We start from the raw sequence: 55,497 nt of genomic DNA on the forward strand, positions 1-55,497 counted from the left end.
GCCACGGAAGCCGCGCGGGCCGACGTAGTGGATCGGCGAGGAGGTGCGCGTCTGCGCGTCGAAGTACAGGTAGTCGCGCGGCTCGGTGAAGAACGGCCACTTGAACTCGATGCCCTCGCGCTTGACCGGATCCCCGTCGACCATCTCGCCGGTGGCGTGCACCGGGTCCTGGGTGTGCGCGTCGAAGATGTAGCGCTCGGGGATCTGGGAGACCATCTTGCCGTCGGGCCCCGCGATGTAGGTCAGGGTGTCCCAGACGACCACGTCCTTGCCCGCGCTCGCCTCGATCTCCTTGGACGCCTCGACGTCGCCCTTGAGGGTCTGGATGATCGTGACCTTGTCGACCTTCTTGGGCTCCATGCCGTTGTTGTAGTCGAGCAGCGTCGCGTTCTTCGCCTCCAGGACCATCTCCTGGTACTGGCTCGGCGGGATCTTGGCGAGGCGGGGGTACGCGTACCAGCGCAGCAGGGGTGCGAGGGCGGTGCAGAACACGGCTAGGGCAAGCAGGACGAGGCTCGCTCTGCGTCGCATGGCCGGGCCTCCTCTTACTTTCCGGGGGCGGAGGGGATCGTGGTGAGCAGGGGCTTGGGCGAGGTCGTGCCGTCCGGGACCCCGATCGCCGTGATGGTGAGGACGAGGGCCAGCGCGGCGGCCAGCCCGATGGCGGCGGCGACGAGTGCGCGCATGCCGGGGCCTCCGAGATCTGATGTGCCGTCAGGTCTGGCGCACCGTAGCAACGCGCGGGCGAGATGAGAACCGTCTGGCTACGGGCTTTCCGTGCCCGCCGCCGGCCCGCTCGGGGACCCGCTCGGGGAGGCCTTGGGCGAAGCCTTGGGCGAGGTCGTGGGCGAAGCCTTGGGCGACGGGCTCGCGGCGGGCGCGGAGGGCGTCGCGGACGCGCTCGGGCTCGGCTTCGGGCTCGGCTTCGGGCTGGCGGAGGTGCTGGGCGACGGCGTCGGCGTGGGGGTCGGCGACGGCGTCGGCGTGGGGGTGGGGGTCGGCTTCGGGCTCGGAGTCGGAGTCGGGCTGGGCTTCGGGGTCGGCGTCGGCGTCGGCTTCGTGGACGGCTGCGTCACCGGGCCCGTACCCGTACCCGTACCCGTGCCCGAACCCGTGCCGGCGCCCCCGCTCCCGTCCGGTACCTCGTGCGCGCCCTTCAGGTAGTACGCGTACCAGGACCGCACCGTCGTCAGGTACTCCGTCGAGTAGTTGTAGGAGAGGACCGCCCGGTCCAGGTCCGCGCCCACCCGCAGGTCCCGCGTGCCGGCGCAGAGGTAGCGGCCGGCGGCGAGGGCCGCGTCGTGCACGTTGTTCGGGTCCCGCCGTCCGTCGCCGTTCGCGTCCTGGCCCCAGGACGCCCAGGTGGAGGGGATGAACTGCATCGGCCCCACCGCGCGGTCGTGGGCGGCGTCGCCGTCGTACGCCCCGCCGTCCGTGTCCGGGATGTTCGCGAAGCCGTTGCCGTCGAGCACGGGCCCCAGGATGGGCCGCAGCGTCGTCCCCGCGGAGTCCACCTGCCCGCCGCGCGCCTGCCCGGACTCGACCTTGCCTATCGCCGCGAGCAGTTGCCAGCGCAGCCCGCACCCCGGATCGCTCGCCGCGATCTTCTGCTCCGCGCCCCGGTACGCCGCCAGCACGCTCGCCGGTATCCCCTGCGCGCCTTCCGCCGGGCCCGTGGCGACCGCTTCCCCCGCGGCCGGGGCCGCCGGGGTGGGGGCGGGCCCGGGGGTGTCCGCCGCCGGCACCACGGCGGGCGGCTCGGGGCTGGCCAAGGGCGGGAGTTCGGTGAAGTAGGCGGAGTCGCCGCCGGCCTCGTTGCCCGGAGCCGGGGCGGCGGCGGGCCGTTCGGAGCGCGCGCCGCCCCCGGCATCCGCGAGCACGAGCGCGCCCGGCGCCTGCGAACCGGTCACGGCCCCCGCCACCAGGGCCGACACCACGACCGCCAGACCGCCCCTGAGCCACCCGTGGCCGAAACGAACCGTGGACCGGGCTGAACGCACCTTCGACCGAACCGGCATGGGCCGACCCCTCCCCCTCGACGTCCGCGAGACGGTACGTCAACTCGCTTCACACTGCATCAACCCGGCTACGGAATTCACCACTTCCGCACGTCTTGCGCAGGTCACGCATACTGTCCCGACCGTTCGGGGCGCATTGCACCGAAGTAAGCGAGCACCCACCGACGACCAACGAGAGGCGTCATGCCGTTCACACTCAGCCACGCGGCCGCCGTCCTTCCGGCGCTCCGCCGGACCGGCCGCGCGCGGGGGCCACTGGTCGCCTCCGCCCTGGTACTGGGCTCGTTCGCGCCCGACACCTTCTACTTCGCGGACGCCGTCGTCCAAGGGGTGATGGTCCACGGCGACTTCGCGCATTCGGCGGCGGGCGTCCTCACCCTCGACGCCGCCCTGACCGCGGCCCTCGTCGGCTGCTGGCTGCTGCTGCGCGAGCCCCTGGTCGCGCTGCTCCCCCGGCGGACCCGCGGCCGGGTGCACGCGCTGGTCCGCGGTGAGGACTGGCGCGGGGGCCGACTGCCGGTGCTGGCCCTGCGGTTCTACCTCTCCGCGGTGCTCGGCTCGCTCACGCACGTCATGTGGGACAGCTTCACGCACATGGACCGCTGGGGCATGCGGATGCTGCCCGACCTCGGTCGCCCGCTGGCCTTCGGGCTGCCCCTCTACACCTGGCTGCAGTACGGCAGTTCGGCGCTGGCCGCCGTCACGCTCACCTGGTTCGTGGTGAGCGCGCTGCGCCGGCTGCCGCGGTCCGCCGTGCCCGAGTGCGTACCGGTCCTGGGGCGGGTGGACCGCTGGGCGGCCGTCGCGCTCGCCGTGGTCTGCGTGGGCGTCGTGGTGTGGCTGCGGGTCGCCCGCTTCTTCACGTACTTCGACCGGATCCGCAGCCCGCTCGACATCATCCCGACCGTCTGCTTCGGCGCCGGCGGCGGGCTCGCCGTGGCGCTCCTGCTGTACGGGGTCCTGGTGCGCCTGCGCCACCGCGGCGGCCGGAACCGCGAGCGCGACCGGGACCGCGACGGCGGCCCGGACCTCGACGGGCCGGACCTCGATGGGCCGGACCTCGACGGCCGGGGAGCCCGGGACACCGGGGAAACGCGGACGCCCGTCCCCAGCCGGTAGCGGGGACGGGCGTCCGTACGGCCCTGGCGGTCGCCGGCGTCAGTGCGCGGCGGACTCCCAGTCCCCGCCCACGCCCACGGACACGTCCAGCGGGGCCCGCAGGTCGACGGCGGCGGCCATCTCGCGGCGCACCAGCTCCTCGACGGCCGTGCGCTCGCCGGGGGCGATCTCCAGCACGATTTCGTCGTGCACCTGGAGCAGCATCCGCGAGGTGAGGCCGGCCTCGGTGAGCGCCCGGTCCACGCGCAGCATCGCGACCTTGACGATGTCGGCGGCGGTGCCCTGGATCGGGGCGTTCAGCGCCATCCGCTCGGCGGCCTCGCGGCGCTGGCGGTTGTCGCTGTTGAGGTCGGGGAGGTAGCGGCGGCGGCCCAGGACCGTCTCCGTGTACCCGGTGGCACGGGCCTCCTCGACCACGCGCTGGAGGTAGTCCCGCACCCCGCCGAACCGCTCGAAGAAGGTTTCCATCAGGCCGCGCGCCTCGGCGGGCTCGATGTTCAGCTGCTGGGCGAGGCCGAAGGCGGAGAGCCCGTAGGCCAGGCCGTAGGACATCGCCTTGATCTTGCGGCGCATCTCGGCGTCGACGGCGGACCGCTCCACGCCGAAGACCTGCGAGGCCACGGTGGTGTGCAGGTCCTCGCCGGTCGCGAAGGCCTCGATCAGGCCCTCGTCCTCGGAGAGGTGCGCCATGACGCGCAGCTCGATCTGGCTGTAGTCGGCCGTCATCAGCGATTCGAAGCCCTCGCCGACGACGAAGCCGCGCCGGATGGCCCGGCCCTCGTCGGTGCGCACCGGCACGTTCTGCAGGTTCGGGTCGGTGGAGGACAGGCGGCCGGTCGCCGCGACGGTCTGGCTGAAGCTGGTGTGCACCCGGCCGTCGGCGGCGATGCACTTGACCAGGCCCTCGACGGTGACCCGCAGCTTGGCCTGCTCGCGGTGGCGCAGCATGATCACGGGCAGTTCGTGCTCGGTCTGGGTGGCCAGCCAGGCCAGCGCGTCCGCGTCGGTGGTGTAGCCGGTCTTGGTCTTCTTCGTCTTGGGCAGGTCCAGCTCGCCGAAGAACACTTCCTGGAGCTGCTTGGGCGAGCCGAGGTTGAACTCGTGGCCCACCGCGGCGTGCGCTTCCTTGACGGCCTGTTGCACCGCGCCGGCGAACTGCTGCTCCATCGCTTCGAGGTGCTCGTGGTCGGCGGCGATGCCGTACCGCTCCATCCGGGCGAGCAGCTCGGAGGTGGGCAGCTCCATGTCGTGGAGCAGCTCGGTGGCGCCGACCTCGGCGAGTCGGCCCGTGAAGGCCCCGCCCAGGTCGAGGACCGCGCGGGCCTGTGCCATCAGCGCTTCGGCCTCGGCGGTGTCGTCGGCGCCGAAGGCGAGCTGGCCGTCGGCCGCGGCGGGGGCCAGCTCCCGGTGCAGGTACTCCTGGGACAGCACGTCCAGGTCGAAGGACCGGCGGCCCGGCTTGACCAGGTAGGCGGCGAGGGCGGTGTCCATGGCGACGCCCGCCAGGCTCCAGCCGTGCTCGGGGAAGACCCGCATGAGGGCCTTGGCGTTGTGCACCACCTTGGGGCGGGCCGCGTCCGAGGCCCAGCTGACGAAGGCGCGCTCGTCGGCCTCGTCCAGCGCGGACGGCTCGAACCAGGCCGCGGCGCCGTCGGCGGCGGCCAGCGCCACCTCGGTGATCCGGCCCGCGCCCAGCGCCCAGCTGTCGACGGTCGCGACGCCCAGCGCGGCTCCCGCGCGGCCCTCCAGCCAGGGGGCCAGCTCGCCCGCGCCCAGCACCGAGGCGTCGAGCTCGACTCCGGCCGCCGGGGCGGGTGCCTCTTCTTCGGCCGCGCCCGGGTCGACCGCGAGCAGCCGCTCGCGCAGCGAGGCGTTGCGGATCTCCAGCACGTCCAGCACGCCGGTCATGGCGGTGCGGTCGTACGGGGCGCGCGCCAGGTCGGCGGGGGTCTTGGGGAGCTCGACGTCGCGCACCATCTCGGTGAGGACCCGGTTCAGCTTGACCGCGTCCAGGTGGTCGCGGAAGTTCTGCCCGGCCTTGCCCTTGACCTCGTCGGCGCGCTCGACCAGCTCGGCGAAGGAACCGAACTGGTTGATCCACTTGGCGGCGGTCTTCTCGCCGACGCCCGGGATGCCGGGCAGGTTGTCGGACGGGTCGCCGCGCAGCGCCGCGAAGTCGGGGTACTGCTGCGGGGTGAGGCCGTACTTCTCCTCCACCTTCTCGGGCGTGAAGCGGGTCAGCTCCGAGACGCCCTTGGTGGGGTAGAGGACGGTGGTGCGCTCGGAGACCAGCTGGAAGGAGTCCCGGTCTCCGGTGACGATCAGCACGTCGAAGCCGAGGGCCTCGGCCTGGGTCGCGAGGGTGGCGATCACGTCGTCGGCCTCGAAGCCGTCGACCGCGAAGCGCGGCACGCTCATCGTGTCGAGCAGCTCGCCGATCAGCTCGACCTGCCCCTTGAACTCGTCGGGGGTCTTGGAGCGGTTCGCCTTGTACTCGGGGAACTCCGTCGAGCGCCAGGTCTTGCGCGAGACGTCGAAGGCCACGGCGAAGTGCGTGGGCGCCTCGTCGCGCAGCGTGTTCGCCAGCATCGACGCGAAGCCGTAGACGGCGTTCGTCGGCTGGCCGCCGGCGGTCGTGAAGTTCTCCGCGGGCAGCGCGAAGAACGCCCGGTAGGCCAGGGAGTGCCCGTCCATGAGCATCAGGCGGGGGCGGTCCGCTACGGGCGGCTGGTCGGTCTTCTTCGCTGCTGAATCTGCCACGCCCCGATCCTAGGCGGCTCCGCTGACAATTCCGGCGCCGCCCGTCACCCGGGCAGCGGACCCGGGGCCGGGCGCGCCCCCGCGCGAGGCGCGTCCGCCGCCCCGCTCGGCGCACGCGTCCCCCCTGCCGCCCCCGGCGCACCTGCGCCCGGCTTCGCGCACCCCGGACCGCCCTCCCGGTGTCCGCGCGACCGTGAAAGGATCGAAATCTGCGGCAACACGTGCTGCACTCGTACACGCGCTCGAAGTGGAGCCGACATGGCGACCAAGCCGCCCTCAGGTGATCCCGTCCAGGACGCGCCGCAGGTCGCGCCCCCGAAGCACGCCGCGGCCGGCCTGCCCGCCATCGGGCACACCCTGCGGATCGCCCAGCAGCAGATGGGCGTCGCGCGCACCGCGCGGACCCTGCTCAAGGTCAACCAGAAGGGCGGCTTCGACTGCCCCGGCTGCGCCTGGCCCGAGGGCGACAAGCGGCACACCGCCGAGTTCTGCGAGAACGGCGCCAAGGCCGTGGCCGAGGAGGCCACCCTGCGCCGGGTCACCCCGGAGTTCTTCGCCGCCCACCCGCTGGCCGACCTGGCGCAGCGCAGCGGCTACTGGCTCGGCCAGCAGGGGCGGATCACGCAGCCGATGCTGCTCCCCGAGGGCGGCGACCGGTACGAGCCGGTCGGCTGGGAGCGGGCCTTCGAGATCATCGCGCAGGAGCTGACCGCGCTCGACTCCCCCGACGAGGCGCTCTTCTACACCTCGGGCCGCACCAGCAACGAAGCGGCGTTCCTCTTCCAGCTCTTCGCGCGCGAGTTCGGCACGAACAACCTGCCGGACTGTTCCAACATGTGCCACGAGTCCTCGGGCTCCGCGCTGACGGAGACGATCGGCATCGGCAAGGGCAGCGTCTCGCTCGAAGACCTGCACCGGGCCGACCTGATCATCGTCGCCGGACAGAACCCGGGCACGAACCACCCGCGCATGCTGTCCGCGCTGGAGAAGGCCAAGTCCGCCGGGGCGAAGATCATCTCGGTGAACCCGCTGCCCGAGGCCGGGATGGAGCGGTTCAAGAACCCGCAGAACCCGGTCGGCATGCTCAAGGGCACCGCCCTCAACGACCTCTTCCTGCAGATCCGCATCGGCGGCGACCAGGCCCTCTTCCGGCTGCTCAACAAGCTGGTCCTGGAGACGGAGGGCGCCACCGACGAGGCGTTCATCCGGGAGCACACCCACGGGTACGAGGACTTCGCCGCGGCCGCGAAGGACACCGACTGGGCGGACACCCTCACCGCGACCGGCCTGACCCGCCCCGAGATCGAGCGCGCCCTGGCCATGATCCTGGCCTCGGAGCGGACCATCGTCTGCTGGGCCATGGGCCTCACCCAGCACAAGCACTCCGTCGCCACCATCCGCGAGGTCGTCAACCTCCTCCTGCTGCGCGGCAACATCGGCCGCCCCGGCGCCGGGGTCTGCCCCGTGCGCGGCCACTCGAACGTGCAGGGCGACCGCACCATGGGGATCTTCGAGCGCCCCGCGCCCGCCTTCCTCGACGCCCTCGACGCGGAATTCGGCATCACCTCGCCGCGCTCGCACGGCTACGACGTGGTCCGCTCCATCCAGGCGCTGCGCGACGGCAAGGCCAAGGTCCTCTTCGCCATGGGCGGGAACTTCGTCGGTGCCACGCCCGACACCGCGGTCACCGAGGCCGCGATCCGCCGCGCCGCCCTCACCGTCCACGTGTCGACCAAGCTCAACCGCTCGCACGCGGTCACCGGGCGGCGGGCCCTGATCCTGCCCACCCTGGGACGTACGGACAAGGACGTCCAGGCGGGCGGCAAGCAGTTCGTGACCGTCGAGGACTCGATGGGCATGGTCCACGCCTCGCGCGGCAACCTCGCGCCCGCCGGCCCCCAGCTGCTCTCCGAGCCCGCCATCGTCGCCCGGCTCGCCCGCGCGGTCCTCGGCGCCGCCTCCCGCACCCCGTGGGAGGAGTTCGAGAAGGACTACGCCACCATCCGCGACCGCATCGCGCGCGTGGTCCCCGGCTTCGCGGACTTCAACGCCCGCGTCGCGGCTCCCGGCGGCTTCCAGTTGCCGCACGCCCCCCGCGACGAGCGGCGCTTCCCCACGAAGACGGGCAAGGCGAACTTCACCGCGGCCCCGGTGGAGTACCCCCGGGTCCCCGCGGGTCGGCTGCTGCTCCAGACCCTGCGCAGCCACGACCAGTACAACACCACGATCTACGGCCTCGACGACCGCTACCGCGGCATCACCGGCGGCCGTCGCGTGGTCATGGTCAACCCCGAGGACGCCGCCGAGCTCGGGCTCGCCGACGGCGCGTACACGGACATCGTGGGCGAGTGGCGCGACGGGGTGGAGCGGCGCGCGCCCGGCTTCCGGGTGGTGCACTACCCGACGGCGCGCGGCTGCGCCGCCGCGTACTACCCGGAGACCAACGTGCTGGTCCCCCTCGACTCGACCGCGGACACCAGCAACACCCCGGCCAGCAAGTCCGTCGTCGTGCGCTTCGAACCGGCGCGGTGACCGGTCCGGCGAACGGGTCCGGCGAACAGGTCCCGTGAACCGGCCCGGAGGGCGCTCGGGGGACCTGATAGAACGGCCCTTCGGACAAGACGGTTAACGAACGTTGACGAACGGAGCAGGCCCATGGGCGAGCAGCACGCCGTGAAGTTCCCGCAGGAGGTCCTGGACGAGTACGCGGCGCTGGGCATCGACCTGCCCTCGCTGTTCTCCGCCGGGCACCTCGGCGAGCGCATGGACATCCGCGTCCTGGAGGCCTCCGCCGACAAGGTCGTGGGCACCATGCCCGTCGAGGGCAACACCCAGCCGTACGGGCTGCTGCACGGCGGCGCCTCCGCGGTGCTCGCCGAGACCCTCGGGTCCGTCGGCGCGATGATGCACGGCGGCATCAACAAGGTCGCGGTCGGCGTGGACCTCAACTGCACCCACCACCGCGGCGCCCGGTCCGGCCTGGTCACCGGCACCGCGACCCCGGTCCACAAGGGGCGTACCACCACCACCTTCGAGATCGTCATCACCGACGACCAGGACCGCCGGATCTGCACGGCCCGCCTCACCTGCCTGCTGCGCGACGTCGAGGCGCAACAGCCCCGTAACGACTGACCAGTTGCCCTCACCGCGACGCCGGTCTAGCGTTCCCGCATGGGATCCGGACCGGCGCCGCGCGGCGCCTTGACAGCCTGCGCCGCGACGCTCCTCGCCGCCACGCTCACGGGCTGCTCCGGGCCCGACCGGGACGCGGGCGACGACACCGCCCCGGGACGCGCCTCAGGGCCCACCGCCGGTACGTCGCCGCCCGCGACCGGCGCCGCCCCCGCACCACGGCCCACCCCGCCCGAGGACCTCTGCACCGCGCTGATCACGCACTGGGCCGGCGTCGTGCTGGACGGGGACGGCGCGGGGGGCGACCCCGTCGGCCTGGACTACCAGTCCATGGGCCTGTCCGGCGACCAGAACGAGATCCTGCGGGCCGTGCTCGCCGACGCCCGCGCCGAACGCCGGGCCAAGGCCCCCGAAGGCACCGCCGCCGCCGACGCGGCCGCCCGGCGGCTCGCCGCCCGCGGGGCCCGCGAGCGCTGCGCCGCGCACCACCGCTCCGCGGCGACCGCGACGGCGACGGCGACCGGCGGTCCCTGGGGATGAGCGGCATCGGCCCGGTCGAACCGGGCGAGGGCACCGCGGGCCGGGAGCCCGACGACCTCACGGACGGGCCCGCCGGGGACCTCCCCGCCGCTGGAGCCGCCGCTGGAGCCGCCCCCGGACCCGCCGGCGCCCCCCGCGCCCTCCTGGGCCGCGCCCGCGACCGCTACGCCCGACACCGCCCCGCGGTGGCGGCAGTGGCCCTGCTGGTCGCCCTCGGCCTCGGCGGGGGCTACCTCTACGCCGTGCGACCCCGGCCGCCCGCGCCCGTACCGGCTCCGCCGCCGGCCGCACCCTCGCAGACCCTGGCGCTGACCTACGGGGAGCCGGAACCGCTGGAAACGACCCCGGCGGGCACTGCCCTCAGGTTCACTGTGCGTGCACGCACGTCCGCCGGACCGGCGGTGACGATCGAGCGGATCGGCCAGCCGTCGCGGGCACTGACGGTGACCGTACGACCACCCTCACCCGTCATCGTGGCTGCCGGAGAAGTCCGTGAGGTTGTTGTGGAGATTCACGTGGCGGACTGTGTGCATGTTGCACGGAATGCGGGGCTCCCATTTCTGGAAGTAACCCTGAGTAATGGATTCCAGAAAGAGGATCACAGTTACATCCTCGGTGACCGATATGCCAGGGATCTTTCCACCGCTCTGACCAGGGCCTGTCCCGTAGGCCGAGATGTGGACCCCACGCCCGCGTCATGACCAAAACCCTTGAGCAGCCTGGCCTGTAAGGACTTAAACCACCCGACAGTCCTGCCGCATCTCAGCATGCGGACAAGACGAACCGGCCGGAATTCCCCCGTTCCACCCCCAGAGATCCGCTATGTATTACGCCGTGGCATAACAAGAGAGTCACATCATTGGCCTGAGCCCTCCATATCGTCCGGTGGGCGGCTTAGAGTCACGGCCAGTTACCGCGACCGCCGGATGCCATTCAGTTCGGTTCCCCGCGTTCGACTCGGCGCGTCCCAGGGGGGACGCGGCGCCAGGAAAGGACTGATCGTGCGTCATCGTTCGCTCATCGCCGTGACGGCCGCCCTCGCCGCGGGCGCTCTCACTCTCACCGCCTGTGGCTCCCGCGACAACAAGTCGGACACCTCCGGCGGCGGCGACGTCACGGTCACCATCGGCGTGGACGCCCCGCTGACCGGTGACCTGTCCGCCCTGGGTCTCGGCATCAAGAACTCGGTCGACCTCGCGGTCAAGACCGCCAACGAGAAGAAGTACGTCAAGGGCGTCACCTTCAAGATCCAGGCGCTCGACGACCAGGCCCAGCCGTCCTCCGGACAGCAGAACGCCACCAAGCTCGTCGCCGACAAGGACGTCCTCGGCGTCGTGGGCCCGCTGAACTCCTCGGTGTCCGAGTCGATGCAGAAGGTCTTCGACGACGCCAAGCTCGCCCAGATCTCCCCGGCCAACACCAGCCCGTCCCTCACGCAGGGTCCGAACTGGGCCACCGGCCAGAAGGTCCGCACCTACAAGAGCTACTTCCGCACCGCCACCACGGACGCCATCCAGGGCCCGTTCGCGGCGCAGTACCTCTTCAACAAGGGGGGCAAGAAGAAGGTCTTCCTCATCGATGACAAGAAGACCTACGGCGCCGGTCTGGCCGCCACCTTCAAGGGCGAGTTCACCAAGCTCGGCGGCGCCGTCGCCGGCGAGGGCCACATCGACCCGGAGTCCAAGGACTTCTCGGCGATCGTGACGCAGGTCAAGAACTCCGGCGCCGACGTCGTCTACTACGGTGGCGAGTACCCGGCCGCCGGCCCGCTCAGCAAGCAGATCAAGGCCGCGGGCGCCAACATCCCGCTCATCGGTGGCGACGGCATCTTCGACAAGAAGTTCGTCGACCTGGCCGGCCCCGCCGCCGCGGGTGACATGGCCACCTCGGTCGGTGCGCCCGTCGAGACCCTGCCGTCCGCCACGGAGTTCATCGCGAACTACAAGAAGGCCGGCTTCAAGGACCCGTACGCGGCCTACGGCGGCTACTCGTACGACTCCGCCTGGGCGATCATCGAGGCCGTCAAGAAGACGGTCGACGCCAACAACGGCAAGCTCCCCGAGGGTGCCCGCGCCAAGGTGCTCGAGGCCGTTCAGGGCGTCTCCTTCGACGGTGTGACCGGCAAGGTCTCCTTCGACGAGTTCGGTGACGCCACCAACAAGCAGCTGACCGTCTACAAGGTCGACGGACCGGACTTCAAGGCCGTCGAGTCGGGCACCTACCCCGCCAAGTAACCGGCCCGCACCACCTCACTCCTGCCGCGCGGGGCGCGCACCAAGCGCCCCGCGCGGTGTCACATCCGTCGAAAGACTCGGAGGACCTGCGGTGCACGAACTGCCGCAACAGCTGGTCAACGGCCTGCTACTGGGATCCATGTACGGGCTCGTCGCCATCGGCTACACGATGGTTTATGGCATTGTCCAGCTCATCAACTTCGCGCACGGCGAGATCTTCATGACCGGAGGCTTCGGCGCCTTCACGGTCTGGTCGATCCTCCCCTCGGGCACCACCATGTGGATCGCGCTGCCCCTCATGCTCATAGGCGCTGTCATCGTGGCGACCCTCTTCGCCGTCGGAGCCGAACGCTTCGCCTACCGCCCCCTGCGGAACGCTCCCCGCCTGGCCCCGCTCATCACCGCCATCGGCCTCTCGCTCGCCCTCCAGCAGGCGGTCTGGGCCTGGTACCCGGACGCGAAGTCCTCCATCGTCTTCCCCGAGATCTCCGGCGGACCCTTCAACATCGGCAACGTCACCATCCAGACCGGTGACGTGTTCCTGCTGATCGCCGCCCCGATCTCGATGGCCTTCCTCGGCTACTTCGTCCTCAAGACCCGCACCGGACGCGGTATGCAGGCCACCGCGCAGGACCCGGACACCGCCAAGCTCATGGGCATCAACACCGACCGCATCATCACGGTCGCGTTCGCCCTCGGCGCCGTGTTCGCCGCCGTCGGAGCCGTCGCGTACGGCCTCAAGTACGGCGAGATCAACTACAAGATGGGCTTCCTGCTCGGCCTCAAGGCCTTCACCGCGGCCGTCCTCGGTGGCATCGGCAACATCTACGGCGCGATGATCGGCGGCCTCGTCCTCGGCCTCGCCGAGACCATGGCCACGGCCTACATCGCGGACATCCCCGGCTTCCACCAGCTGGGCGGTCAGACCTGGGGCAACACCTGGGCGTTCGTACTCCTCATCCTCGTGCTGCTCTTCCGGCCCCAGGGCCTGCTGGGCCAGCGCGTGGCGGACAGGGCGTGACAACCATGACGACCAACACCGCGGACATCCCGCAGACCGCCGCTGCCCGGGGCTTCGTTCCCCTCCCCGAGAAGACCGGCCGCGCCCTCGCCACCGTCGGCGGCGCGCTCACCGCCCTCTCCGCCTTCCTCTCCTGGACCTGGACCGCCGCGTTCCCCGGGGACCTCACCTTCTACGGCTCCCCCGCGGGCCTGCAGTGGCTGGTCCTCGTCGGCGGCCTGATGACCGCCCTCTTCGGCCTCGCGTCGTACGGGGTCAAGGGCCTGGGCTGGCTGGCCCCGGCCGGTGCCGACGCGGCGATCAAGCTCTCCGCCCTCGCCGCCTTCGCCACCGCCTGGTACACGGTCATCGCGATCATCAGCAAGCTCGGCCACCTCGTGGATCTGGAGCCCGGTGGCTTCTTCCTCGCGGTCGTCAGCCTGCTCGCCCTGGTGGGCGCCCTGGCGCTGCCCTTCGAGCGGGCGGTCCCCGAGACCCCCGACCCCGAGGACAGCGGCTGGGACAACTTCAAGCTGGACAGCCGCAACCAGTGGGCCAACGTCAAGGCCGCCTTCGCCAACGGGCCGGTCCGTCCGGCCAAGGTGCTGCCCGCCTACCTGGAGATCCTGCTCATCGCGGGCCTCCTGGGCGTCGCCCTCGGCGTCTTCACCTTCGGCATCGGCACCCCGTACCAGGAACTCTTCATCGGCTTCCTGATCACCGCGAGCTTCGGTTTCGGCGCGCTCAACAAGGCCGGCCTCATCGCCCGCTTCTCGGCGATCACCGGTCGGCACCGCAACGTCGCCCTCATCGGGGCGTTCGTCGCGGCCGCGGCCTTCCCCTTCACCCAGACCGACGACCAGTACGCGACCCTCGGCGTCAACATCCTCATCTTCGCCACCGTCGCCCTGGGCCTGAACATCGTCGTCGGCCTCACCGGCCTCCTCGACCTCGGTTACGTCGCCTTCCTCGGTGTCGGCGCCTACACCGCGGCCCTGGTCTCCGGTTCGCCCAACTCGCCCTTCGGCGTGCACCTGCCCTTCTGGGCCGCGCTCCTCATCGGCGCCGCCGCCTCGATGGTCTTCGGCGTGCTGATCGGCGCCCCGACCCTGCGGCTGCGCGGCGACTACCTCGCCATCGTGACGCTCGGCTTCGGTGAGATCTTCCGGATCTCGATGAACAACCTCGACGGCATCTCCGGCCCGGACGTCACCAACGGTCCCAACGGCATCTCCTCGATCCCGAACGTGGACCTCTTCGGCTTCGACTTCGGCGCCGAACACACCATCGCCGGATTCACCATCGGCCGCTTCGCGAACTACTTCCTGCTGATGCTCGTCATCACCCTCATCGTGGTGATGGTCTTCCGCCGCAGCTCGGAGTCCCGCATCGGTCGCGCCTGGGTCGCCATCCGCGAGGACGAGACCGCCGCCGAGGCCATGGGCATCAACGGCTTCCGGGTCAAGCTCATCGCCTTCGCCCTCGGCGCCACCCTGGCCGGTCTGGCCGGTGCCGTTCAGGCCCACGTCCAGTACACCGTGACGCCCGAGCAGTACGTCTTCGCCAACACGGTCCCGCCGAACTCCGCGTTCCTGCTCGCCGCCGTGGTCCTGGGCGGCATGGGAACCATCGCCGGTCCCCTCATCGGTGGCTCGCTGCTCTTCCTGCTGCCCAACAAGCTCCAGTTCATGGGCGACAAGCAGCTGCTCATCTTCGGGCTCGCGCTCATCGTCCTGATGCGCCTGCGCCCCGAAGGCATCATCCCCAACCGGCGCAACCAGCTCGAACTCCACGAGGACATGGAAGCGCCCACGGTCCTCGGCAAGGCAGGGGTCTGAACCCATGACGACCACCACCACCGACGCCCCCGCCGCCAGCACGGCGGAGACCGTCCTGGACGCGCGCGGCGTCACGATGCGCTTCGGCGGCCTCACGGCCGTCCGGAACGTCGACCTCACCGTCAAGAGCGGCGAGATCGTCGGCCTCATCGGCCCCAACGGCGCCGGCAAGACCACCTTCTTCAACTGCCTCACCGGCCTCTACATCCCCACCGAGGGTGAGGTCCGGTACAAGGGCACGGTCCTGCCGCCCAAGTCGTACAAGGTCACCGCGGCCGGTATCGCCCGTACCTTCCAGAACATCCGTCTCTTCAACAACATGACGGTGTTGGAGAACGTACTGGTCGGCCGGCACACCCGGACCAAGCAGGGACTGTGGTCCTCGCTGCTGCGACTGCCCGGCTTCCACCGCGAGGAGGCCGCCAGCCGCGAGAAGGCCCTCGAACTCCTGGAGTTCATCGGTCTGGCCCACAAGGCCGAGCACCTCGCGCGCAACCTGCCCTACGGTGAGCAGCGCAAGCTGGAGATCGCCCGCGCCCTCGCGAGCGACCCCGGGCTGATCCTGCTCGACGAGCCCACCGCGGGCATGAACCCGCAGGAGACCCGGGCGACCGAAGAGCTGATCTTCGCCATCCGGGACCAGGGCATCGCCGTTCTCGTCATCGAGCACGACATGCGCTTCATCTTCAACCTCTGCGACCGCGTCGCCTGCCTCGTGCAGGGCGAGAAGCTCATCGAGGGCACCGCGGCCGAGGTCCAGGGCGACGAGCGCGTCGTCGCCGCCTACCTGGGCGAGCCCTTCGAAGGCGCCCCCGGCGCCGAGGAAGTCGCCGAGGTCGAGGCCGCCGAGGCGCACAGCACCACCAGCACGGACGGAGAAGCCAAGTGACCGCACTCCTCGAGGTCGAGGACCTCCGGGTCGCCTACGGCAAGATCGAAGCCGTCAAGGGCATCTCGTTCAGCGTCGAGGCCGGCCAGATCGTCACCCTCATCGGCACCAACGGTGCGGGCAAGACGACCACCCTGCGGACCTTGTCGGGCCTGATCAAGCCGCGCGGCGGCCAGATCCGCTTCAACGGCAAGTCGCTGAAGAAGACCCCCGCGCACGACATCGTCGCGCTCGGGCTCGCCCACTCCCCCGAGGGGCGGCACATCTTCCCGCGCATGACGATCGAGGACAACCTCCTCCTCGGCGCCTTCCTGAGCAAGGACAAGGAAGGCATCCAGAAGGACGTCCAGCGCGCCTACGAGCTGTTCCCCATCCTGGGCGAGCGGCGCAAGCAGGCCGCGGGCACCCTCTCGGGCGGCGAGCAGCAGATGCTGGCGATGGGTCGCGCGCTCATGTGCCGGCCGAAGCTGCTGATGCTGGACGAGCCGTCCATGGGCCTCTCGCCGATCATGATGCAGAAGATCATGGCGACCATCGCCGAGCTCAAGGCGGCGGGCACCACGATCCTGCTGGTCGAGCAGAACGCGCAGGCCGCGCTCTCGCTCGCCGACCAGGGCCACGTCATGGAGATCGGCAAGATCGTCCTGTCGGGCCCGGGCCGCGAGCTGCTCGTCAACGAGGACGTCCGCAAGGCGTACCTCGGCGAGGACTGATCCGACCGACCTGACATACAACGCAGCCGGCCCGCCCCGAATCCTCGGGGCGGGCCGGCTGCGTAGCGGGGGGCGCGGGGCCGGCCCGCGGCCGGCCCGCCACCTCGTCCTCGGCTGCCTAGTCCTTGGCCGCCGCCGCGGCGTTCTTCTTCTCCTCGGCGTCCTCGATGACCGCCTCGGCGACCTGCTGCATCGACATGCGGCGGTCCATGGAGGTCTTCTGGATCCAGCGGAAGGCGGCGGGCTCGCTCAGGCCGTACTGCGTCTGCAGGATGCTCTTGGCACGGTCCACGAGCTTGCGGGTCTCCAACCGGAGCGAGAGGTCGGCGACCTCCTTCTCCAGGGCGCGCAGCTCGGCGAAGCGGGACACGGCCATCTCGATGGCGGGGACCACGTCGCTCTTGGAGAACGGCTTGACCAGGTACGCCATGGCCCCTGCGTCCCGGGCCCGCTCGACGAGGTCGCGCTGCGAGAAGGCGGTCAGCATCAGGACCGGGGCGATCGACTCCTCGGCGATCACCTCGGCGGCGGAGATCCCGTCCAGGACGGGCATCTTCACGTCCAGGATGACCAGGTCGGGCCGGTGCTCGCGGGCCAACTCCACGGCGCGCTGACCGTCCCCGGCCTCGCCGACGACGGCGTAGCCCTCCTCCTCCAGCATCTCTTTCAGGTCCAGCCGGATGAGCGCCTCGTCCTCGGCGATGACGACGCGGGTCGTCAGCGGCGGGACATGCGACTGGTCGGCGTCGACGGGTGTGGGCGACGACTCGTGCTCGGCGGTCACGGAGGGCTCCTCGTTGCGGGGCATAACAGCTCCCCTGAGCCTACCTAGCTCCTGTAAGGTGGTCTCGCGCAGGGTTCGTTGAGTCCTTCGTTTCGTAGGCCCCAGTACTCCAACTGGTCAGAGAGGCCGCTCTCAAACAGCGGACAGTGTGGGTTCGAATCCCACCTGGGGCACTTTCCTTACATTCCATGGTCGCGCGACTTCGCGGCCATTAGCTCACACGAGCGAATTCGGCCGCACTGTCGGTCACTCTGGGCTGTCCACCCGCCCACCTCCCCGTGCACGGCAGCCTCGTGCGCATCGTTTCCCTTCCGGGCCCCGGCGCCCCGTGCCCCCCGCACTCCCCGCACTCCCCGCACTTCACTTGCTTCTCTCACTCCTCTCACTCCTCTCGCTCCCCACGAGTCCGTGGAGGACGGTGGCCGCATGGGCCGCGCCCTCGGCGCGGGCCGGCGGGGCCCCCATGACGAGGAGTCGGTACCAGAAGGGGCCGAGGACGAGGTCGGCGGCGCGCTCGACATCGGTCGCCCCAGGAATCTCCTCGCGCGCGACGGCGCGGGCGAGAAGGGCCAGGACCACCTCGCGCCGGTCCCGGGCCCAGGCCCGGAAGGGCGCGGCGGAGCCGGGGTCGAGCTGGGCCTCGGCCGCGAGGCCGGTGAGCGCGCGGGCGCGGACGGGGTCGGCGGCCGCGTCGTAGAGGGCGGCGAGGAACGCGGTGAGGTCACCCGCGAGGGAACCCGTGTCGGGCTCCGGGGCGGAGCCGGGGGCGGGGGCGGGGGCCGAGCCGGGGTCAGGGGCGCGGGTGGGGACATGGAACGAGGCGTCCATGACGAGTTCCGGCTTGGTCTTCCACCAGCGGTAGACCGTGCTCTTGGCGACGTCGGCCCGCTTGGCGACGCCCTCGATGGTGAGGGCTCCGTAGCCGTTCTCCACGAGGAGGGCGGCGGTGGCCTCTAGGACGGATCGGTGGGCTTCCTCGTTGCGGAGGCGGCCACCGGTGCGGGGGGTGGGATTGGTTGACACCGCCTCACCATAGCCGCTACCGTTTATCGAAACGCTGCGTAGCGTTTCGATAGAGAAGGTGAACAGCGACTCGGACGGGGGCACGGTCATGAACGCAAGCGTGATCACTCAGGAGCATTGGTACGAGGCCACGGGCGAGGAGTTCGCCGCCGCGGCCGGCCAGGAGGTGCGCATCCCCAACTTCCCGGCGGCCGATGCGTGGTTGGGGAGCGCGGAGCCGGAGGCGGCGGCGCAGCTGCGGCGACCGCGGGAGCTGCGGGGCTGCTGCGAGCCGGCCACCGTGGCCGAGCGGGCGTGCGCCGGGATACTGCCGGGAGCCACGCTCGGCGGACGGGGGCACACGACGCCCGCACCGTTCTTCTCGGCGGAGTTCTTCCCGGCGGAGCGGAGGGGTGACCGGAGCCTGAGAGCGGCGGCCGGGGCCCTCCCCCGCATACGGGACTGAGCTCAGCCCGGGCTGGAGGCTGAGCCGGGGGAGGCGTCGAGCCGGGCGGGCCTGGCCGTGATCAGTACGGCGGCGAGCAGGGCCGCGAGCAGAGTGGCCCCGCAGGTCCACCACAGGCCGGTCGTGTAGCCGCTCAGCAGCTCCTCACGGACCCTCACGGGCAGCATCAACGCGTTCTTGGCACGCACCCCTTGCATGCGGGTCGTGATCATGGCGCTGAGCATGGCCGCGCCGATGGCCAGGCCCAGCTGCTGGGCCGCGCTGACGACTGCCGAGGCCCCGCCGGAGTGCTGCTCGGCGGTCTCGGTCGCGAGGGCGAAGAGCGCCGTGAGGAACAGGCCGGAGCCGAGGCCCACGAGCAGGATGCCGGGCAGGACCGGCCACGTGTACTGGCTGTCGTTCGCGAGAGCGGCGAGCAACGCCAGCCCGGCGGACGTGCCGACCAGGCCCGCGACGATCACGACGCGCGCTGCGGCACGCCGTAGCAACCGGGGGGCGATCAGGGTGGCGGCGATGACGTTCGCACCGACCAGGGGCAGCAGGTGCAGCCCGGCCGCGAGCGGGGCGAAGCCCTGTACGGCTTGCAGGTAGAAGGTCAGGGCCACGAAGAGGGTGAAGAGGCCGATGCCGGCCAGGGCCAGGGCTAGGAAGGCGCCGATGCGGTCGCGGTCCGCGGGGAAGAGGGGGTTCGCCGCCCTGCTCTGCCACCACAGGAAGGCCACGAGCAGGAGGACGCCCCCGACGAGCAGGATCAGGACGAGAGGAGTGAGGATCCATCCGCTGGGCTGGTTGCCCAGCAGACCGTAGGACAGCGCGGCGAAGGCGGCCGAGCCGAGGATGACGCCGAGCGGGTCCGGACGCGCCGCGGTGCTCCCCCGGCGGTCGTGCACCAGGGAGAGGACACCGATCAGGACGATCACGGAGAGGAGGACGCCGGAGAAGAAGCACCAGCGCCAGGCGAGGCTTTCGACGAGCCAGCCGTTCACGCACAGCCCGAGTACCGAACCGCTGCCGACGATCGAGCCGTACACACCGAAGGCCCTGCCGCGCTCCTTCGGGTCGGTGAAGCCGTTGGCGACCAAGGCCAGCGCGGAAGCCGTCAACAGCGCGCCGAAGACGCCCTGGAGGGCGCGGGCCCAGACGAGCGCGTCGACGTCGCCGGCCGCGCCGCCGAGTGCGCAGGCCGACGCGAAGCCGATCACGCCGACGACCAGGGTCCGTTTGCGGCCCAGGAGGTCCGCGAGGTGTCCGCCGATCAGCAACAGGCCACCGAAGGCCAGGGCGTAGGCGTTGCCCAGGCCGTTCATCTCCTTGGCGGCCAGGTGCAGGTCGGCCTGGATGCCCGGGAGCAGGAATCCGAAGCCCGTGACCTGGAGCAGCACCATCAGCTGGGCCAGGGCGACGACGGCCAGGCCCCACCACCGCCGCGGGTGCGGCGGCTCGGAGGTCCGGGGGGAGTCCTGGGGGGCTGTGGGCCAGGCGCCGGGGAACGGGTCCGGCGGCGGGCCGAAGCCCTGCCCGGGGATCAGCGGCGAAGGGGGCGTCGGGGCGTACGCGGGTGGCGGGGGCAACTGACGGGCCTGCTCCGGTGTTCCCGCGGACGGGACGCGGGGGTCCGCCCCCGCGGCGACCGACTCGGCGCGGCCTTCGGCGCGGGCGCCGGCAGGGGCAGTGGCGGGGGTGGGGGCGGGGGCGGGGGCGAAGTCGAGGAGTTGCGCGGCGTGCCGGCCGAGTTGGGCCAGGACCGCGCCGGGCAGCCACTCCCCCTCCTGCTCGGCGGCCGTGCGCTCGGCCACCTCCTCGGGGGTGGGCCGCTGGGTCGGGTCCTTGTGCAGGCATGCGCGGACCAGCTCGACGAGCGAGTCCGGTACACCGGTCAGGTCCGCCTCCTCCTCCGCGATCCGGAAGAGGTGGGCATTCAGCCCGGTGTCGGTCGCGCCGAAGAGCAGGCGCCCGGTGGCCGCGTAGACGAGGACGGCGCCCAGACAGAAGACGTCGCTGGCGGGGGTGAGTTCGAGTCCGCGGACCTGTTCCGGCGACATGAAGCCGGGCGATCCGATCAGCATGCCGGTGTGCGTGTGCAGGCTGTCCCCGGCCAGGCTGTCCATGGCCCGCGCGATGCCGAAGTCGATGACGCGCGGGGCATCGACGGTGACGAGGACGTTGGAGGGCTTGAGGTCCCGGTGGATCAGCCCGACCTCGTGCACGGCGCGCAGGGCGAGGGCGAGGCGGTTGGCGAGGGTGTGGACCGAACGCTCGGGCAGCGGGCCGTAGTCCTTGGCGACCACGGTCTGCAGGTCGGGGCCCGGGATGTACTGGGTGGCCACCCAGGGGATCGCGGCCTCGGGGTCGGCGTCGAGGACGTCCGCGGTCCAACTGCCGCCCACCCGGCGCGCGGCGGCGACCTCGCGCGCGAAGCGCCTGCGGAATTCGGGGTGCCCGGCGAACTCGGCCTGCACCACCTTCACTGCCACGGTGCGTCCGCCCTCGGAGCGGCCCAGATAGACCAGGCCCATGCCGCCCGCGCCCAGCCGGGCGATCAGTCGGTAGGGCCCTATGCGGGTCGGGTCTTCGGCGATCAGCTGGTCCACGGAAGAAAGATAGTCCAACTCTCCAACGGGGCAAGGCGCGTCGGCCGATTGTCCTCTCGCGATGTCTCTCCCCCGATGCTCCTCCCCCGGGGAACGCCCCGCACCGCATCGAGCCGCGAGAGCCCCCGTCCCCCGGCCCCCGGCCTCGGGCGTCGGGCGTCGGGCGTCGGGCGTCGGGCGTCGGGCGTCGGGCGTCGGGCGTTCTACGATCGCGCCATGGCCAGCGCACTGATCCTCATCGACCTGATGCCCCGCATCATCGCCCTCCCCCTCGCGCCGCACTCCGGCGAGGACGTGCTCGCGCGCTGCCGCGCCTTGGCCGAGGGGTTCCGGGCGGCCGGGCGGCCCGTGGTGCTGGTGCGGGTCGACCGCCCCGGCGTGACCGAGCAGCCGCCGGGCAGCGGATTCGCCGACGCCCTGGTGCAGGAGGGGGACGTCGTGGTGGTCAAGCGCACCGTCGGCGCGTTCTACGGCACCGCGCTGGACGAGCGGTTGCGCGGGCTCGGCGTGGACACCCTGGTGATGGCCGGGCTCGTCACGACGATGGGGGTCGAGTCCACCGCCCGTGCCGCCTCCGACCACGGCTACGAGCTGGAGTTCGTGGCCGACGCGATGTCCGGACTGGCGGCGGACGAGCACGAGTTCGCCGTGCGGCGGACCTTCCCGCGCTTCGGCGAGGTGCGCAGCACCGCCGACTACAGCTGACCCACCGACCCACCGACCCACCGACCCGACGGCCCAACGGCCCACCGACTCAACGGCCCGCCGCCCCGAACGGCCGACCACCCCGCCCGCAGGTACGAGCGGGGCGGGGCCGAGCCGAACGGGGCGTCAGCGGACGGCGTCGCCGATGTGGTGGATGCGGACGAGGTTGGTCGAGCCGGGGACGCCCGGGGGCGAGCCGGCGGTGATCACGACCACGTCGCCGGGCACGCAGCGGCCGATCCGCAGCAGCTCCTCGTCGACCTGGGCGACCATCGCGTCCGTGGAGTCGACGTGCGGCCCGAGGAAGGTCTCCACGCCCCAGGTGAGGTTGAGCTGGGAGCGGGTCGCCTGGTCCGGGGTGAAGGCCAGCAGCGGGATGGGCGAGCGGTAGCGGGAGAGCCGGCGCACGGTGTCGCCGCTCTGGGTGAAGGCGACGAGGAACTTCGCCCCGAGGAAGTCGCCCATCTCCGCGGCGGCCCGGGCGACGGCCCCGCCCTGGGTGCGGGGCTTGTTCCGGTCGGTGAGCGGGGGCAGGCCCTTGCCGAGGATGTCCTCCTCGGCGGCCTCGACGATGCGGGCCATGGTGCGGACCGTCTCGATGGGGTACTTCCCGACGCTGGTCTCGCCGGAGAGCATGACGGCGTCGGTGCCGTCGATGACGGCGTTGGCGACGTCGGAGGCCTCCGCTCGCGTGGGCCGGGAGTTGTCGATCATCGAATCGAGCATCTGGGTCGCGACGATGACCGGCTTGGCGTTGCGCTTGGCGAGCTTCACCGCGCGCTTCTGGACGATCGGGACCTGTTCCAGGGGCATTTCGACGCCGAGGTCGCCGCGGGCGACCATGATGCCGTCGAAGGCGGCGACGATGTCGTCGATGTTCTCGACGGCCTGCGGCTTCTCGATCTTGGCGATGACGGGGAGGCGTCGTCCCTCCTCGTCCATGATGCGGTGGACGTCATCGATGTCGCGGCCGCTGCGGACGAACGAGAGCGCGATGACGTCGGCGCCGATGCGCAGGGCCCAGCGGAGGTCTTCGATGTCCTTCTCGGACAGGGCCGGGACGGACACGGCGACGCCGGGGAGGTTCAGCCCCTTGTGGTCGGAGACCATTCCGCCCTCGACGACGAGGGTGCGGACGCGCGGGCCGTCGACCCCGGTGACTTCGAGGGTGACGCGGCCGTCGTCGACGAGGATGCGCTCGCCGGTGGTGACGTCGTGGGAGAGACCCTTGTACGTGGTGCCGCAGGTGTGGCGGTCGCCCTCGTGGTCCTCGACGGTGATCGTGAACTCGTCGCCGCGTTCAAGGAGTACGGGTCCTTCACGGAAGCGGCCGAGGCGAATCTTCGGACCTTGAAGGTCGGCGAGGATTCCGACGCTGCGGCCGGTTTCGTCGGAAGCCTTGCGCACCCGGTGGTAACGCTCCTCGTGCTCGGCGTAGGTGCCGTGACTGAGGTTGAAGCGGGCGATGTCCATTCCGGCTTCGACCAGGGCTTTGATCTGGTCGTATGAGTCGGTGGCGGGGCCCAGGGTACATACGATTTTCGCTCGGCGCATGGGCTGAGCGTATGCCCCTACCGGGGAGTAGAGAATTGGTTCCGGGTGTCCACTCAACAACCAGTGGGCAAAAGCTTGTTGACAATTATTGAATGTGCACGGGGGTGCTCTGATGAGCACCCCCGCAACACTCCCCGCAACCGCGGGCGCACGTTCTCAGAGCCGCGGCGCGGTCATCGTGAAGCGGGCGTTCACCTGGGCGTAGACGGTCTGCCGCTGGGGTTCGAGGTCGAGCGCCGGCGCGTGCTCCTCGGGGGCCCCGCCGTAGGCCATGGAGCGCATGGCGCCGCCGGGCGCCGCCATCAGCCGCGGCCCGGCGTCCTCGGCGCCGAGGTCCGCGAGTTCGACGAGGGCGGCGAGGCCCGCGCCGAGGGCCTCGGCGTATTCGCGGGCGCGCTTGACCGCTTCGAGCACGGCCTGGCGCCGCGCCCGGCCGTGGGCGGGCGAGTCGGGCCGCAGGGCCCACCAGGGTCCGTCCACACGGGTGAGGTCGAGGTCGGCGAGGCGGGTGGTGAGTTCGCCCAATGCGGTGAAGTCGGAGAGTTCGGCGGTGATCAGGACCCGGCCGTGGTAGGCCCGGACGCGTTCGCCGCGACCCTGACGGGTGAGTTCGGGAGTGATCGAGAAGGCGCCGGTTTCGAGCTTCTCCACTTCGTCGCCGTAGCTCTTGACCAGGTCGAGGACCGCGTTGTTGCGTCGGGTGAGGTCTTCGAGGGCGCCCCGGCGGTCCACTCCGCGCGCGCTGACCGTGATGCCGATGCGGGCGATCTCGGGGTCCACCTCGATGCGGGCCTCGCCGCGGACGGCGACCCTCGGGACGTCGGGGGTTCCGTACGGCAGCGGGGTTCCCTGCGCCGGCGGGCTTCCGTAGGACTGGGGCGTTGCGTCGTCGTCGCTCATGGTTTCACTCTCGCACTGTCGCCCGTTCGGGGCTGGTCATCGGATCGAAACCTGGCAGGGGTGTTGCCGAGGACGTCGACGGGTCAGAATCTACGCGCGTTATCTACGCGCGTTGTTCACGCCTTACAAGGCACGCCTCACAAGGGGAGATGGCATGGCGTTCGACCGAAGGACGTTCCTGGGGACCACGGCCGCGACGGGAGCCGCGGTGGCGTTGACGGGGACCGCGGTGACCCCGGCGGCCGCCGCGCAGCAGCCCCGGCCGCCGCGCACCTACGCGTTCACCGTGATGGGGACGACCGACCTGCACGGCAACGTCTTCAACTGGGACTACTTCACGGACAAGGAGTTCGACGACAAGGCGCACAACGACGTCGGTCTGGCGAAGATCTCCACCCTGGTGAACCAGGTCCGCAAGGAGAAGGGCCGGCAGAACACCCTGTTGATCGATGCCGGTGACACGATCCAGGGCACCCAGCTGTCCTACTACTACGCCAAGGTGGACCCGATCACCGCGCGCCGCGGTCCGGTGCACCCGATGGCGCAGGCGATGAACGCGATCGGGTACGACGCGGCGGCGCTGGGCAACCACGAGTTCAATTACGGGATTCCGGTGCTGCGCAAATTCGAGGAGCAGTGCGACTTCCCGCTGCTCGGGGCGAACGCGCTGGACGCGAAGACGCTGCGCCCGGCGTTCCCGCCGTACAGCATGCACCGCATCTGTACGCCGCACGGTCCGGACGTGAAGGTGGCGGTGCTGGGTCTGACCAACCCCGGGATAGCCATCTGGGACAAGGCGAACGTGCAGGGGAAGATGACCTTCCCGGGTCTGGAGGAGCAGGCGGCGAAGTACGTGCCGCGGCTGCGCTCGCTGGGCGCCGACGTCGTGATCGTCTCGGCGCACTCGGGTTCGAGCGGTACGTCGAGCTACGGCGACCAGCTGCCCTACATCGAGAACGCGGCCGGCCTGGTGGCCGAGCAGGTGCCGGGGATCGACGCGATCCTGGTGGGCCACGCGCACACGGAGATCCCGGAGTACCGGGTGAAGAACAAGGCGACCGGCAAGGACGTGGTGCTGTCCGAGCCGCTCAAGTGGGGCCAGCGCCTGACCCTGTTCGACTTCGAGCTGACCTGGGCGAAGGGCCGCTGGTCGGTGGCGAAGGTCGCGGCGCGGGTGCTGAACTCCAACACCGCGGTGGAGGACCCGAAGATCGTCCGTCTGCTGTCGGACGAGCACCGCAAGGTGGTGTCGTACGTCAACCAGGTGATCGGCACCTCGCTGCAGGCGATGTCCTCGGCGGAGGGCCCGTTCAAGGACGTGGCGATCATCGACCTGATCAGCCACGTGCAGGCGGAGACGGTGAGGACGGCGCTGACGGGCACGGAGTGGGCGGCGCTGCCGGTCCTCTCGCAGGCCTCGTGCTTCTCGCGGACGGCGGCGATCCCGGCCGGCCAGGTGACGATCAAGGACGCGGCCGGCCTGTACCCGTTCGAGAACACGCTGGAGGCGCGGCTGCTGACCGGCGCGCAGCTGAAGGACTACCTGGAGTTCTCGGCGAAGTACTACGCGCGGACGGCGCCGGGCGACCCGGTGGACCTCACGAAGCTGACCAACGCGGAGAGCATCCCGGACTACAACTACGACGCGGTGTACGGCGTGACGTACGACATCGACATCGCGCAGCCCGCCGGGTCCCGGATCACCGGCCTGTCCTTCCAGGGCAAGCCCGTCGACCCGGCGGCGCAGTTCGTGCTGGCGGTCAACAACTACCGGGCCTCGGGCGGGGGCAACTTCCCGCACGTGCCGAAGTCCAAGCAGCTGTGGGCCAACTCGGAGGAGATCCGCAACACCATCATCCAGTGGGTGAAGGCCAAGGGCACCGTCGACCCGGCGCAGTTCGCGAGGGTGGACTGGCGCCTGACGCGGGCCGGAGTGCCGGTCTTCTAGCCGACCGGCGAACGGGCGCCCGGACGAACGGGCGCCTGGTCGGGCGGCGGGGGTGGTGGTGCGCAGTGGGTGCGCAGTGCCACCCCCACCCCCGCCCCCACCCCCGCCCCCGCCCCCGCTCAGGGGTGCTCGACGAGCGGCAGCAGTTCGCCGGGGACCTGCGGCCGGGCGGCCTCGCGCTGTTCGAGGCCGAAGGTGGTGAAGGCGGTGCGGGCCGGCTGGGGGTAGGGGTCCTTGCCGGTGAGGGTGTTGAGGATGGTGGCGCTGCGCCACGCGGCGAGCCCGAGGTCGGGGGCGCCGACGCCGTGGGTGTGCCGTTCGCCGTTCTGCACGAAGACGGTGCCGGTGACGGTGGGGTCGAGCTTCATCCGGAAGCGGTCGTCGATGCGCGGGCGGCCGGAGGAGTCCTTGCGCATGTACGGGTCGAGGCCGGCCAGGATCCTGCTGATCGGGCGTTCGCGGTAGCCGGTGGCGAGGACCACGGCGTCGGTGGTGAGCCGGGAACGGGTGCCCTGCTGGGCGTGTTCGAGGTGGAGTTCGACCTTGGTGGTCGCGACCCGGCCCGCGGTACGGACGCTGACGCCGGGGGTGAGGACGACGTCGGGCCAGCCGCCGTCCAGGGTGCGCCGGTAGAGCTCGTCGTGGATGGCGGCGATGGTGTCGGCGTCGATGCCCTTGTGGAGCTGCCACTGCGCGGGCAGGAGCTTGTCGCGGACGGGCTCGGGCAGGTCGTGGAAGTAGCGGGTGTAGTCGGGGGTGAAGTGTTCCAGGCCCAGCTTGGAGTACTCCATGGGCGCGAAGGACGGGGTGCGGGCGAGCCAGGTGAGGCGCTCGCGGCCGGCGGGGCGGGCGCGCAGCAGGTCGAGGAAGACCTCGGCGCCGGACTGGCCTGAGCCGATGACGGTGACGTGGTCGGCGCCGAGGATCCGCTGCCGGTTGTCGAGGTACTCGGCGGAGTGCACGACGGGGACGGTCGGCGCTTCGGCGAGCGGGCGCAGCGGGTCGGGCACGTAGGGCGCGCTGCCGATGCCGAGGGCGAGGTTGCGGGTGTAGGTGCGGCCGAGGGCCTCGGCTTCGCCGTCGGCGTCGAGCTGGGTGAAGTCGACCTCGAAGAGCGCGCGTTCGGGGTTCCAGCGGACGGCGTCGACCTGGTGGCCGAAGTGGAGGCCGGGGAGCTGGCCGGCGACCCAGCGGCAGTAGGCGTCGTACTCGGCGCGCTGGATGTGGAAGCGCTCGGCGAAGTAGAAGGGGAAGAGGCGTTCCTTGTGCTTGAGGTAGTTCAGGAACGTCCAGGGGCTGGCGGGGTCGGCGAGGGTGACGAGGTCCGCGAGGAAGGGGACCTGGAGGGTAGCGCCGTCGATGAGGAGGCCGGGGTGCCAGCTGAAGTCGCGGCGTTGGTCGTAGAAGGCGGTGGCGAGGCCGCTGGCGAACTCGTGTTGTTGGAGGCCGTGGGCGAGCGCGGCGAGGGAGAGGTTGAAGGGGCCGATGCCGATTCCGACGAGGTCATGGGGTGCTTCGAGTGGGGCGGTCATCGGTGGGTGCTGCCTTCCAGGAGGGTCAGGAGGGTGGCGAGGTCCCCTGTGGTGGTGTGGGGGTTGAGCAGGGTGGCCTTGAGCCAGAGGCGGCCGTCGGCGGTGGCCCGGCCGAGGACGGCGCGGCCGCCCTGGAGCAGGGTGCGGCGGGTGGCGGCGAGGGCGGCGTCGTCGGTGGGGACGGGGCGGAACAGGACGGTGCTGATGGTGGGGGGTGCGTGGAGTTCGAAGCCGGGGTGGGCGTCGATGAGGCGGGCGAGCTGCTGGGCGGCGGCGCAGGTGCCGTCGATGAGCCGGGCGAGGCCGTCGCGGCCGAGCGCGCGGAGGGTGACGGCGATCTTGAGGACGTCGGGGCGGCGGGTGGTGCGCAGGGACCGGCCGAGCAGGTCGGGCAGGCCGGCCTCGGTGTCGTCGGTGGCGTTGAGGTAGTCGGCCTGGTGGGCGAGGGGGGCGAGCAGGGCGCTGTCGGGGACGGCGAGGAGCCCGGCGGCGACCGGCTGCCACCCGAGTTTGTGCAGGTCGAGGGTGATGGAACGGGCCCGGTCGAGACCGCTCAGGAGGGGCCGGTGGCGGGGGCTGAGGGCGAGGGTGCCGCCGTAGGCGGCGTCGACGTGGAGGTCGGCGCCGTGCCGTGCGCAGACGTCGGCGAGGGCGTCGAGGGGGTCGATGAGCCCGGCGTCGGTGGTGCCCGCGGTGGCGGTGACGAGGAGGGGGACGGGGCCGGGGCGGCCGCGCCGGGCCAGGGTGAGGGCGGCGTCGAGGTCGGCGGGGTGCAGGGTGCCGGTGGGGGTGGGGATCTCGATGGCCGCGGGGAGTCCGAGGAGCCAGGCGGCGCGCGGGACGGAGTGGTGGGCGTTGGCGCCGTGCAGGACCGTCAGGGGGCCGGCGGCGCGGTGGCGTTCGCGGGCCAGCAGCAGGGCGAGCTGGTTGGCTTCGGTGCCGCCGGTGGTGACGAGGGCGTCGGGGTGCGGGGCGTGGGGGTGCGGGGCGTCCGGGCGTGTGGCGTCGGGGTGCGGGCCCTGCGGGTGCGGGGTGCCGTACAGCTCGGCGGCGAGGGCGCGGGTGACGAGCGCTTCGATCGCGGAGGCGGCGGGGGCCTGGTCCCAGGAGTCCAGCGAGGGGTTCAGCGCGCTGGCGGCGAGGTCGGCCGCGGCGGCGACGGCGAGCGGCGGCCCGTGCAGGTGGGCCGCGCACAGCGGGTCGGCCGGGTCGGCGGCCCCCGCGGCGAGGACGTGGACGAGGGTGCGCAGCGCTTCGTGGTCGCCGTGCCCGTGCGCGGGCAGTACGTCGCCCAGTGCGGCGCGGACCCGTGCCGTGACGGCGTCGGGGCCGCCGGCGGGGAGGGGGCCGCCGCGGGCGGCGGCGCCGGTGGTGAGGGCGTCGAGGACGGTGTCGAGGAGGGGCCGCAGCGCGTCGGCGGCCCCGCTGCCGCCCGCGAGCGGGGGCAGCGGGGGCGACGGGGGCGGGGTGCCGTGCGGTGGAGTCGTGCGGATCGTCACGCGGGTCCTCACGGGAGCTGGGCGGGGCGCGGGGCGCGGCCCCGCCGGCCCCCCGCCCAGCACAACGATCCGACCCTAATGGGGTAACCGCCGGGGTTTGTCCGGTGGTTGTTTTTCAGCCGCTCCCCGGCCGCTCCCCAACCGCCCCTGGCAGCCCCCGGAGGTGCTCAGCCGGTGCGCACCCGCAGGGCGCGCGCGACGTCGTCGAGCTGGTCGATGAGCTTGCGCCGGAGCAGCGGGATGGGCTCGCCCCGCTCCAGGCACTCCTGGCCGGCGTCGAGGTTGTCCTGGTCGATGGCGTGGACGGGGAAGGCGTAGCGGCCGACGGCCGCGGCGATGGCGGGGCCGCGGCGGGCGGTGAGGTCGAGGGCCTCGGGGTAGAAGCGCGGCACGTAGGCGCGCAGGAGTTCGGCCTGTTCGGGCTGCCAGAAGCCCTGGGCGGTGGCGGAGAACAGGTAGTTGGACAGCGTGTCGTCGTGGAACATCCGCTCCCAGGCGGCTTCCTTGGTGTCCGCGTCGGGGAGGGCGGCCCGGCAGCGGGCGGCGCCCTCCTCGCCGGTGGCGCTGGGGTCGGCGGCGAGGGCGGCGTCGACGGCCCGCTCGTCGACGGCGCCGAGGGCGGCGAGCCGGGCGAGGATCCGCCAGCGCAGTTCGGGGTCGAGCTCGGGTCCGCCGGGGACGGTGCCGTCGGCGAGCCAGGCGGCGAGGGTGTCGGGCTGGGTGGCGCTGTCGATGAAGGTGCGGACGGCGGCGAGGCGCAGTCCCGGTTCCGCGCCGTCCTCGGTGCGCCGGATGAGGGCGCGGGTGAGGGAGGTGAGGGTGGCCAGCGCCCCGGCGCGGTCCTCGGCGGGGAGGTAGCGGTCGGCGACCTGGCCGCGGGCGAAGCCGAGGACGCTCTGGACGATGGCGAGGTCGCCCTCGTGCGGCAGGTGGGCGGCGGCCGCTCCGAGGTAGGCGGCGGGCGGGAGTTCACCGTCGCGGACCATGTCGCGGGCGGCGTTCCAGATGATGCTGCGGGTGAGGGCGTCGGGGATGCCGGAGAGGGCGCGCAGCGCGGTGTCCCAGGAGCCGGGGTCGAGGCGGACCTTGGCGTAGCTGAGGTCGCCGTCGTTGAGGAGGAGGAGCGCGGGGCGGGGGCCGACGCCGGAGATGACCTCGCTGGTGGGCAGGTCGAGGTCGAGCAGGAGGCGCTGTTCGAGGCGGCCGTCCTCGCCGGGCACGTCGTCGTAGGCGCCGACGGCGATGTGGTGGGGGCGGCTGCCGCGGCGCTCGACGGTGAGGGTCCAACCGTCGGCGTCGTCCTCGATGTGCGGGGTGAGGGTGTCGATGCCGGTGGTGCGCAGCCAGGTGTCGGCCCAGGCGTGGACGTCGCGCTCGGTGTGGGCGGCGAGGGATTCCACGAAGTCGGCGAGGGAGGCGTTGGCGAACCTGTGCCGCTGGAAGTGGGTGTTGATGCCGGCGAGGAAGTCCTTCTCGCCGATCCAGGCGACGAGTTGGCGCAGCGCGGAGGCGCCCTTGGCGTAGGAGATCCCGTCGAAGTTGAGCAGCGCGGACGCGGTGTCGGGGACGGCCTCGGGGTCGGGGGCGACGGGGTGGGTGGAGGGCCACTGGTCGGCGTCGTAGCCCCAGGCCTTGCGGGCGAGGCCGAAGTCGGTCCAGGCGCCGGTGAAGCGGGTGGCTTCGGTGAGGATCTGGTAGCCCATGTACTCGGCGAAGGACTCGTTCAGCCAGATGTCGTCCCACCAGCGCAGGGTGACGAGGTCGCCGAACCACATGTGGGCCATCTCGTGGGCGATGACCACGGCGCGCCACTGGCGTTCGGTGTCGGTGACGGCGGAGCGGTAGATGTACTCGTCGCGGAAGGTGACCAGGCCCGGGTTCTCCATGGCGCCCGCGTTGAACTCGGGGACGAAGGCCTGGTCGTAGGAGTCGAAGGGGTAGGGCTCGGTGAACTTCTCGTGATAGCGGTCGTAGCAGTCCGTGGTGATGCCGAGGATCTCCTCGGCGTCGGCGTCCAGGTACGGGGCGAGGGAGCGGCGGCAGTGCACGGCGAAGGGCAGCCCGGCGTGCTCGGTGCGGATCGTGTGCCAGGGGCCGGCGGCGACCGCCGCGAGGTAGGTGGAGATGAGGGGGGTGGGCGCGGACCGCCAGATCCCGGCGCCGTCCGCCTCGCGCTGACCGATGCGCTCGGTGGTCCCGTTGGCAATGACGCTCCAGTGGGCGGGCGCGGTGACGGTGAATTCGAAGACGGCCTTGAGGTCGGGCTGGTCGAAGGCGGGCAGCACGCGCTGCACGTCGTCCAGGAACATCTGGCTGTAGACGTACGTCTCCCCGTCCGCGGGGTCGGTGAAGCGGTGGAGTCCTTCGCCGGTGCGCGAGTACCGCATCGACGCCTCGACGCGCAGCTCGTGCGGGCCCTCGGTGAGCCCGGTGAGCGGGAGCCGGTCGCCGGTCAGTGCGGCGGGGTCGAGCGGGGTGCCGTCGAGTTCGGCGGAGCGCAGTTCCTCCGGCTTCAGCTCCACGAAGGTGTCACCGGCGGCTTTGGCGCTGAACCGGATGACGGTGGTGGAGTCGAAGGTGTCCTCGTCCCCGGTGAGGTCGAGGGCGACGGCGTAGTGGTGCACGTCGAGGAGGGCGGCTCGGGTCTGCGCTTCGTTGCGCGTCAGTGCGGACATGCCCCCATGCTGCCAAAGGGGCGGCGCGCACCGAAGGGCCGGCGGCCGGGGCCCGCGGGCAGGACGCGTCGGGCGCCTTGCGGCCACCCCTCGGTCACCGGTCGGCCACCTGCCGGTCGCTGTGCGGCTACCGTCCGGCCAGGGGGGCGCCTACGCGTCGGGGTCTTCGGCCGCGGCGATCGTCTCGTGGTGGCGGATCACCTCGGCGATGATGAAGTTGAGGAGCTTCTCGGCGAAGGCCGGGTCGAGCTTGGCGTTCTCGGCGAGCTGGCGGAGCCGGGCGATCTGGCTGGCCTCGCGGTTCGGGTCGGCCGGGGGCAGCTGGTGCTTGGCCTTGAGGTGGCCGACCTGCTGGGTGCACTTGAAGCGCTCGGCGAGCATGTGCACGACGGCCGCGTCGATGTTGTCGATGCTGTCCCGCAGCCGGGCCAGTTCTTCGCGGACGTTCTCGTCGATGTCGCTGTTCGTCATGGTTCCCGAGCTTACGTGGCTGGTGGGGCGGGTTCTTCGGCCGCTCGGCCAGTGAGACGGCTGGTGAAGGGCAGGATCGCGGTGACGATCCAGCCGCCTTCGGGGGCGGGGCCGGCGCTGAGGGTGCCGCCCATCGCTTCAGCGCGTTCGGTCATGCCGGCGAGGCCGTAGCCGCCGCCGCGGGCCTGTTCGGAGAGCTTGGCGGGGCGTCCGCCGTCGTCGGCGACGCGGACTTCGAGGCCGGTGCCGACGGTGCGCAGGCCGATGCGGACGGCGGTGGCGGTGGCCGCGTGCTTGCCGATGTTGGTGAGGGCTTCGAGGACGATGCGGTGGGCGGCGGCGGCGACGTCGCCGGGGAGGGTGTCGGCGAGGCCCTGTTCGACGTAGAGGACGACGGGCGGCCCGGTGACGGAGAACCGGGTGGTGAGCTCGCGGATGTCGTCGAGTCCGGCGATGGGGGAGGTGCCGGGGCCCGAGTCGTCCTCGCGCAGGACCTTGACCAGGCGGCGCATGGAGCCGAGCGCTTCGCCCCCGGCGGTCTCGATGCGGCCGAAGATCTCGTTGGCGCGTTCGGCGGAGACGTTCGTGAAGCGGGCGGCGCGGGCCTCGACGACGATGCCGGTGACGTGGTGGGCGACGAGGTCGTGGAGTTCGCGGGCGAGTTCGAGGCGTTCGGCGGTGCGCACGGCGCGCACCTCGCGGCGGCGCTGGACGCCCTGGAGGCGCAGCAGCAGCGAGTAGGCGGTGACGACGACGGTGAGGACGGAGAAGAGCAGGGTGAAGCGGCCGGGGTCGGAGTCCCGGACGGGGACGGCCATGCAGCCCAGGCCCAGGACCGGGCCGAGGACGGCCGCGGTGCGGGCGGGCGTGCGCAGGAGCACGCCGCTGAGCAGGACGAGCAGGGCGATGGCCTCGCCCGCGCCCCAGACCACGATGGGGTGGTTGACGAAGATCAGGAAGGCGGTGGCGGACCAGGTGACGGCGGCGGCGAACCAGGCGCGGGCGACCAGCCCGAGCCGGGGCCAGGGCGCGGCGCTGAGGCAGACCAGGACGCCGGAGACCAGGATGACGGCGTGCGGGACGGTGGGCTGCCGGGCCAGCACGGCCCCCTCGAAGCTGACGAGGGCGAGGAGCAGCACGATGAGGGAGACCCGGATCCGATCGGCGCCGTGCGGATGCCGTCGCGACCAACTGGCGAGCGGACTCACCCGCGGCCTGCGCGCGGGAGCGTGGCGGGAGCGGGCTTCGGTGGTGCGGGGGTCACGTCGAGCTCGCCGCCAGGCCGCTCTCCCAGGCCCAGGCGGCGATCTCGACGCGGTTGCGGGCGTCGAGTTTGGCCTGGACGTTCGCCAGGTGGGTCTTCACGGTGGAGAGGGACACGTACAGCTCGGCGGCGATCTCGGCGTTGGTCATGCCGCGGGCGAGGCACCGTACGACGTCCACCTCCCGCTCGGTGAGCGGTTCGGCGGGGCGTCGGGCGGCCACGGCCGCGGGGGTGCGGGTGGCCATTTCGCGCAGCAGCCGCACGGTGATGGCCGGTGAGACGAGCGAGTCGCCCACGGCCGCGGCGCGGACCGCTTCAACCAGCATGGCCGGACTCGCGTCCTTGAGGAGGAAGCCCGAGGCGCCGCCCTGGAGCGCCGCGTGGACGTACTCGTCGAGGTCGAAGGTGGTGACGATGACGATGCGCGGTTTGTCCCGTCCGCCGAGGCGCCGGGTGACTTCGAGGCCGTCCAGGCGGGGCATGCGGATGTCGAGGAGGAGGACGTCGGGCCGGTGCTGCTCGACCGCGACGAGGGCGGCCTCCCCGTCGACGACGTCGGCGAGCACCTCGATGTCGGGCTGGCTCTCCAGGATCATCCGGAATCCGGTTCTGACCATCTCCTGGTCGTCCGCGATGACCACGCTGATCGTCATGCGTTGCCTGCCCCACTGTCGCCCGTCGCCGTTGGACCCTTCCCATGGGACCGGGGCGCGGGTCGGTCCGCAACCGCACAGCGGACCGCGGGGAGGAGACCGCGGCGCAGGGACGGCGCTGTGCCAGCCTCGCGGTACTGTCATCGACCTTACGTACATACGGGGCGTACCGCCTCGTCCTTCCGGCCGCATCCCGCACGGCCGGAAGGACGAGAGCTGCGGGTCAGAGACCGGCGGCCGCGGTCCGGATGGCGTTGGCGAAGGTGGACACCTCGCTGTAGACACCGGGCAGGCCCGGGCGGGCACAGCCCTCGCCCCAGCTGACGATGCCGACCTGGATCCAGGCTCCGGCGTCGTCGCGCCGGAACATCGGACCGCCGGAGTCGCCCTGACAGGTGTCGACCCCGCCCTGGTCGAAGCCGGCGCATATCTCGTCACCGGGGACCAGCTGGCTTCCGTACGCGGCTTGGCAGGCGGCGTCCGAGACGAAGGGGACGGTGGCCTTCAGCAGGTAGCGCTGCTGGCCACCGCCCTCGCGGGCGGCGCCCCAGCCCGCGACGGTGAAGGTGCCGTTGTTGTAGGCGGTGGTGTCGGCGATCTTGAGCGTGGGCAGGTTGATCGGCTTGGCCAGCTTGATCAGGGCCCAGTCCTTGCCCTGGCCGTTGTAGCCGGGCGCCTGGAGCACCTTGGTGGACTTGACCTTGATGGCGCTGGAGCTGTTGAGGTCGACGACGCCGGCGGTGGCGGTGATGGAGGTGTTGTTGCCGGAGCCGTTGACGCAGTGGGCGGCGGTCAGCACGATCTGGGAGCTGTAGAGGGCGCCGCCGCAGCCCATGGAGAGGCGGACCATGAAGGGGAACTCGCCCTGTGCGGCGCGGGTGCCGCCGACCACGGGGGTCGGGTCGGCGCTGGCGGAGCCGGGCTGGAGGCTGACGGCCGCGAGGGCGACCGCCGCGACGGCGAGGGTGCGGCGGAGCAGGCTGAGGGTCTTCGGGGGGTGCAACACAGTCGGCACGCTGCCTTTCGTGGGGGGTGGGGCGGTGCGTGGGTGCGTCGCGCACGCCGCCGCGGGGACGGCGGACGTGACGGGTCCATGTCACATCGAGCGCCGCGCGGGCACAAGGACGCCGATTCGGCCAAGGTCACTCAGGACGTACGCCCCGAAGGGGACGGACGATGCGAGGGGGACGGATGACGCACGGAGGCGGCCGGCAGAGCCCGGTCGAGCACGGATTCCCGCACCTGGCCACGGTCCGCGCCGCGCTCACCGCGCTGCACCGGCGGCTGTCGACCGACGGCGTCCGCTCCTACGCGGCGGCCTTCGCCCCCGCCGACGCGGCCTTCCCCGACGGCGACGACCTGCACCTCGGCGCCCAGCGGGTGGCCTCCGCGATGGTGCGCCACCTACGGCTCCCCGACGCCCGGATGATCATCAGCTTCCGGGCGATGGAGCACGCGGCCACCGTCGAGCTCGCCGCCGGACCCGAGTACTTCATCGAGGTCAACGACCGCTTCCGCACGCACCGGCGCTATCTGGCCGCCGCCCTGGCGCACGAGGTCACGCACGTCCTGCTGCACCGGCTGGACCTCGACTTCCCCACCACCGCCGAGACCGAGATCCTCACCGACACCGCCGCCGCCTACCTCGGGGCGGGCTGGCTGCTGCTGGACGCCTACCGCGAGGACGCGCTCACCCACCAGAAGCTCGGCTACCTGACCCCGGAGGAGTTCGGGTACGTCCTGGCCAAGCGCGGGGAGCTGCTGGGCGAGGACCTCTCCACCTGGTTCACCAGCCCCCAGGCGTACGAGGCCTACGTGCGCGGGCGCGAGCTGGCCCGCCGGGACCTGCGCCGGGCCCCGCTGGCCGCGGCGGGCCTGCTGGAGCGGCGGCGCTACGCGAGGGACCGCCGGGCCGGGGCCGCCGACCCGGCGCAGGGGGCGGCGTACCGCTTCGAGCCTGGCCCCTCGGGGCAGCGGGTCAGCTTCCCCTGCCCGGTCTGCTGGCAGCGGCTGCGCGTCCCCGTGCGGGGACGGCTGCGGGCGCGCTGCGCGCTGTGCGCCGCGGAGCTGGAGTGCGACAGCTGAACCGGGAGCCGCCGGCCCGGCGGCTCAGGACCCCGTCACAGGCCGCCGCCGCAGCCCCCGCACCCCCCGCCGCACCCGGCGCCGCAGCCACCGGGCCCGTGCCCGCCGTCACTGCCACCGCCACCGCCGCCCCCGCCCCAGCCGGGGGAACCGGCGAACATCAGGAAGCCGGAGAGCATCGTGATGAAGGTGGGGACGCTGAGGCCGATCGCCAGCATGTTGCCGCCCCCACCGAGAGCGTCCCGGGCGTGCTGCATCCCCGGGTTGTACCAGATCCCCGCGAGCGTGATCCATGTGCCCAGACACAGCACGGTGCAGCACGCCACCCACACCCCGAAGCGAGTCATGTACCGGTTCGTGCCCGTCCACCCGGCCCGGAACACCCGGCTCCGCGCGCCCGACCGCCGGTGTCACGCGTCCGAACAGCCGCAACCGCAGCCGTCGGCGCCGCCCCCGCAGCCGTCGCCGTCCTCGTCGCCCGGGCCCCGCCTCGGCGGGCTCCCCCGGCCCCGGTCCGTCAGCCAGCCCAGCACGAAGAAGGCGACGAACGACGCCAGGACGCCCCCGACGATGATGGCGTTCGTACTCATGCGCGGGATGTGCCCGGCCCCACCGGCCGGAACACCCGGCTCCACGACACCCGGCCGGACTACGCCAACTCCGGATCCAGCTCCCCCGCGATGGCGTTGACCGCCGCCCAACCGAAGGCCATCGCCGGGCCGATGGTCGCGCCCGGCCCCGGATACGTCTCCCCCATCACCGCGGCCGAGCAGTTCCCCGAGGCGTAGAGCCCAGGTACGGGAGCGCCGTCCTCGCGCAGCACCCGGCCGTCCCCGTCCGTCACCAGGCCGCCCTTGGTGCCGATGTCCCCGGGGTGGACCGGGACGGCGTAGAAGGGGCCCTTGTCGATCGGCGCCAGGTTGGGGTGGGGCAGGGTGGGGTCGCCGTAGTAGCGATCGTAGGCGCTCTCCCCGCGCCCGAAGTCCCCGTCCACGCCCGCCCGCGCGAAGCCGTTGAAGCGGCCGATCGCGCCCGGGAGGCCCGGGGCGGAGATCCGCCGGGCCAACTCCTCGACCGTGGCGGCCTTGCGTACGAAGCCGCTCTCCAGCCACCGCTTCGGGAAGGGCTGGCCGGGGAAGAGGCCCGCGAAGAGGTAGCGCGCCTTGGAGCGGGCGTCCAGGACCAGCCAGGACGGCACGGTCGTCGCGTCAGGCCGGTCCGCCGCGTACATCCGGTCCACGAACGCGTGGTAGGGCGCGGCCTCGTTGGCGTACCGCTCCCCCGCCGCGTTCACGATCACCATGCCGGGGATGCCCCGGTCGGCGACCAGGAAGAAGGGCCGCTCCCCCGGCGGGCACAGCGAGGGCGCGCCCCACACCTTGTCCAACAGGTCGGTGGCGGCGCCCAGTTCCTCGCCGAGCCGCAGCGCGTCCCCGGTCTGCCCCGCCGAGGCGTGGGTCCAGGCGGTGGAGGTGGGTCCCGGCAGGTGCTTCTCGCGCAGCCCCTGGTCGTGCGAGAAGCCGCCGGAGGCCAGCACCACCCCGCCGCGCGCCCGTACGGTGACCTCGCGGCCCTCCCGCAGACAGCGGATCCCGGTGACCGCGCCGCCCTCGGTGACCAGGCCGATCAGCGGCGCGGACAGCCACAGCTCGCCGCCGAGCCGGTCCAGCGACAGCCGCATCCGGGCGATCAGCGCCTCGCCGAGCGAGACCAGCTTGCGGCCGCCGACCAGGGCCTTGACCGCCCTGGCGGCGACCCGCAGCGAGGCCCGGCGGCCGGCCCAGGTACGGCCGACCATGTTCAGGAAGCGGAAGTCGTAGGAGGTCATGGTCAGCCCGTACGTCGGCAGGCCCGCGCGCCGCATGTCGTGGCGCAGCGCCCCCAGCCGCTTGAGGTCCACGATGCGGGGCTCGACGGAGCGGCCCCGGGGCATCCCGCCCGGCGCCTCGGGGAAGTAGTCCGGGTAGCCGGGGGTGTACATGAAGCGGATCGCGGTGCGGTCGTGGAACTCGCGGACCATGCGCGGCCCGTGCTCCAGGTACGCGTCCTTGCGGGCGGCCGGTACCCGGTCGCCGACGGTGGCGTCGAGGTAGGTACGGGCCCGCTTCCGGGTGTCGCCGAGGCCCGCCGCGTCGAGGTGGAGGTTCCCGGGGACCCAGATCGCGCCGCCGGACAGGGCGGTGGAGCCGCCGTACTTGTCGGTCTTCTCCACGACGAGGACGCTCAGGCCGCGCAGCCGGGCGGTGACGGCGGCGGCCAGTCCGGCCGCGCCGGACCCGACCACGACCACGTCGTACTCGTACGCGTGCTCGTGCGCGCGGGGGTCGGTGTCGGTGTCGGTCATCCGAAGGCTCCGGTGGCGTAGTCGCTGCGGAAGTACAGCAGGGGGGAGCCGCCCTCGCGGGCGGTCAGTTCCAGGACCCGGGCGGTGACCAGGTAGTGGTCACCGGCTTCGTGGACGTCCTCCAGGGCGCAGTCGGCGGTGGCGAGGGCCCCGGCGATACGAACCGCGCCGTGCGCCGAGACCTCCCAGTCCACCTCGGCGAACTTCTGCGCGCCGCGCCGCCCGAGGGCCTCGCACACCGGCCGCTGTTCCTCGGCGAGGATGCTGACCCCGAAGCGTCCGGCGGCCCGGACCGCGGGCCAGCTGGTGGATCCCTTGCCGACGCAGAGCAGGACGAGCGGCGGGTCGAGGGAGAGGGAGGCGAAGGACTGGCAGGCGAGTCCGGCCGGGCGGCCGTCGCCGTCGAGGGCGGCGACCACGGTGATCCCGGAGGCGAAGGCCCCGAGCACCTGGCGGAAGGCGGCGGGGGCGATCGTGTCGCGAGTGGTCAGCCGTTCCACTGGTGGCCCCAGAGGCTGTCCGAGGTGATCTCCTTGGCGGTCCAGGTGGCGGGGTCGACGAGGAGCCCGTCCCAGCCGTATTCGACCTGGAAGCCGCCGGGGGCCTGGGCGTAGAAGGAGACCATGCGGTCGTTGGAGTGCCGACCGAGGGTGGAGGCGATGGGGATGCCGGCCCGGTTCATCCGGTCCAGGCAGTAGCCGACGTCGTCGAGGGTCTCCAGCTCGACCATGAAGTGGACGATGCCGGGCGGCAGCGCACCCGGGTAGAGGCCGAGGCTGTGGTGGCGGCGGTTGGGGCTGAGGAAGTGCATCCAGTGGAAGTCCTTGCCCGGCGCGCCCGTCGGCACGGCGACCGGGGGCAGCCGCATCGAGTCGCGCAGTTGGAAGCCGAGGAGGTCTTCGTAGAAGCGCAGGGTGGCCTCGGTGTCGGGGGCGGGCAGCACCACGTGCCCGAGGCCGAGGTCCGCGCCGTCCGGTCCCGTGGTGACGAAGCGGTTGCCGTACGGGGCGGGCAGCGGGCCGTGGTCCTGGGCCTGGCCCCAGTAGATCTCCAGCGGGTTGCCGCTGGGGTCCTCGCAGTGGATCAGGCCCTGGACCCGCCGGTCCGCGAGGGTGAGCGCGTCGCCCTCCTTGACCGGGAAGCCGGCGGCTTCCAGCTCGGCGGCGGCGTCCTCCAGGGCGTGGGCGTTCGCGACCTCGAAGCCCGCCGCGAGCAGCCGGTCCGTCTCCCCGGCGACGAACTGGAAACGGTGCGTCCGGTCGTCGATGCGGACGTTGAGGAGGGTGTCCGTACCTCCGGTGGCCTCGGCCATCCCGAGGACGTCGAGGGCGTACGTGCGCCAGGCGGCGAGGTCGGCGGTCTCGATGCGGAGGTAGCCGAGTGCGCGGATGTCCATCGTGGGCCCCTAGTGGAGGAAGAAGTCGGTGGCGAGGCGGTTGAACTCGTCGGCCGCCTCGGCCTGCGCCCAGTGGCCGCAGTGCGGGAAGACGTGCAGGCGGGCGTCCGGGATGGTCTTGAGCGCGAGGAAGGCGCCGTCGACCGGATTGACCCGGTCCTCGCGGCCCCAGGTCAGGAGCACGGGGCAGGCGATCCGGTGCGCCTCGCGCCAGAGCATGCCGCCCTCGGGCCATTTGGCGAAGGCGGCGCCCATCCGGGCGTTGCCCAGGCGCGCTTCGGGATCCGTGGCCTGGGCGTAGCGCTCCTCGACGAGTGCGTCGGTGACGAGCGCCGGGTCGTGTACGAGGGTGGTGAGGAAGGTCCGCATCTGCTCACGGGTCGGCTCGGGCGCGGAACTGAACTCGAAGAGTCGCTTGATGCCTTCGGTGGGGTCGGCGGAGAAGAGGTTGAGGGAGATCCCGCCGGGTCCCATCAGGAGCAGCTTGGCCACCCGGTCCGGGTGGTCGAGGGCGAGTCGGGTGGCGGTTCCGCCGCCGAGCGAGTTGCCGACGAAGTGGGCCCGGGCGATGCCCAGTTCGTCCATGACGGCGACGACCGCTCCCGCGCTGTGGGAGAAGTAGTCGCGCTCGGGCGCGCGCTTGTCGGAGCGGCCGTAGCAGGGCTGGTCGACGAGCAGGGTGCGGAAGCGGCGTGCGAAGTGGGGCAGGTTGGGGCCGAAGTTGGACCAGCCCGAGGCGCCGGGACCGCCGCCGTGCAGCATGAGCACGACGGGCGCGTCGGTGGCCTCGGAGGCGTCGGGGCCCGCCTCGTGGAAGTGGAGGGTGAGACCGCCCGCTTCGAGCGTCCGCGAGGTGTTCTCGTGGGTGAGGGTCGTCGTCATGCTCACAGCATCGTGTCCTGGATGTCGAGGCCGAGAGCGCTCTGCCCGAAGAGGACGAGGGCCCGCTCGGGGTCGTTGGCCGCGTGTCCGCGGCCGGTGTGGACGTCGCGCCAGGCCCGCTGGACGGCGCCGGGGCCGGTGCGCATGGCGCTGCCGCCCGAGTTCTCCATCAGGAGGTCGACGGCGGCCACGCAGCGCTCGGTGGCGAGGACCTGGTCGCGCCGGGTGCGGGCGCGCAGCGCCAGCGGAAGCTCCGCGCCCCGCTCGGCCAGCTCGTACAGCTCGGCGATGTTGCGCTGGAGCTGGAGCCAGGAGGCGTCGACGTCGCTGGCGGCGCGGGCGATGCGGACCTGGGCGAAGGGGTCCTCGGCGACCTGCTGCCCGTAGGAGGTCCGGAAGCGTTCGCGGGTGGCGGCGACGTGGGCCTCGTAGGCCCCTTCGGCGATGCCGACGATGGGCGCGGAGATGGTGGTGGTGAAGACGGAGGCGTAGGGCAGTCGGTAGACCGGCTCCGGGTTGACGGCGTGGCCGGGCACCCGGAGTTCGGTGACCGGGCCGAAGCTGAGCGCGCGGTGCTCGGGGACGAAGACGTCCTCGACGACGATGTCGTTGGAGCCGGAGCCGCGCAGGCCGACGGTGTCCCAGACCTCGTCGATCCGGTACTGGGCGCGCGGCACCAGGAAGGTCCGCATGTCCACGGGCCGACCCTCGGCGTCGGTGACCAGACCGCCGAGCAGGGCCCAGTCGGCGTGGTCGCAGCCGGAGGAGAAGTGCCAGCGGCCGCTGATCGTGAAACCGCCCTCGACGGGGGTGACCTTGCCGGTGGGGGCGTAGGAGGAGCAGATCCGGGCGGCCCGGTCGGGGCCCCAGACCTCTTCCTGGGCGCGGGGGTCGTAGAGCGCGACGTGCCAGGGGTGGACGCCGACGACCGAGGACACCCAGCCGGTGGACCCGCAGGCCTTGGCCACTTCCTTGACGGCGGCGTAGAAGACGCCCGGGTGTGCGGCGTACCCGCCGTAGGCGCGGGGTTGCAGGAGCCGGAAGAAGCCGGCGGCCTCCAGCTCCTTGACGTTCGCTTCGGGGACCTTCCGCAGGGCCTCGGCCTCGGCGGCGCGCTCGCGCAGGGCGGGGGCGAGGTCGCGGACGGCTGCGAGGACCTCTTCGTCGCTCATGGTGTCCCCATTTCTCTGGTGCTCCGGCGTTCCAGTGGCGCTCCGGATCGGATGGCGAGGAACGTACGCCGGGGCCCGCGGGGCACGGAACGCGTGCTTCCCACTGAGCGGGAAGGCCGAAGATGACTGCCTGGATGACTGCCCGAAGTATTACTGATTGAAATATCTACGTCCGGGTCCTTCCCCGCGTCCGGGGGCCCGTGGCAGGGTCGCCCCAACGCCTCACGCAGGGGGTTCCTCGTGCTCGACCAGGTCATGACTGCCGTGGACACCGACCCGGTACCGCTGTCGCTGCTGGAGAAGGCGGCGCGGGTGCTGGGCGCCTTCGACGGTCCGCAGCCCCGGCTCTCGCTCACCGAAGTGGTGCGCCGCTCCGGCATCCCGCGCTCCTCCGCGCACCGCATCCTCGACCAGCTGGTGGGGCTGGGGTGGCTGGACCGGGAGGGCCGGGACTACCGGATGGGCATGCGCATGCTGGAGCTGGGCGCGCTCGCCTCGCACCACAACCGGCTGCGCCGGGCCGCCCTGCCGCTGCTGCACGCGCTGCACGAACGGACCGGGCAGGTCGTGCACCTGTCGGTGCTCGACGGGGCCGAGGTGGTGTGCCTGGAGCGGATCGGCGGCGCGGAGGCCGCGGGCGTGCCCTCGCGGGTCGGCGGGCGGCTGCCCGCGCACTGCACCGCCTCCGGCAAGGCCCTCCTCGCCTTCGGCGACCCCGGCGACCTGGAGCACGTACTGGCGCACGGACTGCGCCCGCGCACCGCGCGCACCCTGACCCGGCCGGCCGCGCTGCGCGCGGAGCTGGCGGCGGTCCGCGAGCGCGGGGTGGCCCACGACCGGGACGAGAGCTTCCGCGGGATCTCCTGCGTGGCCGCGCCGCTGCGGGGCGCGGGCCGCGCGGTGGCCGCGGTGTCGGTGTCCGCTCTGTCCCCGACGGACTCGCACCACGGCGAACGCGAGCACGCCCGACTGGGTCCGCTGGTACTGGCCTGCGCTCGGGCGGTGTGGCGGGAGCTGTACGGTCCCGGGCGCGCGGGCCGCTCCGCACCGCCCCCGGACCAACGGCCGGGTGTCCCGGAGATAACGATGGACAACATGATGGGTTGGCTGCGGTTCAGCGAGTGGATGTAGCGGGTAGTCATACCGCAGCGCACGAGAAGGACCGGCCCCGACCCCCCGCCAGGGGGCCGGGTCCGGTCCGTTTTCGGTCCGCTATTCCGGCTGTTGAGCTCGGAGAACGGGGTCGATCCCGAGCAGGATGCTCCGCATCTCCCGTGCGCCCCGCGCCGCGATGTCGTCGCCACCGCCCCGCTCCAACTCCTCACAGCACCGGACCGCGTCGTCCAGGTCCTGGGAGAAGATGCCGAGCACCTCGATGATCGCCGCGTGGAGGTGGTCGCCGTGGTTGTCGTTCGCGACGGCCAGCGCGGACGCGACGAGCGAGACGCCCGCCTCGTCGTTCCGCCGCAGCAACGCCTTCGCGGTCACCAGGGTGACGTAGGTGTCCCCCGCGTCGGTCAGGAACTCCAGCAGCGGCTCCCGGGCCTCTGGCAGCTCGGCGAAGGCCGCCAGCGCTTGACCGGCGTCCGCCCCGTCCCGGAAATCGGGACCGCGCCCGAGCTTGACGAGCGCGGCCACGGCCGCGCGCCGCAGGTCACCGTCCATGTGTCCCCCCTTGTACGCCTCGTGCGGTCAAGGTAGCCGGTGCGTCGTCAGCCCGCGTAGCTGATCCGGATGCGGGTGCCGGGCGGGCCCAGGGGCAGCGCCTGGCAGGCCAGGACGTACCCCTCGGCCAGGTCGTCCCGGTCCAGGACCTCGTTGCGGACCATCTTCACCTCGCCCTCCACCACCCGGCAGCAGCAGGCGCTGCACGCGCCCTCGCGGCAGGAGTACGGCGCCGGCACCCCCGCCGCGAGCAGCGCGTCCAGCAGCGGGGCGTCCGGCGCCCAGTCCACGGCGTGGGTGACCCCGTCGAGGTCCACCTCGGCGACGACCACCGAGCCGGAATCGGCGCTCGGAGGCTGCTCCGGTTCCGTGAACACGTCCCCGGAGAGGGAGAAGTAGCGCTCCCGGTGGATCCCGCGGGCGCCGTCGCCGCCCACCCGCAAGGCCGCCTCCGCCGCGTCCATCAGCGGCGCGGGCCCGCACAAGTAGGCCTCGGCGGCCGGGTACGGGGCCACCAGCGGCGCCAGCCGGTCCGCGGTCGGCAGCCCCTGGAGGCACTCCAGCCAGTGCACGACGGTGAGCCGCCCGGGGTGCGCGGCCACCAGCTCGCGCAGCTCCCCGGCGAGCGCCACCGACTCCGGGTCCCGGTTGGCGTAGAGCAGGGTGACCCGCTCCCGGCCCACCGCCAGCGCGGACTTCGCGATGGACAGCAGCGGGGTGATCCCGCTGCCGCCCGCCACCAGCAGCAGCTCCCGGTCCAGGTCGGCCGGGGTGAAGGTGCCCGCGGGCGGCAGCGCGCGGACCTCGTCCCCGGGGGCCAGCTGCTCGCAGATCCAGGCGGAACCGAGCCCGCCGGGGACCTTCTTGACCGTGATCCGCAGCGGATCCCCGGTGTGCGGGGAGCCGGCCAGCGAATAGCAGCGGGCCCCGCCCCCGGGCACCCGGAGGGTCAGGAACTGCCCCGGCCGGTACGGCAGGGCGGCCCCGCGCCCCCGCGCCTCCAGGACCAGCGACACCGCGTCCGGCGTCTCCTGGACCCGCTCCACCACCCGCAGCCAGAGCTCATCGGGCGTCTCAGGCATCGGCCGGCACCTCCAGCCGTCCCTCGGCCACGGCGCGCGCGATGCTCGCCCGCAGCGCCGGGCAGGAGTGGGTACGGGCGCCCGGCACCCCGGCCGCGGCGGCCCGCGCCCCGATCCGCGGGCAGAGCGCGGCGCCCTCCCCCGCCCACTGCACCTGGGTGTGGGCGGGGCTGAACTTCTCGCACAGCACCCGGTTCCCGCACTCCCCGCACACCACCGGGGTCGTCACGGGGCCCCGGCCCCGGCCCGCCGGGCGAGGTTCTCGGCGACCTCGGCCCGCCACGCCTCGGTGGCGCGGGTCGTGTCGATCTCGAACTCGAAGCGGTGCGTCATCTCGTCCGTGACCTCGGCCGCGTCGACGTAGAACTGCTCGTACCAGCGCCGCAGTTGATAGACCGGGCCGTCCTCCTCCGTCAGCAGCGGATTGTCGATGCGGGTCTTGTTCCGCCAGATCTCCACGTCCTGCTCGAAGCCGACCGCCAGGCCCTCCGAGGTCAGCCGCGCGGCCTCGGCGGCCTGCTCGTCGCTCATCCCGGGGAGCTTCTTGACGATGGTGCCGTACATGAGCACGAAGCTGTTCTCGTCCACCGGGTAGTGGCAGTTGATGAGCACCGACTCCAGCTCGACGCCCCCGCCCACGTCGCTCCACAGCTTGTCGATCATGTACGAGGGCCCGTGGTAGGAGGCGTCGGAGCGCAGCCCGCCGCCGGTGGAGAGGGTGCCGAGGTCCACGTCGCCGCGCGGGGTGGACTCCATGTACTGGGTGGCCACGTGCCCGTCGAAGACGTTCTTGAAGTAGTGCGGGAAGGCGTAGTGCACGTAGTAGAAGTGCGCCATGTCGACCACGTTGTCCACGATCTCGCGGCAGTTGGCGCCCTCCACCCGCAGCGAGTTCCAGCTCCACTCGCTCCACTCCGCGCTGCCGACCCCCTCGATCTCCGGGATCGTGATCCCGGCCGGCGGCTCGGCGCCCTCCGGGTCGTGCCACACGTACAGCTGCGCGTTGCGCTCCAAGGTGGTCCAGGCCCGGGTGCGGGCGCGCGGCGGGACCCGGCGGGCGTAGGGGATCGCGGCGCAGCGGCCGTTGCCGCTCCAGCGCCAGTCGTGGAAGGGGCAGGCGACGGTGTCGCCCTTCACGCTGCCGTGGGCCAGGTTGCCGCCCATGTGCGGGCAGTGGGCGTTGAGCACGTGCAGCTCACCGTCCTCCACCCCCTGGAAGACCACGAGCTTGGTCCCGAACGCGGCCACCTCGTGCGGGGCCCCGTCCTTGAAGTCCGCGGCCAGCCCCAGGCAGTGCCACCCGCGGGCGAAACGGGTCGGCACGGCGGCGGCCTCGATGACCCTGACCTCGTCCGGCACTTCAACAGTCGTCATGAGGGTGCTCCTTACTTCCGGGCCTGGGTGGCGACGCGTTCGGCCGCAAGCTCGGCCGCGCGTTCGGCCGCGAGTTCGACGGCGATGTCGATGAGCTGGTCCTCCTGGCCGCCGACCAGGCGGCGCGCGCCCGCGCGCAGGAGGATGTCGGCGCCGGAGACGCCGTAGCGCTCCGCCTGCCGGTAGGCGTGTTTGAGGAAGCTGGAGTAGACCCCGGCGTGGCCCATGAGCAGGGCCATCCGGTCGAGCGTGCACTCCTCGTTCATGACGGGCCGCACCACGTCCTCGGCCGCGTCGATGATCTTCAGTACGTCGATCCCGGTCCGGATCCCCATCCGCTCGCAGACGGCGGCGAAGGCTTCGACGGGCGTGTTCCCCGCGCCCGCGCCGAGCCGACGGGTCGAACCGTCGATCTGGATCGCCCCGGCGCGCACGGCGGCCACCGAATTGCCCACGCCCAGCCCGAGGTTCTCGTGCCCGTGGAAGCCGACCTGCGCGTCCCCGCCCAGCTCGGCCACCAGCGCCGCGACCCGGTCGGTGACCTGGTCCATGACCATGGCCCCGGCCGAGTCGACGACGTACACGCACTGGCAGCCCGCGTCCGCCATGATCCGGGCCTGGCGGGCCAGCTCCTCCGGGGTGGTGGAGTGCGCCATCATCAGGAAGCCGACGGTCTCCAGGCCCATCTCGCGCGCCAGCCCGAAGTGCTGGACCGCGATGTCGGCCTCGGTGCAGTGGGTGGCGATCCGGCAGACGGAGCCGCCGTTCGCGTGCGCGGCCCGGATGTCGTCCTTGACGCCCAGCCCCGGCAGCATCAGGAAGGCGATCTTCGCGCGCCGGGCGGTCTCCGCCGCGATCTTGATGAGGTCCTGCTCGGGGGTGCGGGAGAAGCCGTAGTTGAACGACGATCCACCCAGCCCGTCCCCGTGCGTCACCTCGATGACGGGCACGCCCGCCCCGTCGAGGGCGGCGACCACCGACCGCACGTCCTCGCCCGTGAACTGGTGCCGCTTGGCGTGCGAACCGTCGCGCAGCGAGGAGTCGGTGATCCGGATGTCGAGGGCGTCGGAGTAGGGGTTCTTCACCGGAACATCTCCTTGGCGAACTCCTCGCCGACCTTGGCGGCGGCGGCGGTCATGATGTCGAGGTTCCCGGCGTAGGGCGGCAGGTAGTCGCCCGCGCCCTCCACCTCCAGGAAGATCGCGACCCGGGCCGCGCCGCCGTTCATCGGGGACGGTTCGTCGTACTGAGGCTCGGCGCGCAGCCGGTAGCCGGGCACGTACGTCGCCACGTCCGCCGCGACCTGCTCGATCGAGGCGGTGATCGCGTCCCGGTCAGCGTCCTCGGGGATCGCGCAGAAGACGGTGTCGCGCATGATCACGGGCGGATCCGCCGGGTTGAGGATGATGATGGCCTTGCCGCGCGCGGCGCCGCCGATCTCCTCGATGCCACGGGCGGTGGTCCGGGTGAACTCGTCGATGTTGGCCCGGGTCCCGGGGCCCGCCGAGACCGAGGCGACCGACGCCACGATCTCCGCGTAGGCCACCGGAACGACCCGCGACACGGCGTACACCATGGGGATCGTGGCCTGGCCCCCGCAGGTGATCATGTTGACGTTGTTCCGGTCCAGGTGGGCCGTGAGGTTCGCGGGCGGCACCACGGCGGGGCCGACGGCGGCCGGGGTCAGGTCGACAGCCTTGATGCCCAGCTCGGCGTAGCGCGGGGCGTTGGCCCGGTGCACGTAGGCGGAGGTGGCCTCGAATACCAGGTCCGGCAGTTCACCCCGGGCCAGCAGCCAGTCGACCCCCTCGTGCGAGGCGTCGAGCCCGGCCCGGCGGGCCCGCGCGAGGCCCTCGCTGTCGGGGTCGACCCCGACCATCCACCGGGGCTCGATGTGCGGGGAGCGCTGGAGCTTGTACAGCAGGTCGGTGCCGATGTTCCCGGAGCCGACGATGGCCGCGGTGGCCTTCTCGGCCGTCGCGTTCTTACTCATGATCACCTCAGCAGAAGGAGAGCGAGACCGGGCCGAGCCCGGTGAAGTCGGCGGTGTAGGTCCGCCCGGCGCGCACGTCGACGGCGCGGGTGCAGGACCCGGGCAGGACGAGGTGCCCCTTGCGCAGCGGTACGCCGAAGCGGGCGACCGTACGGGCCAACCAGGCGACGGCGGTGGCGGGATCGCCGAGGACGGCGTCGGCGCGCCCGGCGGCAAGGACCTCGCCGTCCTCGTCCAGCCGGGCCTCGATCGCCCTGATGTCCAACTCGCGCGGATCGCGCCCCTCGCCGATCACGTACCCGGCGGAGGAGGCGTTGTCGGCGATCGTGTCGGCGATGGTGATCCGCCAGTCCGCGATCCGGCTGTCGATCAACTCCAGGGCTGGAACGACCCGTTCGGTCGCGGCCAGCACGTCGGCCTCGGTGCAGCCCTCCCCCGGCAGATCGGCGCCGAGCACGAAGCCGACCTCGACCTCGACGCGGGGCGCGCAGTAGGCGGCGAGGGGGACGGGGACGTCGGAGCGCAGCTCCATGACGTCGAGGAGGTGCCCGTAGTCGGGCTCGTCGACGCCCATCATGGCCTGCATGACCGGGGACGAGAGCCCGACCTTGTGCCCGGTGACGCGGGCGCCGTCGCGCGCGGTGCGGCGGCCGATGTTGTGGAGCTGAATCTCGTACGCGTCGCCCGTACCGATCCCCGGGTACGTCTCGCTCAGCGGCCGTACGGGCTCCCGCCGCAGCTCAGCCGTGCGCAGCAGCCCCGCGGCCTCGCGCCGGAGCCGTTCGTCGAGCATGGGTGCCTCCCGGCTGCGGTGGTGTGGTGCCGCAGATGGTAGGCGGGGGGTGGGCGCGCAAGGGAGGCCCCGTTCCCGCTGAGCGGGAACGGGGCCTCCGGTTGCCTAGAGCGCCCCGACGAAGGCCGCGAAGGCGGCCCGACCGACGGTGAAGACGGGGCCGTCGGGGACCTTGGAATCCCGTACGGCGACGGCGTCATCGAGGGGTGCACACTCGACGCACTCGCCGCCGGTGTTGCCGCTGTACGAGGACTTACGCCACCGCGCGTTGGTCAGGTCCTGGCTCATGTCCATAACGTTCCTCCATTACGCGGGTGATCAATGCTGCCGACTCCTCGACCGAAAGGGCGGCAGCCTGCAGGTGAGCGTAACGAAGGGCAGCTTCCTTGACCGTGTCAGGGTTGGCCGTCATGTGCCCGGAAATGAGGTCCTCGGAGTACACGATGTCCGGGTCACTGTCGAAGCGCATCGCAGTGAACGAACCGATCAGGCTGGCATGTTCACCGGCCGAGAAGGGAAGCACCTGCAATCGCGTCCAGCGATGCTCCCGAAGCGACAGTAGGTGCACCAGTTGCTGGCGCATCACCTCACGACCGCCGATCGGTCGATACAGGGCAGCCTCGTCCAGCACCACCCACGTCATGGGCGGCTGATCCTTGTCCAGGATTCGCTGGCGCTCCATGCGCGCCGCCACCAGATCGTCGAGGTTGCTCGGCAGCCCAGTCGCGAGAACAGCCCTGGCGTAGGCCTCCGTCTGGAGCAGGCCGTACACCAGTTGCGCCTGGTAGGTGGAGATGAAGGTGGCCCGGGCCTCCATCTCGGCGTAGGCCTGGAACCAAGTCGGCAACTGACTGCGCAGCACCAACCCCACCAGGCGGCCGAACTCTCCATCGGTCCCCAGGGCCGCGTCCACCCGCTCCGAGAAGTCCCGGGTCGGTACCCTCCTCGTGGTCTCGATCTGGCCGATCAGGGAGCCGGTGCAGTAGATGATGTCGCCGAGCTGCGCCTGCTTCAGCCCGGCGGCTTCGCGCCGGCGGCGCAGCTCGGCACCGTAGTAGTCCAGCGGGGAGGCGCTGGGGTCGAGTTCACGAATGCTGACCATGGGCGGTCACCCCTAAGTACGCGCCGTGCGGCGCACGTTCCGGTCGGCGACCGAGCGTAACGAGTCAGCCGCACCCCGGTACCGAGAACGGGGCAACCGCCCACGCACGAGCTACTTCCTCGGGGTCGGACAGACCTGCCAAGCCAGGTGGTACAGGGTGTTCACGCTGGCGTCGGTCGAGTCCATGGCCATGAAGCTCGTCGTGCCCGGGGCCGACGTACCGGCGCTCACGCGCAGCTCCGTGTTGATGTTGAAGTTGCGCTGCTCGCCGCAGGGGGCCCAGACCAGGTCGGCGTACTCGGTCTTGTCCGTCGTCTGCCAGTTGTCGTCGAGCGGGCCGGTGAACTGGTGGGTGCGCTGGGTGGTCTGCGGCATGCCCTGGAAGTAGTAGCCCGCCCGTTCCTGCCCGGTGGCCCCGCGCTGGAGGCTGCCGAAGCCGCGGTAGTCGGCCTGGACGATGGCGTAGGTGAAGCCGTTCGGGACGTGTACGCGCAGGTTGAGCTGGCAGTTCTTGCGGAAGGCGGTGGGCGGGGCGCCGGGGCCGACCTGGGCGAGGTACTCGCTGTAGGTGACCGTGAAGGCCGTGTTGTCGGGCGCGACGGCGACTTGCGCCGTCCCCTCTCGACAGCCGGAGCCGTTGACGGTGGCGAGCTCAATCACGATCTTGTCCGGCGGGACGGTGATGGGACCCGCCTGGGCGGGGGCGGCGGTGACGAGGAGGGCGGCGGTCGCGCCGACGGCGAGCAGGGTTCGGGACAGGGAAAGAGACATCGTTGTCGCTCCTGACCGTTCGAGGGGTGGGGCGGGGGTCAGGCGGCCGGACACTGCTTCCACTCGAAGTGGTAGACCGTGTTCACGCTGCCGTCCGTCGAGTCCATGCTCATGAAGCTGGTGCTCTGGGGGCTGGACGAGCCCGCGTAGACGCGCAGTTCGGTGTTGACGTTGAGGATCTTGTCCTCGCCGCAGGCGGCCCAGACCAGGTCCGCGTAGCCGGTCTGGTCGCTGGCCTGCCAGTTGTCCCCGTACGGGCCGCTGAACTGGTGCGTGGTGCGGGCGGTCTGCGACTGGCCCTGGAAGTAGTAGCCCGCGCGCTCCTGCCCGTACGCCCCGCGCTGGAGGCTGGCGAAGCCGCGGTAGTCGGCGCGCGCGATGGCGTAGGTGAACCCTTGCGGCACGTGCACCCGCAACGCAAGCTGACAGTTCTTCCGGAAGTCCGTCCCCCCGGCCCCCGCCCCGGCCTGGGCCAGGTAGTCGCTGTAGGTGACGGTGAAGGCGGTGTTGTCAGGTGCCGCGGCCACATCGGCCGTACCCGCAGGACACCCGGAACCATTGGCCCCGACCACCTCCACGGTGACCCGGCCCGGGGGCACGTACGCGCCGTACGCACTGTCCGCATGGGCGGTGGCGGTCGGGACGGCAACGGCCGTCAGGGTCAGGGCCGCGGCCCCGAGGGCGAATCTGCGCAGGATCATGTCCGGGTACTCCGTCCGGTAGCTACGAACCCGGATCCGCAATCCGGATCCGAATTGGGCATGCACATGCCACCACTCCCCCACGCCCCCGGTAAGGACGTGATACGGCCAACGCCCCCGCCCCGCCCCCCACTGGCCGGAACCAGTGAGTCCACTCCCCCCACCGACCTCCCCATCAGCCGAGCCGTCGGCGCCGCGACGACCCGCCCTCCCCAGGATGTCCGGATCCGCCACACACAGCCGCACCGAGCACGCCCGCCCGCCCGATCGGCACGGACGAGGCGGTCCCCGCACCATCGCGCGAGGCCACCGGGCACTCAAGCCCCGCTCACGGAAAGGGAGTTGGTACGTACCACTACCAGGGGGCCACATGGGCCGGGACTGGGGCCGCGTCACGCGTGACCGGAACGTGGGGTTCTACCTCACCGGCGCGGTGGTGTCGGGTCGATCACGTGACCGGACAGCCTGGCGGGCCTGACCACGTTCTGCGTGTGGGCCCTGATGCCCTCCGGGCTCCGATCATCGGAACGGCGGCCGACCGGGTCCACAGGCGGCGACTGCTGATCTGGTCCAACCTGGCCATGGCCGCCCTGCTGCCCTGCCTCGTCCTCGTCGACTCCGCGGACCGGGTCTGGCTGCTGTTCGCGGTGCTGATCGTCTACGGCACCTCCACCGTCCTGATGGACGCGGCCGCGGCCCACACCCTCATCCGGGTCCGCGAAGTCCGACCGGCCCGCGCCGAGCGCCAGCCCTGGACCGCCCAGGTCTCCGAAGGCGTCCGCTTCCTGCGCACCCACCCCACCCTCCGACGCCTGGCCCTGACCGGCGCCTTCACCATGGGCATGGCCGGCATCAACGGCGCCTGCGTCTACGCGGTCGTGGACTCGGGCCTGCACCGCGCACCCGCCTTCGTCGGCATCCTCTACGCTGCGCAGGGCGTGGGATCCGTACTGAGCGGCCTGCTCGCCGGCGCCCTGCTGCGCCGCCTGCCCGAACGCGTCTTCACCGCCGCCGGAGTCCTCCTCTTCGCCCTCGGCGTCGCACTGCGCGCCCTGCCGTCCACGCCGGTCGACCTGGTCGCGAGCGCCATGATCGGACTGGGCCTGCCGTGCGCGCTCATCGCCGCCATGACCGCCGTACAGCGCGAAACCCCGAGCGAACTCCTGGGTCGAGTGGCGGCTACCGCCAACACCCTCCTCATGGCCCCCAACACCGTCTTCCTGGCCCTGGGCGCCGCCCTGCTCCCCCTCCTCGACCACCGCCTCCTCATCGTCGCCGCCGCAGCCGTGGCCGCGGGCGCCGCACTCGCCTGCCTGGCGGGCGGCGGCACCCGGGACCGCGCAGAGGCCCCGAGGCGGCCTAGCCGATCGAGAAGGTAGCGCCGGGAGCGGCGTACTCGACGGGCCCATCGAACCGGGCGGAGGCGCGCACGACCGCCTCCTCCGGGCTCAGGAAGCGCCCGACGTGCGTGACGATCAACCGCCCCGCACGCGCCGCAGTCGCCGTATCCCCGGTGTCCTCGGGCGTGTGATGCACCTGCTCACCCTCGGCCGGCGCCTGCGCACTCTCGGCCTCGCAGAGCAGCACGTCGCACCCATCGGCCAGACTGATGAGGTTGGCACACGGCGCCGTATCCCCGGAGTAGACCAGCGACCCGCCCCCACCCTCGACCCGCAGCCCGAAGGCCGGAATCCCGTGCGCCACCGCCCGGGACGTCAGCATCAACTCACCCACACGCACCCGATGCCCGTCGTACAACTCATGCACGTCGAAGGCCGCTTCGACCGGGCTGCGGCTCGCAGTATTGGTCAGGAAATGGGCCAGCCGGTCGGCAATACCCGGCGGCCCGTACAGCGGGATCGGGGCGGCGAGCTCCACATCCGCGAAGAGTGCCGCGTAGTAGGTGGTGAGCAGGTCAGCGCTGTGATCGGCATGCAGATGCGAGATCCAGATCGCATCCAAGTCCTCAATCGACACGTGCCGTTGCAACTGAGCCAGCGTCCCGGTCCCCGCATCCACCCACACCCGAGTGTCACCGGCAGCCACCAAGTACCCGGAGCAAGGGTTGTCCACGCTCGGATACGGCGTCGCACACCCCAGAACGGTCAACCGGAGAAGATCACTATCCATCCGCGGAGTGTAGAAGTCCCCCACCTCCACAACCACCGAAAAATTCTCCGCGACATCCGGCCGTCCCGCGTAGTCAAGAGGGGTATGCACCGCGATCACCAGGCAAGCGACGCAAACGAACGGGCGGGGACCGAGTGAAATCAGCACAGGAGGACGCATACCTGGAGTTCGTATCAGCGCGGGCGAAGGCCCTCTACCGCTCGGCGTACACCCTCGCGGCCGGCGACGCCCACCTCGCCGAGGACCTGGTCCAGGAGACCTTCAGCCGGATCTACGTGCACTGGGGTCGCGTGTCCCGCGCGGACAGCCCGGCGGCCTACGCCCAAACCGTCATGGTCCGCACGTTCCTCAGCCTCCGGCGCCGCCGCAGCACGGCCGAACGCCCCACCGGCACCGTCCCCGACAGCGCGGACTCCAGCGCCCACGACTCCACCCTCCGCATCACCTTGATGGACGCACTGTCCCAACTCCCGCCGCGCGACCGGGCAGTGCTCCTCCTCCGCTACTGGGAGGGCCACACCATCGAGGAGACCGCCCGCACCCTGAAGCTCAGCAACAGCGCGATCCGCTCCCAGGGCACCCGCGCCCTCGCCAGACTCCGCGCCCTACTGGGCGAATCCCTCTCGGACCTGGTCCCCCACTAAGCAGCTTCCACTCCCCAGCGACGAAGAACTGAGACCACCATGCCGTTCGAATCAGACCTGGCCCACGCCCTGGACCGCACCACGGACTCCCTCGAACCCGACCTCACCCCGCTCCTGAACGACGCCATCACCCGCGGGCGCACCCACCAGCGCCGCCGACGCACCGCGGGCATCCTGGCCGGCGCCGCCGCCTGCGCGGTCCTCACGACCGGCGGCCTCCTCCTCCCCGACGCCCTCGCCGGGATCCGCTCCGCCGGCTCCGACATGGAACCGGCAGCGCTGGCCCTCCCACGGTCCGCGGTCTCCGGCGACCAAATGATCCAGGCCCTGCAACAGACCTTCCCCGGCGGCAAGTACAGCCAGCAGAGCGGCCAGAGCAACAACCCCGCAGACCCCTCGGCCGGCTACGTCGCCAACGGCGGCTTCCTCTTCGACGACGGCCACGGCCCCGCCTTCGTAGGCATCTCGGCGGTCCGCCTCAAACTCCCCCTCCGCGACGGCGACGGCCTCACCTGCGACCGCACCCCCGCCCGCCCCAAGGGCGACACCTGCACCCTGACCGAACTCCCGCCCAGCCCCACGCTCCCCGGCGGCGCACTAGTCCTGTCGGAACGCAACGCAGCAGACCGCACCCCAGGCTCCGCACAACGCTGGACCCTCACCCTGACCCTCAAATCCACCGGAGCCCAACTCCAACTAACCCAATGGAACAGCGAAGGCGGCGGCACAACCCCCGAAACCCCGAAGCCCACCAGGCCCGCCCCCCCGCTCCCCGAAGGCCAAGCTGTATCGACTCTGACAGGCCCGACCTGGACCCCAATTCTCAACGCAGTCGGCTAACACCCCGCTACAGGCCCCAGTGAGGACCGACCGCCTTGCACACCAGTCGTCCGCTGATGTTGCCGTTAACCCCAAGCGGCCCCTCCGGAAACAGATCCGGAGGGGCCGGTCGGCACCCAAAGGGATAGGACTTGGCCAACGACCTCCACACCGCAGCAATGCAGGCGTGGCTATGAAACTGTTCAGGCAGGCCGGACAAGCCTTTTCGGTGCAACTCCCATAACGAGATGCTCTAA

53 protein-coding genes and 1 tRNA gene (2 of these 54 running past the window's edge) are annotated in these 55,497 nt (G+C 71.9%); 18 read left to right on the forward strand and 36 right to left on the reverse strand.

The window, feature by feature from the left end:
• The 3 genes from ACIBEA_RS09255 to ACIBEA_RS09265 form a co-directional block, all read right to left on the reverse strand.
• On the reverse strand, nt 1–531 hold the 5' portion of the coding sequence (locus ACIBEA_RS09255) for a DUF3068 domain-containing protein (protein WP_399259223.1). 477 nt of this gene lie to the left of the window's left edge; the window shows 531 of its 1,008 coding nt (coding positions 1–531); it begins with the start codon at nt 529–531; the stop codon falls past the left edge of the window.
• Between the two features lie 14 nt (nt 532–545).
• A complete protein-coding gene (locus tag ACIBEA_RS09260) occupies nt 546–686 on the reverse strand; it encodes an SPW_0924 family protein (protein WP_385777984.1) in 141 nt (46 codons plus the stop codon).
• Between the two features lie 78 nt (nt 687–764).
• The gene (locus ACIBEA_RS09265; RefSeq protein WP_399259224.1) at nt 765–2,018 is read right to left on the reverse strand and encodes a lytic transglycosylase domain-containing protein; all 1,254 of its coding nucleotides are present in this window, start codon (nt 2,016–2,018) and stop codon (nt 765–767) included.
• Nucleotides 2,019–2,201: 183 nt separating this feature from the next.
• On the opposite strand from ACIBEA_RS09265, the gene ACIBEA_RS09270 reads away from it, so the two are divergent.
• On the forward strand, nt 2,202–3,137 hold the full coding sequence (locus ACIBEA_RS09270; protein WP_399259225.1) for a DUF4184 family protein: 936 nt from the start codon (nt 2,202–2,204) through the stop codon (nt 3,135–3,137).
• Nucleotides 3,138–3,176: 39 nt separating this feature from the next.
• On the opposite strand, the gene polA is transcribed toward ACIBEA_RS09270, so the two are convergent.
• Entirely contained in the window at nt 3,177–5,897 is a 2,721-nt protein-coding gene (gene polA / locus ACIBEA_RS09275) for a DNA polymerase I (RefSeq protein WP_399259226.1), read from the reverse strand.
• Between the two features lie 258 nt (nt 5,898–6,155).
• Between polA and ACIBEA_RS09280 the strand changes: the two genes are divergently transcribed.
• From ACIBEA_RS09280 to ACIBEA_RS09315, 8 genes are all read left to right on the forward strand, one after another.
• On the forward strand, nt 6,156–8,429 hold the full coding sequence (locus tag ACIBEA_RS09280) for an FdhF/YdeP family oxidoreductase (RefSeq protein ID WP_399259227.1): 2,274 nt from the start codon (nt 6,156–6,158) through the stop codon (nt 8,427–8,429).
• Nucleotides 8,430–8,552: 123 nt separating this feature from the next.
• On the forward strand, nt 8,553–9,029 hold the full coding sequence (locus ACIBEA_RS09285; RefSeq protein WP_399259228.1) for a PaaI family thioesterase: 477 nt from the start codon (nt 8,553–8,555) through the stop codon (nt 9,027–9,029).
• Between the two features lie 39 nt (nt 9,030–9,068).
• Nucleotides 9,069–9,569, forward strand: a complete 501-nt coding sequence (locus tag ACIBEA_RS09290) for a hypothetical protein (RefSeq protein WP_399259229.1) — start codon at nt 9,069–9,071, stop codon at nt 9,567–9,569.
• Nucleotides 9,570–10,570: 1,001 nt separating this feature from the next.
• Complete coding sequence (locus ACIBEA_RS09295) at nt 10,571–11,803, forward strand: branched-chain amino acid ABC transporter substrate-binding protein (protein ID WP_385777971.1); 1,233 nt, start codon at nt 10,571–10,573, stop codon at nt 11,801–11,803.
• A 91-nt stretch (nt 11,804–11,894) separates the two neighbouring features.
• A complete protein-coding gene (locus ACIBEA_RS09300; protein WP_354383325.1) occupies nt 11,895–12,824 on the forward strand; it encodes a branched-chain amino acid ABC transporter permease in 930 nt (309 codons plus the stop codon).
• Entirely contained in the window at nt 12,821–14,641 is a 1,821-nt protein-coding gene (locus ACIBEA_RS09305; RefSeq protein WP_399259230.1) for a branched-chain amino acid ABC transporter permease, read from the forward strand. Before ACIBEA_RS09300 ends, ACIBEA_RS09305 begins: the two co-directional genes overlap by 4 nt.
• A 4-nt stretch (nt 14,642–14,645) precedes the next feature.
• Entirely contained in the window at nt 14,646–15,530 is an 885-nt protein-coding gene (locus tag ACIBEA_RS09310) for an ABC transporter ATP-binding protein (protein WP_354383323.1), read from the forward strand.
• On the forward strand, nt 15,527–16,243 hold the full coding sequence (locus tag ACIBEA_RS09315) for an ABC transporter ATP-binding protein (RefSeq protein WP_354383322.1): 717 nt from the start codon (nt 15,527–15,529) through the stop codon (nt 16,241–16,243). Before ACIBEA_RS09310 ends, ACIBEA_RS09315 begins: the two co-directional genes overlap by 4 nt.
• Before the next feature lie 118 nt (nt 16,244–16,361).
• Here ACIBEA_RS09315 and ACIBEA_RS09320 read toward each other — a convergent pair whose 3' ends face one another.
• On the reverse strand, nt 16,362–17,051 hold the full coding sequence (locus tag ACIBEA_RS09320; RefSeq protein WP_399259231.1) for an ANTAR domain-containing response regulator: 690 nt from the start codon (nt 17,049–17,051) through the stop codon (nt 16,362–16,364).
• A 74-nt stretch (nt 17,052–17,125) separates the two neighbouring features.
• On the opposite strand from ACIBEA_RS09320, the gene ACIBEA_RS09325 reads away from it, so the two are divergent.
• Nucleotides 17,126–17,200: transfer RNA gene (locus ACIBEA_RS09325), tRNA-Leu, on the forward strand.
• 187 nt (nt 17,201–17,387) lie between these two features.
• Here the strand turns inward: ACIBEA_RS09325 and ACIBEA_RS09330 are convergent.
• Nucleotides 17,388–18,050, reverse strand: a complete 663-nt coding sequence (locus ACIBEA_RS09330) for a TetR/AcrR family transcriptional regulator (protein ID WP_399259232.1) — start codon at nt 18,048–18,050, stop codon at nt 17,388–17,390.
• Between the two features lie 88 nt (nt 18,051–18,138).
• Here ACIBEA_RS09330 and ACIBEA_RS09335 point away from each other — a divergent pair, with 88 nt between their 5' ends.
• Nucleotides 18,139–18,495 carry a hypothetical protein gene (locus tag ACIBEA_RS09335; protein ID WP_399259233.1) on the forward strand — a complete coding sequence of 119 codons (357 nt, stop codon included), beginning with the start codon at nt 18,139–18,141 and terminating at the stop codon, nt 18,493–18,495.
• A gap of 2 nt (nt 18,496–18,497) precedes the next feature.
• Here the strand turns inward: ACIBEA_RS09335 and ACIBEA_RS09340 are convergent, their stop codons facing one another.
• Nucleotides 18,498–21,086 (reverse strand): MDR family MFS transporter, encoded by a 2,589-nt coding sequence (locus tag ACIBEA_RS09340; protein WP_399259234.1) that lies wholly within the window; start codon nt 21,084–21,086, stop codon nt 18,498–18,500.
• Between the two features lie 216 nt (nt 21,087–21,302).
• On the opposite strand from ACIBEA_RS09340, the gene ACIBEA_RS09345 reads away from it, so the two are divergent.
• Entirely contained in the window at nt 21,303–21,791 is a 489-nt protein-coding gene (locus ACIBEA_RS09345; RefSeq protein ID WP_399259235.1) for an isochorismatase family protein, read from the forward strand.
• Nucleotides 21,792–21,917: 126 nt separating this feature from the next.
• On the opposite strand, the gene pyk is transcribed toward ACIBEA_RS09345, so the two are convergent.
• Nucleotides 21,918–23,345, reverse strand: coding sequence for a pyruvate kinase (pyk, locus tag ACIBEA_RS09350; protein ID WP_399259236.1), 1,428 nt, complete (start codon nt 23,343–23,345; stop codon nt 21,918–21,920).
• Nucleotides 23,346–23,501: 156 nt separating this feature from the next.
• Nucleotides 23,502–24,245 carry an SIMPL domain-containing protein gene (locus ACIBEA_RS09355; protein ID WP_399259237.1) on the reverse strand — a complete coding sequence of 248 codons (744 nt, stop codon included), beginning with the start codon at nt 24,243–24,245 and terminating at the stop codon, nt 23,502–23,504.
• Nucleotides 24,246–24,399: 154 nt separating this feature from the next.
• Between ACIBEA_RS09355 and ACIBEA_RS09360 the strand changes: the two genes are divergently transcribed.
• A complete protein-coding gene (locus tag ACIBEA_RS09360) occupies nt 24,400–26,193 on the forward strand; it encodes a bifunctional metallophosphatase/5'-nucleotidase (RefSeq protein WP_399259238.1) in 1,794 nt (597 codons plus the stop codon).
• 119 nt (nt 26,194–26,312) lie between these two features.
• On the opposite strand, the gene ACIBEA_RS09365 is transcribed toward ACIBEA_RS09360, so the two are convergent.
• The 7 genes from ACIBEA_RS09365 to ACIBEA_RS09395 all read right to left on the reverse strand — a co-directional run bounded on the left by ACIBEA_RS09365 (nt 26,313) and on the right by ACIBEA_RS09395 (nt 35,302).
• Entirely contained in the window at nt 26,313–27,725 is a 1,413-nt protein-coding gene (locus tag ACIBEA_RS09365) for a lysine N(6)-hydroxylase/L-ornithine N(5)-oxygenase family protein (protein WP_399259239.1), read from the reverse strand.
• Nucleotides 27,722–29,224, reverse strand: coding sequence for a pyridoxal phosphate-dependent decarboxylase family protein (locus ACIBEA_RS09370; RefSeq protein WP_399259240.1), 1,503 nt, complete (start codon nt 29,222–29,224; stop codon nt 27,722–27,724). The genes ACIBEA_RS09365 and ACIBEA_RS09370 overlap by 4 nt, the downstream gene beginning before the upstream one ends.
• Nucleotides 29,225–29,391: 167 nt before the next feature.
• Nucleotides 29,392–31,899: an aminopeptidase N gene (gene pepN / locus ACIBEA_RS09375; protein WP_399259241.1), complete on the reverse strand. Its 2,508-nt coding sequence runs from the start codon at nt 31,897–31,899 to the stop codon at nt 29,392–29,394.
• 150 nt (nt 31,900–32,049) lie between these two features.
• Complete coding sequence (locus ACIBEA_RS09380; protein ID WP_399259242.1) at nt 32,050–32,370, reverse strand: chorismate mutase; 321 nt, start codon at nt 32,368–32,370, stop codon at nt 32,050–32,052.
• A gap of 11 nt (nt 32,371–32,381) precedes the next feature.
• Nucleotides 32,382–33,578 (reverse strand): sensor histidine kinase, encoded by a 1,197-nt coding sequence (locus ACIBEA_RS09385; protein WP_399259243.1) that lies wholly within the window; start codon nt 33,576–33,578, stop codon nt 32,382–32,384.
• Nucleotides 33,579–33,630: 52 nt separating this feature from the next.
• Nucleotides 33,631–34,287, reverse strand: a complete 657-nt coding sequence (locus ACIBEA_RS09390) for a response regulator (RefSeq protein WP_399259244.1) — start codon at nt 34,285–34,287, stop codon at nt 33,631–33,633.
• Nucleotides 34,288–34,510: 223 nt separating this feature from the next.
• Nucleotides 34,511–35,302 (reverse strand): S1 family peptidase, encoded by a 792-nt coding sequence (locus tag ACIBEA_RS09395; RefSeq protein ID WP_399259245.1) that lies wholly within the window; start codon nt 35,300–35,302, stop codon nt 34,511–34,513.
• Between the two features lie 176 nt (nt 35,303–35,478).
• Here ACIBEA_RS09395 and ACIBEA_RS09400 point away from each other — a divergent pair, with 176 nt between their 5' ends.
• Nucleotides 35,479–36,372 (forward strand): hypothetical protein, encoded by an 894-nt coding sequence (locus ACIBEA_RS09400; protein WP_399259246.1) that lies wholly within the window; start codon nt 35,479–35,481, stop codon nt 36,370–36,372.
• Nucleotides 36,373–36,407: 35 nt separating this feature from the next.
• Here ACIBEA_RS09400 and ACIBEA_RS09405 read toward each other — a convergent pair whose 3' ends face one another.
• From ACIBEA_RS09405 to hsaA, 7 genes are all read right to left on the reverse strand, one after another.
• Nucleotides 36,408–36,719, reverse strand: coding sequence for a hypothetical protein (locus ACIBEA_RS09405; protein ID WP_399259248.1), 312 nt, complete (start codon nt 36,717–36,719; stop codon nt 36,408–36,410).
• A gap of 63 nt (nt 36,720–36,782) precedes the next feature.
• Nucleotides 36,783–36,962, reverse strand: a complete 180-nt coding sequence (locus ACIBEA_RS09410) for a hypothetical protein (RefSeq protein WP_399259249.1) — start codon at nt 36,960–36,962, stop codon at nt 36,783–36,785.
• A gap of 59 nt (nt 36,963–37,021) precedes the next feature.
• Entirely contained in the window at nt 37,022–38,716 is a 1,695-nt protein-coding gene (locus tag ACIBEA_RS09415) for an FAD-dependent oxidoreductase (RefSeq protein ID WP_399259250.1), read from the reverse strand.
• Nucleotides 38,713–39,216: a flavin reductase family protein gene (locus tag ACIBEA_RS09420; protein WP_399259251.1), complete on the reverse strand. Its 504-nt coding sequence runs from the start codon at nt 39,214–39,216 to the stop codon at nt 38,713–38,715. The genes ACIBEA_RS09415 and ACIBEA_RS09420 overlap by 4 nt, the downstream gene beginning before the upstream one ends.
• Entirely contained in the window at nt 39,204–40,112 is a 909-nt protein-coding gene (locus ACIBEA_RS09425; RefSeq protein ID WP_399259252.1) for a VOC family protein, read from the reverse strand. The genes ACIBEA_RS09420 and ACIBEA_RS09425 overlap by 13 nt, the downstream gene beginning before the upstream one ends.
• Nucleotides 40,113–40,121: 9 nt before the next feature.
• Nucleotides 40,122–40,994: a 4,5:9,10-diseco-3-hydroxy-5,9,17-trioxoandrosta-1(10),2-diene-4-oate hydrolase gene (hsaD, locus tag ACIBEA_RS09430; RefSeq protein WP_399259253.1), complete on the reverse strand. Its 873-nt coding sequence runs from the start codon at nt 40,992–40,994 to the stop codon at nt 40,122–40,124.
• A 2-nt stretch (nt 40,995–40,996) separates the two neighbouring features.
• Nucleotides 40,997–42,166, reverse strand: a complete 1,170-nt coding sequence (gene hsaA / locus ACIBEA_RS09435; protein ID WP_399259254.1) for a 3-hydroxy-9,10-secoandrosta-1,3,5(10)-triene-9,17-dione monooxygenase oxygenase subunit — start codon at nt 42,164–42,166, stop codon at nt 40,997–40,999.
• 240 nt (nt 42,167–42,406) lie between these two features.
• Here hsaA and ACIBEA_RS09440 point away from each other — a divergent pair, with 240 nt between their 5' ends.
• On the forward strand, nt 42,407–43,297 hold the full coding sequence (locus ACIBEA_RS09440) for an IclR family transcriptional regulator (protein ID WP_399259255.1): 891 nt from the start codon (nt 42,407–42,409) through the stop codon (nt 43,295–43,297).
• 81 nt (nt 43,298–43,378) lie between these two features.
• Here ACIBEA_RS09440 and ACIBEA_RS09445 read toward each other — a convergent pair whose 3' ends face one another.
• The 11 genes from ACIBEA_RS09445 to ACIBEA_RS09495 all read right to left on the reverse strand — a co-directional run bounded on the left by ACIBEA_RS09445 (nt 43,379) and on the right by ACIBEA_RS09495 (nt 51,647).
• Nucleotides 43,379–43,831, reverse strand: a complete 453-nt coding sequence (locus tag ACIBEA_RS09445; RefSeq protein ID WP_399259256.1) for a hypothetical protein — start codon at nt 43,829–43,831, stop codon at nt 43,379–43,381.
• Nucleotides 43,832–43,878: 47 nt separating this feature from the next.
• Nucleotides 43,879–44,913 carry a 2Fe-2S iron-sulfur cluster-binding protein gene (locus ACIBEA_RS09450; protein ID WP_399259257.1) on the reverse strand — a complete coding sequence of 345 codons (1,035 nt, stop codon included), beginning with the start codon at nt 44,911–44,913 and terminating at the stop codon, nt 43,879–43,881.
• Complete coding sequence (locus tag ACIBEA_RS09455; RefSeq protein WP_399259258.1) at nt 44,906–45,142, reverse strand: hypothetical protein; 237 nt, start codon at nt 45,140–45,142, stop codon at nt 44,906–44,908. The genes ACIBEA_RS09450 and ACIBEA_RS09455 overlap by 8 nt, the downstream gene beginning before the upstream one ends.
• Complete coding sequence (locus ACIBEA_RS09460) at nt 45,139–46,287, reverse strand: Rieske 2Fe-2S domain-containing protein (protein ID WP_399259259.1); 1,149 nt, start codon at nt 46,285–46,287, stop codon at nt 45,139–45,141. The genes ACIBEA_RS09455 and ACIBEA_RS09460 overlap by 4 nt, the downstream gene beginning before the upstream one ends.
• 11 nt (nt 46,288–46,298) lie before the next feature.
• Nucleotides 46,299–47,372 carry a 4-hydroxy-2-oxovalerate aldolase gene (dmpG, locus tag ACIBEA_RS09465; RefSeq protein ID WP_399259260.1) on the reverse strand — a complete coding sequence of 358 codons (1,074 nt, stop codon included), beginning with the start codon at nt 47,370–47,372 and terminating at the stop codon, nt 46,299–46,301.
• Complete coding sequence (locus tag ACIBEA_RS09470) at nt 47,369–48,280, reverse strand: acetaldehyde dehydrogenase (acetylating) (protein WP_399259261.1); 912 nt, start codon at nt 48,278–48,280, stop codon at nt 47,369–47,371. The genes dmpG and ACIBEA_RS09470 overlap by 4 nt, the downstream gene beginning before the upstream one ends.
• Nucleotides 48,281–48,287: 7 nt before the next feature.
• Nucleotides 48,288–49,073, reverse strand: a complete 786-nt coding sequence (locus ACIBEA_RS09475) for a 2-keto-4-pentenoate hydratase (protein WP_399259262.1) — start codon at nt 49,071–49,073, stop codon at nt 48,288–48,290.
• Between the two features lie 105 nt (nt 49,074–49,178).
• A complete protein-coding gene (locus ACIBEA_RS09480; RefSeq protein ID WP_399259263.1) occupies nt 49,179–49,361 on the reverse strand; it encodes a DUF397 domain-containing protein in 183 nt (60 codons plus the stop codon).
• Nucleotides 49,327–50,175, reverse strand: coding sequence for a helix-turn-helix domain-containing protein (locus ACIBEA_RS09485; protein WP_399259264.1), 849 nt, complete (start codon nt 50,173–50,175; stop codon nt 49,327–49,329). Before ACIBEA_RS09485 ends, ACIBEA_RS09480 begins: the two co-directional genes overlap by 35 nt.
• A 111-nt stretch (nt 50,176–50,286) precedes the next feature.
• Nucleotides 50,287–50,946 (reverse strand): DUF4360 domain-containing protein, encoded by a 660-nt coding sequence (locus tag ACIBEA_RS09490; RefSeq protein ID WP_399259265.1) that lies wholly within the window; start codon nt 50,944–50,946, stop codon nt 50,287–50,289.
• Between the two features lie 38 nt (nt 50,947–50,984).
• Nucleotides 50,985–51,647 carry a DUF4360 domain-containing protein gene (locus ACIBEA_RS09495; protein WP_399259267.1) on the reverse strand — a complete coding sequence of 221 codons (663 nt, stop codon included), beginning with the start codon at nt 51,645–51,647 and terminating at the stop codon, nt 50,985–50,987.
• A gap of 491 nt (nt 51,648–52,138) precedes the next feature.
• Here ACIBEA_RS09495 and ACIBEA_RS09500 point away from each other — a divergent pair, with 491 nt between their 5' ends.
• Entirely contained in the window at nt 52,139–53,026 is an 888-nt protein-coding gene (locus ACIBEA_RS09500) for an MFS transporter (RefSeq protein WP_399259269.1), read from the forward strand.
• On the opposite strand, the gene ACIBEA_RS09505 is transcribed toward ACIBEA_RS09500, so the two are convergent.
• Nucleotides 53,007–53,777: an MBL fold metallo-hydrolase gene (locus tag ACIBEA_RS09505; RefSeq protein ID WP_399259270.1), complete on the reverse strand. Its 771-nt coding sequence runs from the start codon at nt 53,775–53,777 to the stop codon at nt 53,007–53,009. The two genes, ACIBEA_RS09500 and ACIBEA_RS09505, sit on opposite strands and share 20 nt — an antisense overlap.
• 134 nt (nt 53,778–53,911) lie before the next feature.
• Between ACIBEA_RS09505 and ACIBEA_RS09510 the strand changes: the two genes are divergently transcribed.
• Complete coding sequence (locus ACIBEA_RS09510) at nt 53,912–54,421, forward strand: SigE family RNA polymerase sigma factor (protein ID WP_399259271.1); 510 nt, start codon at nt 53,912–53,914, stop codon at nt 54,419–54,421.
• Nucleotides 54,422–54,460: 39 nt separating this feature from the next.
• Entirely contained in the window at nt 54,461–55,261 is an 801-nt protein-coding gene (locus ACIBEA_RS09515; protein ID WP_399259272.1) for a hypothetical protein, read from the forward strand.
• A 182-nt stretch (nt 55,262–55,443) separates the two neighbouring features.
• Here ACIBEA_RS09515 and ACIBEA_RS09520 read toward each other — a convergent pair whose 3' ends face one another.
• Nucleotides 55,444–55,497, reverse strand: partial view of an SUKH-3 domain-containing protein gene (locus ACIBEA_RS09520; RefSeq protein ID WP_399259273.1) — the 3' end only. The gene runs 387 nt beyond the window's last position; only the last 54 of its 441 coding nucleotides appear in the window; its start codon lies off the right edge, out of view — the gene reads right to left on this strand; it ends in the stop codon at nt 55,444–55,446.

The sequence above is a fragment of the Streptomyces sp. NPDC051555 genome (assembly GCF_044454405.1).
GTDB lineage: Bacteria > Actinomycetota > Actinomycetes > Streptomycetales > Streptomycetaceae > Streptomyces.

Bases quoted from the DNA above. Each gene is read 5' to 3' on its own strand.
- ACIBEA_RS09505 (WP_399259270.1), bottom strand. From the start codon at position 53,777: ATGGATAGTGATCTTCTCCGGTTGACCGTTCTGGGGTGTGCGACGCCG.
- ACIBEA_RS09445 (WP_399259256.1), bottom strand. From the start codon at position 43,831: ATGGACGGTGACCTGCGGCGCGCGGCCGTGGCCGCGCTCGTCAAGCTC.
- ACIBEA_RS09345 (WP_399259235.1), top strand. From the start codon at position 21,303: ATGGCCAGCGCACTGATCCTCATCGACCTGATGCCCCGCATCATCGCC.
- ACIBEA_RS09405 (WP_399259248.1), bottom strand. From the start codon at position 36,719: ATGACTCGCTTCGGGGTGTGGGTGGCGTGCTGCACCGTGCTGTGTCTG.
- ACIBEA_RS09495 (WP_399259267.1), bottom strand. From the start codon at position 51,647: ATGATCCTGCGCAGATTCGCCCTCGGGGCCGCGGCCCTGACCCTGACG.
- ACIBEA_RS09390 (WP_399259244.1), bottom strand. From the start codon at position 34,287: ATGACGATCAGCGTGGTCATCGCGGACGACCAGGAGATGGTCAGAACC.
- ACIBEA_RS09335 (WP_399259233.1), top strand. From the start codon at position 18,139: ATGAACGCAAGCGTGATCACTCAGGAGCATTGGTACGAGGCCACGGGC.
- ACIBEA_RS09460 (WP_399259259.1), bottom strand. From the start codon at position 46,287: ATGACGACTGTTGAAGTGCCGGACGAGGTCAGGGTCATCGAGGCCGCC.
- ACIBEA_RS09485 (WP_399259264.1), bottom strand. From the start codon at position 50,175: ATGGTCAGCATTCGTGAACTCGACCCCAGCGCCTCCCCGCTGGACTAC.
- pepN (WP_399259241.1), bottom strand. From the start codon at position 31,899: ATGTCCGCACTGACGCGCAACGAAGCGCAGACCCGAGCCGCCCTCCTC.
- ACIBEA_RS09320 (WP_399259231.1), bottom strand. From the start codon at position 17,051: ATGCCCCGCAACGAGGAGCCCTCCGTGACCGCCGAGCACGAGTCGTCG.
- ACIBEA_RS09290 (WP_399259229.1), top strand. From the start codon at position 9,069: ATGGGATCCGGACCGGCGCCGCGCGGCGCCTTGACAGCCTGCGCCGCG.
- ACIBEA_RS09285 (WP_399259228.1), top strand. From the start codon at position 8,553: ATGGGCGAGCAGCACGCCGTGAAGTTCCCGCAGGAGGTCCTGGACGAG.
- ACIBEA_RS09360 (WP_399259238.1), top strand. From the start codon at position 24,400: ATGGCGTTCGACCGAAGGACGTTCCTGGGGACCACGGCCGCGACGGGA.
- pyk (WP_399259236.1), bottom strand. From the start codon at position 23,345: ATGCGCCGAGCGAAAATCGTATGTACCCTGGGCCCCGCCACCGACTCA.
- ACIBEA_RS09355 (WP_399259237.1), bottom strand. From the start codon at position 24,245: ATGAGCGACGACGACGCAACGCCCCAGTCCTACGGAAGCCCGCCGGCG.
- ACIBEA_RS09415 (WP_399259250.1), bottom strand. From the start codon at position 38,716: ATGACCGACACCGACACCGACCCCCGCGCGCACGAGCACGCGTACGAG.
- ACIBEA_RS09490 (WP_399259265.1), bottom strand. From the start codon at position 50,946: ATGTCTCTTTCCCTGTCCCGAACCCTGCTCGCCGTCGGCGCGACCGCC.
- ACIBEA_RS09310 (WP_354383323.1), top strand. From the start codon at position 14,646: ATGACGACCACCACCACCGACGCCCCCGCCGCCAGCACGGCGGAGACC.
- ACIBEA_RS09425 (WP_399259252.1), bottom strand. From the start codon at position 40,112: ATGGACATCCGCGCACTCGGCTACCTCCGCATCGAGACCGCCGACCTC.
- ACIBEA_RS09400 (WP_399259246.1), top strand. From the start codon at position 35,479: ATGACGCACGGAGGCGGCCGGCAGAGCCCGGTCGAGCACGGATTCCCG.
- hsaA (WP_399259254.1), bottom strand. From the start codon at position 42,166: ATGAGCGACGAAGAGGTCCTCGCAGCCGTCCGCGACCTCGCCCCCGCC.
- ACIBEA_RS09480 (WP_399259263.1), bottom strand. From the start codon at position 49,361: ATGAGCCAGGACCTGACCAACGCGCGGTGGCGTAAGTCCTCGTACAGC.
- ACIBEA_RS09450 (WP_399259257.1), bottom strand. From the start codon at position 44,913: ATGCCTGAGACGCCCGATGAGCTCTGGCTGCGGGTGGTGGAGCGGGTC.
- ACIBEA_RS09475 (WP_399259262.1), bottom strand. From the start codon at position 49,073: ATGCTCGACGAACGGCTCCGGCGCGAGGCCGCGGGGCTGCTGCGCACG.
- ACIBEA_RS09265 (WP_399259224.1), bottom strand. From the start codon at position 2,018: ATGCCGGTTCGGTCGAAGGTGCGTTCAGCCCGGTCCACGGTTCGTTTC.
- ACIBEA_RS09380 (WP_399259242.1), bottom strand. From the start codon at position 32,370: ATGACGAACAGCGACATCGACGAGAACGTCCGCGAAGAACTGGCCCGG.
- ACIBEA_RS09470 (WP_399259261.1), bottom strand. From the start codon at position 48,280: ATGAGTAAGAACGCGACGGCCGAGAAGGCCACCGCGGCCATCGTCGGC.
- ACIBEA_RS09280 (WP_399259227.1), top strand. From the start codon at position 6,156: ATGGCGACCAAGCCGCCCTCAGGTGATCCCGTCCAGGACGCGCCGCAG.
- ACIBEA_RS09260 (WP_385777984.1), bottom strand. From the start codon at position 686: ATGCGCGCACTCGTCGCCGCCGCCATCGGGCTGGCCGCCGCGCTGGCC.
- ACIBEA_RS09365 (WP_399259239.1), bottom strand. From the start codon at position 27,725: ATGACCGCCCCACTCGAAGCACCCCATGACCTCGTCGGAATCGGCATC.
- ACIBEA_RS09410 (WP_399259249.1), bottom strand. From the start codon at position 36,962: ATGAGTACGAACGCCATCATCGTCGGGGGCGTCCTGGCGTCGTTCGTC.
- ACIBEA_RS09270 (WP_399259225.1), top strand. From the start codon at position 2,202: ATGCCGTTCACACTCAGCCACGCGGCCGCCGTCCTTCCGGCGCTCCGC.
- hsaD (WP_399259253.1), bottom strand. From the start codon at position 40,994: ATGACGACGACCCTCACCCACGAGAACACCTCGCGGACGCTCGAAGCG.
- ACIBEA_RS09515 (WP_399259272.1), top strand. From the start codon at position 54,461: ATGCCGTTCGAATCAGACCTGGCCCACGCCCTGGACCGCACCACGGAC.